Source organism: Enterobacter sp. HG048, from assembly GCF_024702055.1.
GTDB classification, from domain to species: Bacteria; Pseudomonadota; Gammaproteobacteria; order Enterobacterales; family Enterobacteriaceae; genus Enterobacter; species Enterobacter dykesii.
On sequence record NZ_JANLIZ010000006.1, the window covers coordinates 1 to 56,394 of the forward strand.

At 56.1% G+C, this 56,394-nt stretch carries 58 protein-coding genes and 1 other RNA gene (1 of these 59 only partly in view); 32 read left to right on the forward strand and 27 right to left on the reverse strand.

Annotated features, from left to right (window positions below):
* The 3 genes from mltC to mutY form a co-directional block, all read right to left on the reverse strand.
* The coding region (mltC, locus tag NUX24_RS09430) for a membrane-bound lytic murein transglycosylase MltC (protein ID WP_257831163.1) at positions 1-883 on the reverse strand (883 nt) is incomplete at its 3' end.
* A 56-nt stretch (positions 884-939) separates the two neighbouring features.
* Positions 940-1,212 (reverse strand): oxidative damage protection protein, encoded by a 273-nt coding sequence (locus NUX24_RS09435; protein WP_023309138.1) that lies wholly within the window; start codon positions 1,210-1,212, stop codon positions 940-942.
* 26 nt (positions 1,213-1,238) lie between these two features.
* Complete coding sequence (gene mutY / locus NUX24_RS09440) at positions 1,239-2,291, reverse strand: A/G-specific adenine glycosylase (protein ID WP_257831166.1); 1,053 nt, start codon at positions 2,289-2,291, stop codon at positions 1,239-1,241.
* 144 nt (positions 2,292-2,435) lie between these two features.
* Between mutY and trmB the strand changes: the two genes are divergently transcribed.
* The 3 genes from trmB to NUX24_RS09455 are packed head-to-tail and all read left to right on the forward strand — an operon-like array spanning position 2,436 to position 4,254.
* On the forward strand, positions 2,436-3,155 hold the full coding sequence (gene trmB, locus NUX24_RS09445) for a tRNA (guanosine(46)-N7)-methyltransferase TrmB (protein WP_033146613.1): 720 nt from the start codon (positions 2,436-2,438) through the stop codon (positions 3,153-3,155).
* The gene (locus tag NUX24_RS09450; protein WP_014885198.1) at positions 3,155-3,481 is read left to right on the forward strand and encodes a YggL family protein; all 327 of its coding nucleotides are present in this window, start codon (positions 3,155-3,157) and stop codon (positions 3,479-3,481) included. Before trmB ends, NUX24_RS09450 begins: the two co-directional genes overlap by 1 nt.
* A gap of 56 nt (positions 3,482-3,537) precedes the next feature.
* Positions 3,538-4,254 carry a DUF2884 domain-containing protein gene (locus NUX24_RS09455; protein WP_257831169.1) on the forward strand — a complete coding sequence of 239 codons (717 nt, stop codon included), beginning with the start codon at positions 3,538-3,540 and terminating at the stop codon, positions 4,252-4,254.
* An 82-nt stretch (positions 4,255-4,336) separates the two neighbouring features.
* Here NUX24_RS09455 and NUX24_RS09460 read toward each other — a convergent pair whose 3' ends face one another.
* The 6 genes from NUX24_RS09460 to NUX24_RS09485 are packed head-to-tail and all read right to left on the reverse strand — an operon-like array spanning position 4,337 to position 8,052.
* Positions 4,337-4,675, reverse strand: a complete 339-nt coding sequence (locus NUX24_RS09460) for an endonuclease domain-containing protein (protein ID WP_257831171.1) — start codon at positions 4,673-4,675, stop codon at positions 4,337-4,339.
* 56 nt (positions 4,676-4,731) lie between these two features.
* The gene (hemW, locus tag NUX24_RS09465; RefSeq protein WP_126329739.1) at positions 4,732-5,880 is read right to left on the reverse strand and encodes a radical SAM family heme chaperone HemW; all 1,149 of its coding nucleotides are present in this window, start codon (positions 5,878-5,880) and stop codon (positions 4,732-4,734) included.
* Positions 5,873-6,466: an XTP/dITP diphosphatase gene (locus tag NUX24_RS09470; protein WP_048979374.1), complete on the reverse strand. Its 594-nt coding sequence runs from the start codon at positions 6,464-6,466 to the stop codon at positions 5,873-5,875. Before NUX24_RS09470 ends, hemW begins: the two co-directional genes overlap by 8 nt.
* Before the next feature lie 3 nt (positions 6,467-6,469).
* Entirely contained in the window at positions 6,470-6,766 is a 297-nt protein-coding gene (yggU, locus tag NUX24_RS09475; RefSeq protein ID WP_023333349.1) for a DUF167 family protein YggU, read from the reverse strand.
* Positions 6,763-7,329, reverse strand: coding sequence for a YggT family protein (locus tag NUX24_RS09480; RefSeq protein ID WP_023309130.1), 567 nt, complete (start codon positions 7,327-7,329; stop codon positions 6,763-6,765). The genes yggU and NUX24_RS09480 overlap by 4 nt, the downstream gene beginning before the upstream one ends.
* 21 nt (positions 7,330-7,350) lie before the next feature.
* Positions 7,351-8,052 (reverse strand): YggS family pyridoxal phosphate-dependent enzyme, encoded by a 702-nt coding sequence (locus tag NUX24_RS09485; protein ID WP_257831178.1) that lies wholly within the window; start codon positions 8,050-8,052, stop codon positions 7,351-7,353.
* 17 nt (positions 8,053-8,069) lie between these two features.
* Between NUX24_RS09485 and NUX24_RS09490 the strand changes: the two genes are divergently transcribed.
* The gene (locus NUX24_RS09490; protein WP_257831180.1) at positions 8,070-9,050 is read left to right on the forward strand and encodes a type IV pilus twitching motility protein PilT; all 981 of its coding nucleotides are present in this window, start codon (positions 8,070-8,072) and stop codon (positions 9,048-9,050) included.
* Between the two features lie 10 nt (positions 9,051-9,060).
* Here NUX24_RS09490 and ruvX read toward each other — a convergent pair whose 3' ends face one another.
* From ruvX to metK, 8 genes are all read right to left on the reverse strand, one after another.
* A complete protein-coding gene (ruvX, locus tag NUX24_RS09495) occupies positions 9,061-9,477 on the reverse strand; it encodes a Holliday junction resolvase RuvX (RefSeq protein ID WP_023326041.1) in 417 nt (138 codons plus the stop codon).
* On the reverse strand, positions 9,477-10,037 hold the full coding sequence (locus NUX24_RS09500; protein WP_257831183.1) for a YqgE/AlgH family protein: 561 nt from the start codon (positions 10,035-10,037) through the stop codon (positions 9,477-9,479). Before NUX24_RS09500 ends, ruvX begins: the two co-directional genes overlap by 1 nt.
* An 87-nt stretch (positions 10,038-10,124) precedes the next feature.
* Positions 10,125-11,072 carry a glutathione synthase gene (gshB, locus tag NUX24_RS09505; RefSeq protein WP_045329321.1) on the reverse strand — a complete coding sequence of 316 codons (948 nt, stop codon included), beginning with the start codon at positions 11,070-11,072 and terminating at the stop codon, positions 10,125-10,127.
* A gap of 19 nt (positions 11,073-11,091) precedes the next feature.
* Positions 11,092-11,823 (reverse strand): 16S rRNA (uracil(1498)-N(3))-methyltransferase, encoded by a 732-nt coding sequence (rsmE, locus tag NUX24_RS09510; RefSeq protein WP_024906558.1) that lies wholly within the window; start codon positions 11,821-11,823, stop codon positions 11,092-11,094.
* Positions 11,824-11,874: 51 nt separating this feature from the next.
* The gene (gene endA / locus NUX24_RS09515; protein ID WP_257831189.1) at positions 11,875-12,582 is read right to left on the reverse strand and encodes a deoxyribonuclease I; all 708 of its coding nucleotides are present in this window, start codon (positions 12,580-12,582) and stop codon (positions 11,875-11,877) included.
* 94 nt (positions 12,583-12,676) lie between these two features.
* Positions 12,677-13,174 carry a SprT family zinc-dependent metalloprotease gene (locus NUX24_RS09520; RefSeq protein ID WP_214576990.1) on the reverse strand — a complete coding sequence of 166 codons (498 nt, stop codon included), beginning with the start codon at positions 13,172-13,174 and terminating at the stop codon, positions 12,677-12,679.
* Positions 13,175-13,232: 58 nt separating this feature from the next.
* The gene (gene galP, locus NUX24_RS09525; RefSeq protein ID WP_023309123.1) at positions 13,233-14,630 is read right to left on the reverse strand and encodes a galactose/proton symporter; all 1,398 of its coding nucleotides are present in this window, start codon (positions 14,628-14,630) and stop codon (positions 13,233-13,235) included.
* Between the two features lie 359 nt (positions 14,631-14,989).
* Positions 14,990-16,144 carry a methionine adenosyltransferase gene (gene metK / locus NUX24_RS09530; RefSeq protein ID WP_010435443.1) on the reverse strand — a complete coding sequence of 385 codons (1,155 nt, stop codon included), beginning with the start codon at positions 16,142-16,144 and terminating at the stop codon, positions 14,990-14,992.
* Between the two features lie 663 nt (positions 16,145-16,807).
* Between metK and yqgB the strand changes: the two genes are divergently transcribed.
* From yqgB to speB, 3 genes are all read left to right on the forward strand, one after another.
* Positions 16,808-16,939, forward strand: coding sequence for an acid stress response protein YqgB (gene yqgB / locus NUX24_RS09535; RefSeq protein ID WP_127341063.1), 132 nt, complete (start codon positions 16,808-16,810; stop codon positions 16,937-16,939).
* A gap of 8 nt (positions 16,940-16,947) precedes the next feature.
* Positions 16,948-18,924 carry a biosynthetic arginine decarboxylase gene (speA, locus tag NUX24_RS09540; RefSeq protein ID WP_047650174.1) on the forward strand — a complete coding sequence of 659 codons (1,977 nt, stop codon included), beginning with the start codon at positions 16,948-16,950 and terminating at the stop codon, positions 18,922-18,924.
* Between the two features lie 203 nt (positions 18,925-19,127).
* A complete protein-coding gene (speB, locus tag NUX24_RS09545; RefSeq protein WP_014071686.1) occupies positions 19,128-20,048 on the forward strand; it encodes an agmatinase in 921 nt (306 codons plus the stop codon).
* A 51-nt stretch (positions 20,049-20,099) separates the two neighbouring features.
* Here the strand turns inward: speB and NUX24_RS09550 are convergent, their stop codons facing one another.
* Both NUX24_RS09550 and NUX24_RS09555 read right to left on the reverse strand, forming a co-directional pair.
* On the reverse strand, positions 20,100-21,368 hold the full coding sequence (locus NUX24_RS09550; RefSeq protein WP_257831197.1) for an OprD family porin: 1,269 nt from the start codon (positions 21,366-21,368) through the stop codon (positions 20,100-20,102).
* Positions 21,369-21,578: 210 nt separating this feature from the next.
* Complete coding sequence (locus NUX24_RS09555; protein WP_257831199.1) at positions 21,579-22,337, reverse strand: M48 family metallopeptidase; 759 nt, start codon at positions 22,335-22,337, stop codon at positions 21,579-21,581.
* Between the two features lie 272 nt (positions 22,338-22,609).
* On the opposite strand from NUX24_RS09555, the gene tkt reads away from it, so the two are divergent.
* The 7 genes from tkt to NUX24_RS09590 all read left to right on the forward strand — a co-directional run bounded on the left by tkt (position 22,610) and on the right by NUX24_RS09590 (position 31,000).
* Positions 22,610-24,601 carry a transketolase gene (gene tkt / locus NUX24_RS09560; protein WP_257831200.1) on the forward strand — a complete coding sequence of 664 codons (1,992 nt, stop codon included), beginning with the start codon at positions 22,610-22,612 and terminating at the stop codon, positions 24,599-24,601.
* 340 nt (positions 24,602-24,941) lie between these two features.
* Positions 24,942-25,961, forward strand: coding sequence for an erythrose-4-phosphate dehydrogenase (epd, locus tag NUX24_RS09565; RefSeq protein WP_032660071.1), 1,020 nt, complete (start codon positions 24,942-24,944; stop codon positions 25,959-25,961).
* A gap of 49 nt (positions 25,962-26,010) precedes the next feature.
* A complete protein-coding gene (pgk, locus tag NUX24_RS09570) occupies positions 26,011-27,174 on the forward strand; it encodes a phosphoglycerate kinase (protein ID WP_023333323.1) in 1,164 nt (387 codons plus the stop codon).
* A gap of 92 nt (positions 27,175-27,266) precedes the next feature.
* Entirely contained in the window at positions 27,267-28,346 is a 1,080-nt protein-coding gene (gene fbaA, locus NUX24_RS09575; RefSeq protein ID WP_014885155.1) for a class II fructose-bisphosphate aldolase, read from the forward strand.
* 186 nt (positions 28,347-28,532) lie between these two features.
* The gene (locus NUX24_RS09580) at positions 28,533-29,387 is read left to right on the forward strand and encodes a small-conductance mechanosensitive channel MscS (RefSeq protein ID WP_047650179.1); all 855 of its coding nucleotides are present in this window, start codon (positions 28,533-28,535) and stop codon (positions 29,385-29,387) included.
* Between the two features lie 145 nt (positions 29,388-29,532).
* Positions 29,533-30,168, forward strand: a complete 636-nt coding sequence (gene argO / locus NUX24_RS09585) for an arginine exporter ArgO (protein WP_021242063.1) — start codon at positions 29,533-29,535, stop codon at positions 30,166-30,168.
* 91 nt (positions 30,169-30,259) lie between these two features.
* A complete protein-coding gene (locus NUX24_RS09590; RefSeq protein ID WP_023309114.1) occupies positions 30,260-31,000 on the forward strand; it encodes an oxidative stress defense protein in 741 nt (246 codons plus the stop codon).
* Between the two features lie 48 nt (positions 31,001-31,048).
* Here NUX24_RS09590 and argP read toward each other — a convergent pair whose 3' ends face one another.
* Positions 31,049-31,942 carry a DNA-binding transcriptional regulator ArgP gene (argP, locus tag NUX24_RS09595; RefSeq protein WP_003860089.1) on the reverse strand — a complete coding sequence of 298 codons (894 nt, stop codon included), beginning with the start codon at positions 31,940-31,942 and terminating at the stop codon, positions 31,049-31,051.
* A gap of 127 nt (positions 31,943-32,069) precedes the next feature.
* Here argP and rpiA point away from each other — a divergent pair, with 127 nt between their 5' ends.
* Positions 32,070-32,729 carry a ribose-5-phosphate isomerase RpiA gene (rpiA, locus tag NUX24_RS09600; protein WP_014885151.1) on the forward strand — a complete coding sequence of 220 codons (660 nt, stop codon included), beginning with the start codon at positions 32,070-32,072 and terminating at the stop codon, positions 32,727-32,729.
* Between the two features lie 266 nt (positions 32,730-32,995).
* A complete protein-coding gene (gene serA / locus NUX24_RS09605; protein ID WP_193805671.1) occupies positions 32,996-34,228 on the forward strand; it encodes a phosphoglycerate dehydrogenase in 1,233 nt (410 codons plus the stop codon).
* Between the two features lie 107 nt (positions 34,229-34,335).
* Here serA and NUX24_RS09610 read toward each other — a convergent pair whose 3' ends face one another.
* The 3 genes from NUX24_RS09610 to zapA all read right to left on the reverse strand — a co-directional run bounded on the left by NUX24_RS09610 (position 34,336) and on the right by zapA (position 35,511).
* A complete protein-coding gene (locus NUX24_RS09610; RefSeq protein ID WP_047650183.1) occupies positions 34,336-34,932 on the reverse strand; it encodes a 5-formyltetrahydrofolate cyclo-ligase in 597 nt (198 codons plus the stop codon).
* A gap of 24 nt (positions 34,933-34,956) precedes the next feature.
* Positions 34,957-35,140: non-coding RNA, 6S RNA (ssrS, locus tag NUX24_RS09615), on the reverse strand.
* A gap of 41 nt (positions 35,141-35,181) precedes the next feature.
* Positions 35,182-35,511 (reverse strand): cell division protein ZapA, encoded by a 330-nt coding sequence (gene zapA / locus NUX24_RS09620; RefSeq protein ID WP_257831209.1) that lies wholly within the window; start codon positions 35,509-35,511, stop codon positions 35,182-35,184.
* 168 nt (positions 35,512-35,679) lie between these two features.
* Between zapA and NUX24_RS09625 the strand changes: the two genes are divergently transcribed.
* The 8 genes from NUX24_RS09625 to NUX24_RS09660 all read left to right on the forward strand — a co-directional run bounded on the left by NUX24_RS09625 (position 35,680) and on the right by NUX24_RS09660 (position 45,708).
* Entirely contained in the window at positions 35,680-36,258 is a 579-nt protein-coding gene (locus NUX24_RS09625; RefSeq protein ID WP_029739212.1) for a YecA family protein, read from the forward strand.
* 31 nt (positions 36,259-36,289) lie between these two features.
* Positions 36,290-37,603, forward strand: coding sequence for a Xaa-Pro aminopeptidase (pepP, locus tag NUX24_RS09630; protein ID WP_257831363.1), 1,314 nt, complete (start codon positions 36,290-36,292; stop codon positions 37,601-37,603).
* On the forward strand, positions 37,600-38,778 hold the full coding sequence (gene ubiH / locus NUX24_RS09635) for a 2-octaprenyl-6-methoxyphenyl hydroxylase (RefSeq protein WP_257831212.1): 1,179 nt from the start codon (positions 37,600-37,602) through the stop codon (positions 38,776-38,778). The genes pepP and ubiH overlap by 4 nt, the downstream gene beginning before the upstream one ends.
* A gap of 12 nt (positions 38,779-38,790) precedes the next feature.
* The gene (gene ubiI / locus NUX24_RS09640) at positions 38,791-39,993 is read left to right on the forward strand and encodes an FAD-dependent 2-octaprenylphenol hydroxylase (protein ID WP_047650191.1); all 1,203 of its coding nucleotides are present in this window, start codon (positions 38,791-38,793) and stop codon (positions 39,991-39,993) included.
* Between the two features lie 397 nt (positions 39,994-40,390).
* Positions 40,391-41,485 (forward strand): glycine cleavage system aminomethyltransferase GcvT, encoded by a 1,095-nt coding sequence (gcvT, locus tag NUX24_RS09645; RefSeq protein WP_029739208.1) that lies wholly within the window; start codon positions 40,391-40,393, stop codon positions 41,483-41,485.
* Positions 41,486-41,508: 23 nt separating this feature from the next.
* Positions 41,509-41,898 carry a glycine cleavage system protein GcvH gene (gcvH, locus tag NUX24_RS09650; RefSeq protein ID WP_257831215.1) on the forward strand — a complete coding sequence of 130 codons (390 nt, stop codon included), beginning with the start codon at positions 41,509-41,511 and terminating at the stop codon, positions 41,896-41,898.
* 126 nt (positions 41,899-42,024) lie between these two features.
* Positions 42,025-44,898, forward strand: a complete 2,874-nt coding sequence (gcvP, locus tag NUX24_RS09655) for an aminomethyl-transferring glycine dehydrogenase (RefSeq protein WP_257831217.1) — start codon at positions 42,025-42,027, stop codon at positions 44,896-44,898.
* 66 nt (positions 44,899-44,964) lie between these two features.
* Complete coding sequence (locus NUX24_RS09660; RefSeq protein WP_047650195.1) at positions 44,965-45,708, forward strand: SDR family oxidoreductase; 744 nt, start codon at positions 44,965-44,967, stop codon at positions 45,706-45,708.
* A gap of 76 nt (positions 45,709-45,784) precedes the next feature.
* Here the strand turns inward: NUX24_RS09660 and bglA are convergent, their stop codons facing one another.
* Together bglA and NUX24_RS09670 are read right to left on the reverse strand one after the other, a co-directional pair.
* On the reverse strand, positions 45,785-47,218 hold the full coding sequence (bglA, locus tag NUX24_RS09665) for a 6-phospho-beta-glucosidase BglA (RefSeq protein ID WP_126329713.1): 1,434 nt from the start codon (positions 47,216-47,218) through the stop codon (positions 45,785-45,787).
* Between the two features lie 116 nt (positions 47,219-47,334).
* A complete protein-coding gene (locus NUX24_RS09670; protein ID WP_257831365.1) occupies positions 47,335-48,066 on the reverse strand; it encodes a MurR/RpiR family transcriptional regulator in 732 nt (243 codons plus the stop codon).
* 265 nt (positions 48,067-48,331) lie between these two features.
* Between NUX24_RS09670 and NUX24_RS09675 the strand changes: the two genes are divergently transcribed.
* Positions 48,332-48,991, forward strand: coding sequence for a hemolysin III family protein (locus tag NUX24_RS09675; protein WP_257831220.1), 660 nt, complete (start codon positions 48,332-48,334; stop codon positions 48,989-48,991).
* A gap of 74 nt (positions 48,992-49,065) precedes the next feature.
* Here NUX24_RS09675 and ygfZ read toward each other — a convergent pair whose 3' ends face one another.
* Complete coding sequence (gene ygfZ / locus NUX24_RS09680; RefSeq protein ID WP_126329711.1) at positions 49,066-50,046, reverse strand: tRNA-modifying protein YgfZ; 981 nt, start codon at positions 50,044-50,046, stop codon at positions 49,066-49,068.
* 294 nt (positions 50,047-50,340) lie between these two features.
* Between ygfZ and sdhE the strand changes: the two genes are divergently transcribed.
* Both sdhE and NUX24_RS09690 read left to right on the forward strand, forming a co-directional pair.
* Positions 50,341-50,607, forward strand: a complete 267-nt coding sequence (gene sdhE, locus NUX24_RS09685; protein WP_006178375.1) for an FAD assembly factor SdhE — start codon at positions 50,341-50,343, stop codon at positions 50,605-50,607.
* A complete protein-coding gene (locus tag NUX24_RS09690) occupies positions 50,588-50,998 on the forward strand; it encodes a protein YgfX (protein ID WP_021242050.1) in 411 nt (136 codons plus the stop codon). Before sdhE ends, NUX24_RS09690 begins: the two co-directional genes overlap by 20 nt.
* Positions 50,999-51,004: 6 nt before the next feature.
* Here the strand turns inward: NUX24_RS09690 and fldB are convergent, their stop codons facing one another.
* Positions 51,005-51,526, reverse strand: a complete 522-nt coding sequence (gene fldB, locus NUX24_RS09695) for a flavodoxin FldB (RefSeq protein ID WP_023309099.1) — start codon at positions 51,524-51,526, stop codon at positions 51,005-51,007.
* A gap of 101 nt (positions 51,527-51,627) precedes the next feature.
* Here fldB and xerD point away from each other — a divergent pair, with 101 nt between their 5' ends.
* The 5 genes from xerD to lysS all read left to right on the forward strand — a co-directional run.
* Positions 51,628-52,524, forward strand: coding sequence for a site-specific tyrosine recombinase XerD (gene xerD, locus NUX24_RS09700; protein WP_023309098.1), 897 nt, complete (start codon positions 51,628-51,630; stop codon positions 52,522-52,524).
* Positions 52,525-52,552: 28 nt separating this feature from the next.
* The gene (dsbC, locus tag NUX24_RS09705) at positions 52,553-53,266 is read left to right on the forward strand and encodes a bifunctional protein-disulfide isomerase/oxidoreductase DsbC (protein ID WP_029740340.1); all 714 of its coding nucleotides are present in this window, start codon (positions 52,553-52,555) and stop codon (positions 53,264-53,266) included.
* A gap of 5 nt (positions 53,267-53,271) precedes the next feature.
* Positions 53,272-55,005, forward strand: coding sequence for a single-stranded-DNA-specific exonuclease RecJ (gene recJ / locus NUX24_RS09710; RefSeq protein WP_045355605.1), 1,734 nt, complete (start codon positions 53,272-53,274; stop codon positions 55,003-55,005).
* Positions 55,006-55,095: 90 nt separating this feature from the next.
* Positions 55,096-56,194, forward strand: a protein-coding gene (prfB, locus tag NUX24_RS09715) for a peptide chain release factor 2 (protein WP_096151315.1) whose coding sequence is annotated in 2 segments (ribosomal slippage) — positions 55,096-55,170 and positions 55,172-56,194 — 1,098 coding nt in all. Because the reading frame shifts where the segments join, the coding sequence is not laid out codon by codon here.
* A 9-nt stretch (positions 56,195-56,203) separates the two neighbouring features.
* Positions 56,204-56,394, forward strand: partial view of a lysine--tRNA ligase gene (gene lysS / locus NUX24_RS09720; protein ID WP_023309094.1) — the start only. It continues 1,327 nt past the right edge of the window; the window shows 191 of its 1,518 coding nt (coding positions 1-191); the start codon lies at positions 56,204-56,206; its stop codon lies beyond the right edge, outside the window.

Below are 56,394 nucleotides of genomic sequence, written 5' to 3' on the forward strand. Positions count from 1 at the left end.
TCACCGCATAGCGGCGCGACGTAGGGTTATCAATTCCGCCCAGGTACACATTGTTTAGCATCGCCAGGTAGGCCGTGCCGGTATCAATGTTGCTCTGCGGATCGAACAGATAGCTGCGGCTCGGCGTGCCGGATTTCCCCTGCGCGCGGAAGACGTCTTTCCCGGCGCTGTGCTGCACAACCTGCATTAGCCCCAGGGCGTCGGAACGGCTTACCGCATACGGGTTAAACGAGGATTCTGTCTGCATAATCGCCAGGATCAGCGACTCATCCACGCCGTATTTGCGTGAGGCCTGATGCACCATCCCAATGTACTTATGCGCACGCTTGTCGAGGTGGTTCGGGACAAGGTTGATGGTGACGCTATAGATAATCTTCAGACCGTTAGAGCGGCTTTTCAGGCGCGTCTGCAGCAGGTAGTCGGCAAATTTCGTGGCGCGACCTTCCCAGCGGATCGGCTGACCGGTCTGATCGACGACCTGGCCGTACAGGAACGGCTCTTTCGAGATAGTGATATCGTCGGCATCGGAGTAGAGATCGATAGATCCCGGATCGTCACCCATCAGCAGGGTTTTGACGATCGCCTGACGCAGTCGCGCCGCAGGGTCGGTGCCTGCGATGGTCTCAATCGTGATCGTCCCCTCATCAAAGTTGATGTGGCTACGGGTCTGATAGGCGTCGGTGTACTTAACGTAGTCCTTTGGTCCGGCAATAAGAACTTCGTTAAATCCCCATATGTTCTCGATGTTGTGGGCAAACTGCCCCATCAAAATGTCAAAACCGTTGGTGTCCTTGATCCAGGCTTCGTTGTAATCTTCGCCTTTTTTTGACGAACACGAGACAAGCAACGGCGCAACAAGGGCTAGCGCTAAAAGTTTTTTCATCATTCCGGGAGTGCGTGTTGTGTTTGCTTTAACGGCGGGGTTTCCCCCGCACGCTGTTATTTTTCCGGTGGCGTATAGCCTTCGATGTGCACGTCTTTACCTTCGAACAGGAAGCTCACCATCTCCTGCTCCAGCAGCTTGCGGTGTTCCGGGTTCATCATGCTGAGTTTTTTCTCGTTGATCAGCATGGTCTGCTTTTTCTGCCACTGTCCCCAGGCTTCTTTGGAGATTTCATTGTAGATGCGTTTACCCAGGTCGCCCGGATAAAGCTGGAAATCCTGGCCTTCAGCGTCACGCTGCAGGAAAGTACAAAAAATCGTTCTGGCCATACTCATTCCTCTTTTTCTTGTCGATGCTAAACCATTGCACCGGCACGTAATTGCTGTAACAGGCGCTCCACGGGAGCCGCCAGTCCGACTGATGGCGGTTGCGCTAAGTTATACCAGAGAGCGGTGCCTTCATCCATGCACGAGGCAAATGACGACACGGGAAGCCACATGGGTACAATATCCAGGTGGAAATGGCTGAACGTATGGCGAAACGCGGTCAGCTGCGTCAGGTTATCGGCAGCAATCCCGCGCTGTTTAAGCCATTCACGCAGCAAATCTTCATCTTCAAACTGTGGGAAGCAGTATAGACCACCCCACAGACCGCTCGGCGGACGCTGGGCGAGGAAGACCTGGTCGCCGTGCTGCATCAGCAGCATATAGCCGGTGCGCTCCGGTAGCGTCTGCTTGGGTTTCTTACCCGGATATTGCGCCCATGAATGGTTGGCATACGCCACGCAGAGATTATTCACCGGGCAGAGTTCGCATTTTGGTTTTGAGCGCGTGCAGACCATCGCGCCGAGATCCATCATCGCCTGGTTGAAACGCTCGACGCCGTTAGCCGGGGTGACCGCTTCACTTATTTCCCAAAGACGTTTTTCAACGTCCTTCTTCCCCGGCCATCCGTCGACGGCGTAGCAGCGTGCCAGCACGCGCTTCACGTTGCCGTCGAGAATCGGGAAATGCTTGCCTAAAGACAGGGAGAGAATGGCGCCTGCGGTTGAACGTCCGACGCCGGGCAAGTCCGCCACCTCGTCGAAGGTTTCCGGGAATTTCCCGTTGTGGCGCGTCGCAACCTGCTGTGCGGCCTTGTGAAGGTTACGCGCCCGGGCGTAATAGCCAAGACCGGTCCACAGGTGCAGGACCTCGTCCAGCGGGGCGTTGGCCAGATCGGTCACCGTCGGGAAGCGCGCCATAAAACGCTCGAAGTAAGGGATCACCGTAGCGACCTGCGTTTGTTGCAACATCACCTCGGAGAGCCATACTTTGTAAGGCGTTTTTTCAATTTGCCAGGGCAGGGTTTTACGCCCGTATTTGTCGTACCAGTCCAGCACCTGGGCTGAAAATTGAGAGGCTTGCATGGTCATCGATTCGCATAATCAGGGACGCAGATTGCAGCACAGCGTCAATCTGCTGTAAACCGGATCTTTCCCATGCTTGCATAGAAGCCTTAACTTTGGATAATGCCCGTTTCCCGAACATTCTCACAAGCAGACAACTCTTTTATGAAAAACGACGTCATTTCACCGGAATTTGATGAAAACGGTCGCCCGCTGCGCCGTATTCGCAGCTTTGTCCGCCGTCAGGGTCGCCTGACAAAAGGGCAGCAACATGCGCTGGACAACTACTGGCCGGTGATGGGCGTTGAGTTCAGCGAGCAGCCTCTGGACTTTACCGAACTGTTCGGCCGCGAAGCACCCGTCACGCTGGAGATCGGGTTTGGTATGGGCACCTCGCTGGTGGCCATGGCGAAAGCGCGACCGGAGCAGAACTTCCTCGGTATCGAAGTCCACTCCCCGGGCGTGGGTGCATGCCTGGCAACGGCTCATGAAGAGGGCGTAGAGAACCTGCGCGTGATGTGTCACGACGCGGTGGAAGTACTGCATAAAATGATTCCTGACAATTCTTTAACCATGGTTCAGCTCTTTTTCCCTGACCCGTGGCACAAAGCACGTCATAATAAACGCCGTATCGTTCAGGCGCCGTTTGCCGAGCTGGTGAAAAGTAAGCTGAAGCTGGGCGGTGTCTTCCATATGGCGACCGACTGGGAACCGTATGCGGAACATATGCTGGAAGTGATGTCGTCGCTGGACGGGTATAAAAACCAGTCTGAGAGCAACGACTATGTACCGCGTCCGGAATCGCGTCCGGTAACGAAATTTGAACAGCGTGGCCATCGTCTTGGTCACGGTGTATGGGACTTAATGTTCGAGAGGGTGAAATAATGGCAAAGAATCGTAGCCGTCGTCTGCGTAAAAAGATGCACATCGAAGAATTCCAGGAAGTGGGCTTCTCCGTTGCGTGGCGTTTCCCGGAAGGCACCAGCGTTGAGCAGATCGATCAGGACGTGGATGCGTTCATCAATGACGTGATTGAGCCAAACAAACTGGCCTTCGACGGTAGCGGCTATCTGGCCTGGGAAGGTCTGATCTGCACCCAGGAAGTGGGTAAATGCACCGAAGAACATCAGGCGCTGGTACGTAAATGGCTTGAAGACCACAAGCTCGAAGATGTCCGCGTCAGCGAACTTTTCGACGTTTGGTGGGACTAATAAAGCAGTAAGGGGCCAGCATTAGCTGGCCCATTTTGTCTGAGGGAGTGTTTAAGATGCGCAAAACGTTGCTGGCTGTTGCTTTGATGGCAACCGGATTCACCGCCCATGCGGATTATCAATGTAGCGTCACCCCGCGTGATGACGTGGTGTTAAGCCCGCAGACCGTGCAGGTCAAAGGCGAGAACGGCAATCTGATGATTACGCCGGATGGTAACGTGACGTTTAACGGCAAGCCGCAAAACCTGACTGCCGCGCAGCGCGAGCAGGCGAAGGATTATCAGGCTGAGCTGCGTACCGCACTGCCGTGGATTAACGACGGCGCGCTGACCCGCGTTGAGAAAAGCCGCGTCGCGCTGGATAAGATCATCACCAAAGAGGTGGGGGAGAGCAGCAATATGCGCACCCGCCTGACGAAGCTCGATAAGCAGCTTAAAGAGCAGATGAACCGCATTATCGAGACGCGCTCCGACGGCCTGACGTTCCACTACAAGGCGATCGATCAGGTCCGCGCTGACGGGCAGCAGCTGGTGAATCAGGCGATGGGCGGCATCCTGCAGGACAGCATCAACGAAATGGGGGCGAAAGCCGTGCTGAAAGGCGGCGGTAACCCGCTGCAGGGCGTGCTGGGCAGCCTGGGCGGCTTGCAGACCTCCATTCAGAACGAGTGGAAGAACCAGGAAGATGATTTCCAGCAGTTCGGCAAAGACGTGTGTAAACGCGTGGTGTCGCTGGAAGATAGCCGGAAGGCGCTGGTGGGGACGCTGAAGTAAGATCTCTGCGCGCTGGGCCCTTCACCCCGGCCCTCTCCCCATGGGAGAGGGTGTAATCGTTCCCTCTCCCTGTGGGAGAGGGTTAGGGTGAGGGCATCAGGCTCTGCAGTCGTTGAAGTATAACCATCATCACTTCATCCTCATTTGCCCTAAATTCATTATTCCAGAACCGCAAAACTTCCCAGCCGTTTGCGTTTAAGAATGCTGTTCTTCGTAAGTCATACGCCTCTTCATTCTGATGTTGTCCCCCGTCCAGCTCAACGATCAGCTTCGCCTTAAAGCAGGCAAAATCGACGATATATGTGCCAATAGGCATCTGCCGACGAAACTTATACCCAAAGAAACGACGACCTCTGAACAAATCCCAGAGGCGTAATTCTTCGGGCGTAATTTGTTTGCGGAGTTGTTTTGATTTTTCCATCCCCACACTCTGCCAGCCTTTCCCTCAGCCAGCAGAACGGGATGCAAAATCCTGAATCAGCCTTCAGAATCGTCGGCGAGGAACAGCTCAAGAAGGGAATTTAAGAACAGCTTGCCGTGCTCGGTGATCTGCCAGTATTCCTCATTCTCGGTGAGATACCCCTGCGCCAGCGCCTCGTCGATCTGCGGGCGAATCACCGACTCCGGCAGCCCGGTGTAACGCGCAAATTCCGCGCGCGGCGCGGCTTCCAGCAGACGGAAGCGGTTCATGAAGAACTCAAACGGTTTATCCTCCGCCTCAACGTCGTGCTGACGCTCCAGGTAGCGGCCTTCCATGTATCCGCGCGGGTGGCGGGTTTTGGCGGTGCGCAGAATGCGCCCGTCCGGGAAGGTCACCTTGCCGTGCGCGCCGCAGCCAATCCCCAGATAGTCACCAAAGCGCCAGTAGTTCAGGTTGTGCTGACACTGGTATCCCGGCTTCGCATACGCGGACGTTTCATACTGCTGATAGCCCGCAGCGGTGAGAAGCCTGTGACCCTGCTCGAAGATATCCCACAGCGCGTCGTCGTCCGGCAGCACCGGCGGGCGGGAACCGAACAGCGTGTTTGGCTCGATGGTGAGCTGATACCACGACAGGTGCGGTGGGTTCAGTTCGATCGCCTGGCGCAGGTCGTCCAGCGCCTCTTCCAGCGACTGATCCGGCAGGCCGTGCATCAGATCGAGGTTAAAGCTGCGCAGGCCCAGACCGGTCGCCAGGTTTGCCGCGCGCTTCGCCTCTTCCGGGCCGTGAATGCGCCCCAGACGTTTCAGCTTCGGTTCGCTAAAGCTCTGCACGCCGATGGAGATGCGGTTCACGCCCGCGCGCTGATAGTCGACAAAACGGTCGGCCTCAACGGTGCCGGGGTTGGCTTCCATCGTAATTTCAGCATCCGCCGCCAGGTTCAGGCGCGAACGCACGCCGTCCAGCAGCGTTTGCATCGCCGGGCCTGACAGCAGGCTCGGCGTACCGCCACCAATGAAAATGGTCTTAACTTCACGTCCCTGTGCGTAAGGTACATCGGCGTCCAGGTCGGCCAGCAGATGCGCAACGTAGTCATCGTGCGGCACTTCGCCCTTCAGCGCGTGCGAGTTGAAATCGCAGTACGGGCATTTCTGCACGCACCACGGGATGTGAATATACAGACTCAAAGGCGGCAAATTAGCCATTACGCAGTGCTTCCAGTAACAGTTTCAGCGCGCGTCCACGGTGGGAAATTGCGCTTTTCTCTTCGCGGGTGAGTTCCGCAGCGGTTTTGCCCTCGGTCGGGACAAAGAAAATAGGGTCGTAGCCAAAGCCGCCGTTGCCAGCCGCTTCACGGGTAATCACGCCCGGCCAGCTGCCGTGGCAGACAATCGGCGTCGGGTCTTCCGCGTGACGCATATAAACCAGAACGCAGTGGAACTGCGCGGTGCGCTGTTCGTCCGGTACGTCTTTCAGGGCGACAAGCAGCTTTTCCAGATTCTGCTGGTCGGTGGCGTCAACGCCGGAATAGCGCGCAGAGTAAATCCCCGGCGCACCGCCGAGAAAATCCACGGCCAGGCCGGAGTCGTCGGCAATCGCAGGCAGGCCGGTAATCTGCGCGGCGTGGCGCGCTTTCAGGATCGCGTTTTCGATAAACGTCAGACCCGTCTCTTCGGCGGACTCCACGCCCAGATCGGTCTGGGCGACCACGTCCAGCCCAAAATCATTTAATAGCGAGGCCAGCTCGCGCACTTTACCGGCGTTGCCGGTCGCGAGAACAACTTTCTGCATGGTTTAGTCCTGTTCTTTCAGAGCCGCGACTTCCGTCGGGATAGATTGCGGATTAAGGATTTTTACCTGTTTATGTCGCCCAAGTTCACCTTTTTCAATGATGACCTGGCTTTTGGCGACGCGAAACTGTTTTGCCAGATATTTGGTCAGATGCGCGTTCGCCTGGCCGTCAACCGGCGGGGCGGTGATGGCGACTTTTAACTCGTCGCCATGCAGCCCGACAATACTGTCACGGCTGGCCTTCGGCTGAATATACAGCCGCAAAACCAGCCCGTCAGCGCAGGTGCTTACGGCACTCATAGCGCCATCCACAGCCCCGGCAGCAGCATATCGCCCGTCGACTGTAACAGCTCAGCGATCCCCATATTAACCACGTACAGCAGCAGAACCAGGATCATCGGCGAGAAATCAATACCGCCCATCGAAGGCAGCAGATTGCGAATCGGGCGCAGCAGCGGTTCGGCCAGTTGGATCAAAGCATACTCCACCGGACTACGCCCCTGGCTTACCCAACTCATGATGGCCATGACCAGCAGCACCCAGAAAATCAGCAGGCCGATGGTTTTGATTAAAATCAGGACCGCAGCAATCCAAATAATCGGCTGGAAGGTGATGACCATAAACAGCACGATCGCTTTGATAACGCTCAGAATAAACGCCACCAGCAGAGACGAACTGTCGATGGGACCCATCGCCGGGATAATGCGGCGCAGCGGTCCGACAACAGGTTGCGTGATTTTCACGACAAACTGCGAGAACGGATTGTAAAAATCACAGCGGGCCCACTGCATCCAGACGCGCAGCAAAAGCGCCATCGTATACAGCTCAAGCACTGTTGAGAGCAGGAAAGTCAACGTCTTCATGGCGTTCCTCAGGTTTCCTTATTATTTTGAGTAGTCGCGCGCACCGAAAATTGCCGTGCCGATGCGCACCATAGTGCTGCCTGCCGCGATGGCGGCTTCCATATCATCCGACATGCCCAGCGAAAGCGTGTCTACCGTGTTATAGCGCGCTTTAAGCGCCTCAAATGCTACAGCCATTTGCTGTGCCACGGCAAACTGCCTTTCATAACTTGACTCAGGCGCAGGAATTGCCATCAGCCCGCGCAGGGTCAAGTGCGGAAGGGCGGCCACGTCTGCGGCCAGCGTATCCAGCTCACTCAGAGCAATGCCGGACTTGCTGTTTTCATCGCTGATGTTGACTTGAATCAGCACGTTGAGTGCCGGCATTTCTGCCGGACGCTGGTCATTCAGGCGGGTAGCAATACGCAGGCGGTCGATGGTGTGGCACCAGTCGAAGTGCTCTGCCACCAGACGGCTTTTGTTCGACTGCAGCGGGCCAATAAAGTGCCACTGCAGATCCGTATTCCCCTGTTCCTGGAAGTAGCGAATTTTATCCACGCCTTCCTGAACGTAGTTTTCACCAAACGCCCGCTGGCCTGCATCAATAGCTTCTGCGATGGCGCTCGCAGGCTTGGTTTTGCTGACTGCAAGCAGCGTAATTTCTTCTGAAGCACGGCCGCAACGCGCTGCGGCGGCTGAGATTTTGTCCCGGACCTGTGCCAGGTTATGCGCAATGTCGTTCATTTTCCGAGGAGTAGTCTATGGATGTGGAAGAAATTGTGGCCCTTAGTGTAAAGCATAACGTCTCCGATCTACACCTGTGCAGTGATTCGCCACCGCGCTGGCGTAGATTAGGCCGGCTTGAGCCTGCGCCCTTTCCGCCTCCCGATGTCGGAGCGTTATTAAAAGCGTGGCTTAACGATGAGCAGCAGGGAACATGGTGGGCAAAGGGACAGGTGGATTTTGCCGCGACGGTGGCGGGAGGCCAGCGCCTGCGCGGGAGTGCCTTTAAGCAGATGCGCGGAGTTTCTTTGACGCTGCGGCTGTTGCCACGGAGCTGCCCACAGCTCTCTTCGCTGGGCGCGCCGCGGGTAATCCCGGAACTGTTGTCAAATGACGCCGGACTGATTCTGGTCACGGGGGCGACCGGCAGCGGGAAGTCCACTACGCTGGCGGCGATGGTCGATTTTCTTAACTACCATGCTGATGGCCATATCCTCACGCTTGAAGATCCGGTGGAGTTTATCTACCAGAGCGAACGTTGCCTGATCCAGCAGCGGGAGATAGGTCAGCACAGCCCGTCATTTGCTGAAGCCCTGCGCAGCGCCTTACGCCAGGATCCGGACGTTATTTTGCTGGGGGAGCTGCGCGACAGCGAAACGATCCGCCTGGCGTTAACGGCGGCGGAAACCGGACATCTGGTGCTGGCGACGCTGCATACGCGCGGGGCATCGCAGGCGATTGAACGGCTGGTCGATACGTTCCCGGCGCAGGAGAAAGATCCGGTGCGTAACCAACTGGCCGGCACCCTGCGGGCGGTGCTGGCGCAGAGGCTGCTTCCCGATCTACAGGGCGGGCGCGTCGCGTTGTATGAACTGTTGGTGAACACAGCGGCGGCGGCGAATCTGATTCGTGAAGGGAAAACGTGGCAACTGCCCGGCATCATTCAAACCGGTCAGCAGGCAGGAATGCAGAACTTTGACCAGAGCCTGGCGGAGAGACGGGCGCAGGGGCGGCTGTAGGCCCCCGTGCTTAAAAGCCCTGCTCGAAATAGCTTTCGAGGATAATCACGGCGGAAGCAGAGTCCACGCTGCCTTTGCTGAGCGCCCGAAAGCCGCCGTGCTCAAACAGACCCGCACGCGCTTCGACGGTGCTCAGACGCTCGTCGTGCAGCTTCACGGAGACGCCAAAGCGGCCATGGATTTTATTGGCGAACTTACGCGCCCGGGCGGTAAGCGGCTGTTCTGTGCCGTCCATGTTCAGCGGGAGCCCAACAATCACGTCATCCGGCTGCCACTCTTTGAGCAGACGCTCGATAAGATTCCAGTCTGGCGTGCCGTCATTGGCCTTCAGTGCCGTAAGCGGACGCGCGGTACCAGTGATGCGCTGACCCACGGCGACGCCAATGCTTTTGGTACCAAAATCGAAGGCCAGAAGCGTTCCGCTCATCAGGCGTGCCCCGCTACGCCAGGCATGGTCAGGATATCAATGCCAATCAGCTTCGCCGCGTCACGCCAGCGATCGGCGATCGGGGTTTTAAACAGGATATTCATGTCCGCAGGCGCGGTAAGCCAGGCGTTATCGAGGATCTCTTGCTCAAGCTGGCCTTTCTCCCAGGACGAATAGCCCAACGTCACCAGCACTTCAGAAGGCTGCTCTGCGGTACCCAGCGTTTCGAGCACATCACGCGAGGTGGTAATGACGGTGTTATCCGAAATTCGAATACTGGAAGAGAATACCGGCGGCGTATGCAGGATAAAACCGCGGTCTTCTGCAAGAGGTCCGCCCAGCATCACAGGTTTATCAAGCCGTATTTCCGGCAGTCGCGCTTCAGCCGAGATTTTCAGCTTGTCCAGAATTCCTTCAACCTGAAGATTTTCCAACGGTTTATTGATGATAATGCCCATCGCGCCGTCTTCATTGTATTCACAAATATAAACCACGGCGCGGCGAAAAATCGGGTCCTGGAGAGCAGGCATGGCAATAAGAAAGTGATGCTGTAAATTCATTGTCAGAGGTACTGTTTCCTGGTTTAAAAAGCGACAGCGCCCAGTATGGGGACAAACACAGGCGCTGTCACTAATAGTATTGTTAGGTTATTTCTGTAAACGTTTTTCGATAGCGTCCATCAGCATTCCGGTGATCGAAATCGGGAATTCCGCTTCAATTTCACGAATGCAGGTCGGGCTGGTGACGTTCACTTCGGTCAGACGATCGCCGATGATATCCAGGCCAACGAAGATCAGGCCTTTGGCTTTCAGCGTCGGGCCAACGCGGCGGGCAATTTCCCAGTCGCTTTCGGTCAGCGGGCGCGGCTCACCGCGACCGCCGGCCGCCAGGTTCCCACGAGTTTCGCCACCCTGCGGGATACGCGCCAGGCAGTAAGGAACCGGTTCGCCATCCACCACCAAAACACGTTTGTCACCGTCTTTGATCGCTGGAATATAGTTCTGCGCCATGCAGTAACGCGTGCCCAGCTCGGTCAGCGTTTCGGCAATCACACCAATATTAGGGTCGCCTTCTTTCACGCGGAAAATCGACGCGCCGCCCATGCCGTCCAGCGGCTTCATGATGATATCGCCGTGCTTCTGCCAGAATTCTTTCAGCTGCGCTTTGCTGCGGGTCACCAGGGTTTCCGGCGTCAGGTCAGAGAACCAGGCGGTGTAGAGCTTCTCGTTGCAGTCGCGCAGGCTCTGCGGCTTGTTGACGATCAGCGTGCCTTTCTCTTCTGCGCGCTCAAGGATATAGGTGCAGTAGATGTATTCGGTGTCGAACGGCGGATCTTTACGCATCAGGATCACGTTGAGATCGGCCAGGGCGATATCCTGCTCGGTGCCGAACTCATACCATTTGTCGTAGTTCTGCTCGACGTTAACGATGCGGGTGCGCGCGCGGGCTTCACCGTTGATCAGGTAAAGATCGTTCATCTCCATATAGTGGAGTTCATAGCCGCGACGCTGCGCTTCCAGCAGCATGGCGAAGCTGGAATCTTTCTTGATGTTAATGTTTGCGATGGGGTCCATCACGATGCCGAGCTTGATCATGTTCTTCTCCGTTAATGCTTCAACCCAGATCGCCAAACCGTACCTGTAGCGCGGTAATGGCCGTGAGTGCCGTTGTCTCAGTGCGCAGAACGCGAGGTCCCAACAGAATATCAGTAAACTGGTAACGTGCCGTCATCGCAATTTCATCCGCCGACAGGCCGCCTTCGGGGCCAATCAGCAGGCGTACGCGCTCAACGGGCAGGGGCAGGGTATTGATGCTGGCGCTGGCGCGCGGATGAAGATTGAGTTTCAGCCCACTGTCTTCTTCTGCACACCACTCCTCCAGATCCATTGCCGGGCGGATCTCCGGAATACGGTTGCGTCCACTCTGTTCGCAAGCCGCAATGGCAATTTTCTGCCACTGCTGGATCTTTTTGTTCAGACGTTCCGCATCCAGTTTAACGCCACAGCGTTCAGAAAAAAGTGGCGTAATGAGGCTTACACCCAGTTCAATGGATTTCTGAATGGTGAACTCCATTTTCTCGCCGCGCGACATCACCTGGCCCAGATGGATGTGCAGCGGTGATTCCCGGTCATCCACTTCGCCACGCAGGACGTTAACGTGTACGCTTTTTTTATCAGACCGCGTGATTTCTGCGTCGAAAACCTGGTTCGAGCCGTCGAACAGCTGTATTGCCTGACCTGCGCCCATGCGCAGCACGCGGCCAACGTGGTTGGCGGCGTCATCAGACAGGGCGATTTCGCGGCCTGCGGTAATCAGTTCAGGATGGTAAATGCGGGGAATGCGCATAGTCAGAAATTCCATGTGTCATGCGATATAAGCGAATTGCCGTAGTGTAGGTTAGCTCTTTTGCGGCTGGCAAGCCCGCTGGACGTAAGGGTTGTGATTCCCCTGGACTCTGGCGATACGTTCGTCGCGCTGGCATTCCCACTCCGTCACCGGGTACTGCTTGTCCCAGGCGTTGAACAGCTGCGTCTGCTGGCGGGAGAGGTTGAGGTCGTAACGGTCGCGCATATAGAAGTAGGTGCGGGCGATGCTGCCGCGCGCACGGGCAGGGGGCTCGGCGACTTTCTCTTTAAAATCAACCTTCATACCGCACTGACCATACTGGCCTTCGCCACCGTTCCACTGGCTGTACATGAAATTACCCCGGTCGCCGTTCACTTCACCTACGGCAGGCTGCAGGTTATGCATATCGCTTTCCATCTGACGATAAACCGGATCTTTGGCGCAGTTTTTACGTCCACCATCCTGCCAGCACTGGCGCTGGTGGCCAAACTGCCAGGCCGGAACGACATGTTCCCATTCAATGCGGCTGGCGCGATTTTCGTTTTTACGCACCTTATATCCGCAGGACTCAAGGTCAACGACCCCTTTTTTACCCTGCCAGTTAATTTTACAGCCGCAGTAGAAATCGCCCGGCACGTCAGCGTTGACCTTTACGCCGGCCGCTTTGGCCTGAGAGAAACTGTTGATACCGTCGGCCAGAGCATGGCCTGAGAGCGCCGTCGTCAGAAAGGCGACCGCGAGAGAAAAATTACGGGACATCTTACACTCCGTGTTAAAACGAGCCCGCAACGTAACGAATGTTGTTCCCGTATGCAATCAGTCAGATCAGGAAAGTTCCTGAAAGTTCAGATGATTATTCCGCAACCAGCGGCTCGCCGCATTTGACGCAGCGGTAGGTCGCCTCGCCGCGCACCACGCGATTATGGCGGCGGACGGTAAGCTGGTGCTGCTGACACTGGCAGCGGTAGGGGAAGGTATTGCGGCGTACCGATTCCAGCTCGAACTGATGGGTGCGGCGTGCCGGAACGTCGAGCACCGCTTCCATCATCCACTTCCACTCTTTTCCATGGGGCGCGACGCGTCCGAAGTGTTTCCACACCAGCAGATGCGCCAGCTCGTGCGGTACCACTTCCTCGATAAACGCCTGCTGGTTTTCCATCATTAGCACCGGGTTAAGGCGGATCTCATAGGGCTCGAGCCAGGCGGTGCCAGCCGCGGTGCCGCGCTGCTGATAAACGATCTTAGGTTCAGGGTAATTGCGGCCGAGCTTCAGGTTCGCCTGGGCGAGTTTTTCCCGCAGGCAGCGCATAACGGCTTGCTGAAGGGCGATGGGGAGACGGGGTGCTTTCATAGGGGCAAAGCATAAAGCGCGAAGCGGGGAGGCGCAAGAGGCGCCTCCCGCATGAGGATCAGTCGTGGGCGCCGATTTCGCGTAGCGGACGACCTTTCATCAGGTTACGTTCAATATGTTCCAGAGAAACGTGTTTGGTTTCTGGAACCAGCCATATAGTCAGCACAATAAAGAAGATGTTCAGACCGGCGTAGACCCAGAAGGTGTTCGCGTTGCCCAAGGTATTGAGCATGGTCAGGAACGTTGCGCCGACGATCATGTTGGCAATCCAGTTGGTTGCGGTAGAGCAGGTGATACCAAAATCACGCCCTTTCAGCGGCTGGATCTCAGAGCACAGCACCCAAATCAGCGGACCGGCGCTCATCGCAAACCCGACGATAAACATCAGCAGCATGCCGACCGCAAAGTACTGGGCGGTTGGTGAGTGAATGCCCACATGCATCATGGTACCGAGGACACCCATACCGGCCGCCATCACCAGGAAGCCCAGCGTCAGGGTTGGCTTACGTCCCCAGCGGTCTACCAGACCGATGGCGATAAAGGTCGCCAGCACGTTGGTCAGACCGACAATGACGGTCCCCCACATTTGTTCGGTGGTGTTGGTATAACCCGCCAGCTCAAAGATTTTTGGCGCGTAATACATGATGACGTTCATCCCGGTGAACTGCTGCATCACCTGCAGCAGCACGCCAAGGAACACCGCGCGGCGGAAGTTGCTGTTCTCTTTAAACAGCGCCCAGCCGGACTGTTTGACCTTCAGGCTTTCGCGGATCTCTTCCAGCTCGTTTTTCGCTTCCGCGCTGGTGTCGCGCAGGCGCATCAGTACGCGTTCGGCATCGTGGAATCGACGTTTGGCGGCGAACCAGCGCGGGCTGTCCGGCAGGAAGAAGACGCCAATCAGCAGCAGAATGGCCGGGATGATGATCACGCCGAGCATCCAGCGCCATGCGCCGCTGTAGCTAAACGCGGTATCGGAAAGGTACGCGCCCAAAATACCGATGGTGATCATGAGCTGGTACATCGAAATCATACTGCCGCGGATTTTCTCCGGCGCGATTTCAGACAGGTAAAGCGGGGCGGTATAGGACGCCACGCCCACGGCCAGACCGAGCAGCACGCGGGAAACCAGCAGAACCTCAACGTTAGGCGCTGCGGCAGAGAAGAGTGAACCGGCAACGAACAGGATCGCGCCGATCATCAGGCTCTTTTTACGCCCGAGCTTGAAGGAGAGCCAGCCGCTGCCGACGGCCCCGACGGCCGCGCCAAACATCATGGAGCTGACCACCCACTCCTGGGTGTGAGCGCTGATCTGGAACTCGTCAGTGATGAAAGGTAATGCACCGGCAATCACGCCGATATCCAGGCCAAAAAGTAATCCTGCCAGGGCGGCGAGGAAACAGACGAAGAATGTCATCGCCTTGTTGGACGTACGCCCCTGTTTTTTATTGTCAGGCATTATGCCCTCCAGTTGGGTTATCAGTTTTATTGATGTAAAGGGTAGGTGAGTGACCCGTAAAAATATGTGAGATTAATCACATAGGTGTAATCGGTTACACTAACGCACAACCGTAAAAATAATTAAAGCTTTGAAAATATAGAGGTAAACGAGGTGACATGCATCGCGAAAGAACACATTTCAGACTTAACTGAAAGGCGATGTAACAGCAGAAGAAAGGCGATCATGCAAAGAGAATATTCTGAAAGCGAGACGCATCCGGTGCGGTGTAATCGGTTCCATATGCGCACCTTTGCGTCGCCATCCGACAAAAAAGGCCAGCCCGAAGGCTGGCCTTTTATCACGCAGATGTCAGTCGATTACTTCAGACCGGCAGCTTCACGCAGCAGGGCGGCTTTGTCGGTTTTTTCCCATGGGAAATGTTCACGACCAAAGTGACCGTATGCCGCGGTTTCTTTGTAGATTGGGTGCAGCAGATCCAGCATCTGAATCAGGCCGTATGGACGCAGGTCGAAGAACTCGCGCACCAGCAGCGTCAGCTGTTCTGAAGGCACTTTCTCAGTTCCGAAGGTTTCAACCATGATGGAGGTTGGCTCAGCTACGCCGATAGCATAGGAAACCTGGATCTCACAGCGGTCAGCCAGGCCGGCAGCAACGATGTTTTTCGCCACATAACGCGCCGCGTACGCCGCAGAACGGTCAACTTTAGACGGATCTTTACCGGAGAACGCACCGCCACCGTGACGCGCCATGCCGCCGTAGGTATCAACGATGATTTTACGACCGGTCAGGCCGCAGTCGCCCATTGGGCCGCCGATAACGAAGCGTCCGGTTGGGTTGATGAAGAATTTGGTCGCAGAGCTCAGCCATTCGGTCGGCAGAACTGGCTTGATGATCTCTTCCATCACTGCTTCCTGCAGGGATTTCTGATCGATATCTTCGGAATGCTGGGTAGAAAGCACTACCGCGTCAATCCCAACGATTTTGCCGTCGTCATACTGGAAGGTGACCTGGCTTTTCGCATCCGGGCGCAGCCACGGCAGGGTGCCGTTTTTACGCACTTCAGCCTGACGCTGCACCAGACGGTGTGCGTAGGTGACCGGTGCTGGCATCAGCACGTCGGTTTCGTTGGTTGCATAGCCAAACATCAGGCCCTGGTCGCCCGCGCCCTGTTCCAGCGGATCGGCACGGTCAACGCCCTGGTTGATGTCTGGAGACTGTTTGCCAATCGCGCTAAGAACCGCGCAGGAGTTGGCATCAAAGCCCATATCAGAATGCACATAGCCGATCTCACGCACCGTGTTACGGGTGATCTCTTCGATATCAACCCATGCGCTGGTGGTGATCTCACCGCCAACCAGAACCATGCCGGTTTTGACATAGGTTTCGCACGCTACGCGCGCTTTAGGATCCTGCGCCAGGATCGCATCCAGCACCGCATCGGAGATTTGGTCAGCAATTTTATCAGGATGTCCTTCTGATACGGACTCGGACGTAAACAGGTGTTTTGCCATGTTTTATTTCACCTAAGAGGAATTTGGTTAGCTCAAGCTGCTGTGCGGAATAGCCAAAGGAGATAATTCTACCAAGGCCTGCAGGTTTTTGACACTGGCAGTATGAGTGTTAATCAGTATAGATGGATTAACATCTGGACGGCTATTTTAGGTCACTTCTTCGCCCGATTTCCAGTTTTTTTTGATTCATCTCTCACGGCGTTGAAATGGCAGCTGGAAATTTTTCCTGACGCTGCTGGCAGCTCGCGCATTTTTGTTTTGCTTTTTAGCCCCCTTCTCGGTATAAAACGCGGCGCGCGGCTCATATAAAATAAGCGCTCGATGAACTCATCGTGTCGCCACTTCCAGCCGGGTTAAGCAGTGAACTATTAGCTTTGGCTTGTGGTCCGTTTCAACAGAGGCGGCCGTGGAGGTGATACGAGATAATGAACCATCGTTTTCCGCACATTCAGCGCAGCCGTTCTGGCGCGTATTTGATTCCCGCAACCCGCATTTCTAGTCTGCAAACCTGCCGATGTTATACCCATCTCGGCGCTTCTCAGGATTCCAGGGCCGGTCACGCTTTGTGAAAACTGAACAAGGGCGCTCTTGTTAATACAAGAGTTTTCTCGTGGTTTCGCCGAACCTTGTCATACAGAGTTCGGATACGTGTTTTACAATGATATGAATAAGAAACCGGTCGCACGGTCTGGTTTTCAGCATACTCTGCTGGGAAACGGAGCCGTTTATGGGTTGTTATCGCCGTATAACGCTGCGATAGTAGTCAACTGTTTTACACTTATTACAAAGAGTTGAGGTTCGCTATGTCTGACGACATGTCTTCTTTTTCGCCTTCGTCAGCGGGCGAACAGGGTGTACTACGTTCTATGCAGGAGGTTGCGATGAGCTCCGAGGAAGCCAGCAAGATGCTGCGCACTTACAATATTGCCTGGTGGGGCAATAACTACTACGACGTTAACGAACTGGGCCACATCAGCGTCTGCCCGGATCCGGACGTCCCTGAAGCGCGCGTGGATCTCGCGAAACTGGTGAAAGCCCGTGAGGCTCAGGGCCAGCGTTTGCCTGCACTGTTCTGCTTCCCGCAGATCCTGCAACATCGCCTGCGTTCTATTAACGCCGCGTTCAAGCGTGCGCGTGAGTCCTACGGCTATAAAGGCGACTATTTCCTGGTTTACCCGATCAAGGTGAACCAGCACCGCCGCGTGATTGAATCCCTGATCCACTCCGGCGAACCGCTGGGTCTGGAAGCAGGCTCCAAAGCGGAGCTGATGGCGGTTCTGGCGCATGCGGGCATGACCCGTTCAGTGATCGTCTGTAACGGCTATAAAGACCGTGAATACATTCGTCTGGCGCTGATTGGCGAAAAGATGGGCCACAAGGTCTATCTTGTTATCGAAAAGATGACCGAAATCGCGATCGTGCTGGAAGAGGCCGAACGTCTGAACGTCATCCCTCGCCTTGGCGTGCGTGCGCGTCTGGCGTCGCAGGGTTCCGGCAAATGGCAGTCCTCCGGCGGCGAAAAATCCAAGTTCGGCCTGGCCGCGAACCAGGTGCTGCAGCTGGTGGAAATCCTGCGCGAGCGCGGTCGTCTGGACAGCATTCAGCTGCTGCACTTCCACCTCGGCTCGCAGATGGCCAATATTCGCGACATCGCCACCGGCGTGCGTGAATCCGCGCGTTTCTACGTTGAGCTGCACAAGCTCGGCGTGAATATTCAGTGCTTCGACGTGGGCGGCGGCCTCGGCGTGGACTACGAAGGGACCCGCTCGCAGTCTGACTGTTCCGTGAACTACGGCCTGAACGAATACGCGAACAACATCATCTGGGCAATCGGCGATGCCTGTGAAGAGAACGGCCTGCCGCATCCGACGGTGATCACCGAATCCGGTCGCGCGGTTACCGCGCACCATACGGTGCTGGTCTCGAACATCATCGGCGTTGAGCGTAGCGAAATCAGCGAAGCGACGCCTCCGGCAGACGATGCCCCGCGTTCCCTGCAAAGCATGTGGGAAACCTGGCAGGAGATGCACGAGCCGGGCACGCGTCGTTCCCTGCGCGAATGGCTGCACGACAGCCAGATGGACCTGCACGACATTCACGTGGGTTATTCTTCAGGCACCTTCAGCCTGCAGGAGCGCGCGTGGGCGGAGCAGCTCTATCTGAACATGTGCCATGAAGTGCAGAAACAGCTCGACCCGAGCAACCGCGCGCACCGTCCGATTATCGACGAGCTGCAGGAGCGTATGGCGGATAAGATTTACGTCAACTTCTCGCTGTTCCAGTCGATGCCGGATGCCTGGGGTATCGACCAGCTGTTCCCGGTTCTGCCGCTGGAAGGGCTGAACCATGCCCCGGAACGCCGTGCAGTGCTGCTGGACATCACCTGTGATTCCGACGGCGCTATCGACCACTACGTTGACGGCGACGGTATCGCAACGACGATGCCAATGCCTGAGTACGACCCGGAGAACCCGCCGATGCTGGGCTTCTTTATGGTCGGCGCGTATCAGGAGATCCTCGGCAACATGCATAACCTGTTCGGTGATACCGAAGCGGTGGACGTGTTCGTGTTCCCTGACGGCAACGTGGAAATCGAGCTGTCCGATGAAGGGGACACCGTGGCGGACATGCTGGAATACGTTCAGCTGGATCCGAAAAAACTGCTCACTCAGTTCCGCGACCAGGTGAAAAACACCGGGCTGGACGATGCGCTCCAGCAGCAGTTCCTGGAAGAGTTTGAAGCGGGTCTGTACGGGTACACCTACCTGGAAGACGAGTAGGCTTTTTATTCCCTCTCTCCTTTTGGGGAGAGGGGTAAAGGCCGCACAATGCCCTATACTCACTTGAACCCGTATGCATTACCGGCGATAATTCGTCCCAATAAGCGATTTACGAATCAATCCCTTCCTCGTCGGGTTTAACGACGCGGAGGGGATTTTTTTTCATCTGTTTTTAATGTATCGACTTTAAAAGAGGTCAGGACATGAGCACTTTAGGTCATCAGTACGATAACTCTCTGGTATCTAACGCGTTTGGTTTTTTACGCCTTCCGATGAACTTCCAGCCGTACGACAGCGACGCTGACTGGGTGATCACCGGCGTGCCTTTCGATATGGCAACATCTGGCCGCGCGGGGGGACGTCACGGCCCGGCAGCGATCCGTCAGGTTTCCACTAACCTGGCCTGGGAGCATAACCGCTTCCCGTGGAACTTCGACATGCGCGAGCGCCTGAACGTGGTGGACTGCGGTGACCTGGTGTACGCCTTCGGCGACGCGCGTGAGATGAGCGAGAAGCTGCAGGCGCACGCCGAGAAGCTGCTGGCTGCCGGTAAGCGCATGCTCTCCTTCGGCGGCGACCACTTCGTGACCCTGCCGCTGCTGCGCGCCCATGCGAAGCACTTCGGTAAAATGGCGCTGGTGCACTTCGATGCACATACCGACACCTACGCGAACGGCTGCGAGTTTGACCACGGCACCATGTTCTTCACCGCGCCGAACGAAGGTCTGATCGACCCGAACCACTCCGTGCAGATCGGTATTCGCACCGAGTTCGACAAAGACAACGGTTTCACCGTGCTGGATGCGGGCCAGGTTAACGATCGCGGCGTCGACGACATCATCGCTCAGGTGAAGCAGATCGTGGGTGATATGCCCGTGTATCTGACCTTCGACATCGACTGCCTGGATCCGGCATTTGCACCGGGCACAGGTACGCCGGTCATCGGCGGCTTGACCTCAGATCGTGCCATCAAGCTGGTGCGCGGCCTGAAGGATCTGAACATTGTCGGAATGGACGTGGTGGAAGTGGCGCCTGCGTACGACCAGTCCGAGATCACCGCGCTGGCAGCGGCGACTCTGGCGCTGGAAATGCTCTACATTCAGGCTGCTAAAAAAGGCGAGTAAGCCTCGCCTGGCGTGAAAAAAACCTCTCGATTGAGAGGTTTTTTATTGCCTTTAGAACACGTTAAACGGGTATTCCACGTAAGCGCGGATCTCGTCCCCGCCCACGTTGTACTCGCTGGCGTTGCTGGAGACGCGCAGTACAGAGTAGCGCAGGCGCAGCGTCAGGTCTTTCGCCGGGCCGTCCTGCACCTGGTACTGGATCTGGTTAAACCACTCGTGCTCTTTGCCGTTGCTGGTTTCAGAGGTTTTGATGTTATCGCCGCGCACGTAGGCGGTGGTCCAGCTCAGGCCCGGTAAGCCAAGGCCGCCAAAGTCCAGACCGTAGGATGCCTGCCAGGAACGCTCATCTTCGCCGTTAAAATCAGACCAGTAGGAGTTCGCCAGCCAGATGGTGTTTCCGCCGTCACCCACGCCGCCCTTGTCGCGATAGCCGCCGTAGTTGTAGCCGGTGCTGCCGCTGCTCTGCTGGTATGCCACTTTAAACGTGTGAATGTCCCAGATGTAGCTCGCCGCCAGGCTCCAGATGGTGTTGCTGCGGCCCGTGTCGAGGCTGTCCGCGTAACCCTGGTCCAGTCGGGAGTTATAGCCGTTGAAGTCGAGTACCAGCTGCTGCCCGGTGCTGAAAGGCTGTTTGAAGTTCATGCCCAGGTACTGCTTGTTCATCACCTCTTCATTATGAGAGGCGTACAGCGCGCCGCTGAACTGGTCGTTAAACTGATAGCTCGCACCGCCGAAGGAGAGGCTCTTCAGCCCGCTGTCGTGGCGGTCATCGCTTTTACGCTGTTCGTCAGTGAAGTAACCAGCGTTGACTTCCAGACCGTCGATCTCTTTCGAGGTCAGCATGGTGCCGGTGTAGCTTTCAAACAGCAGGCGAGAGTTGTCGGCATTGATGATAGGCAGCTCAGGACGCTGATTTCCGTAGCTCAGTACGGTATTCGAGATACGCATTTTGGCGGTGGCGCCAAACTTTGCCAGATCGGATTTTGCCCGGCCATCGTCTTCCTGTTTAAAGAAGTCGATGCCGCCTGCGCCGCTTTTGCCACGTCCGCCGTCCAGGCGCACGCCGTATTGAGCAATACCGTCCACGCCAAAGCCTACCAGCCCTTCGGTATAGCCGGATGCAAACGTGGCAATGATCCCCTGACCCCATTCGGCTTTGTCCTGCTGGCCCTGATGGTAATCGCGGCTGATATACGCATTGCGTAAAAACAGGTCCAGATGGCTGTCGTCAATAAAACCCTGGCTGTCGGATTGCTGGCTTGCAGCGGCAGGTAATGCGGCAAATAAGCTTAAAGCAATTAATGATAATTCTTTTTTCACGGAGGGAACGTCTCTGTCTGGATATAGTAATTTGAATAACTGCGGGGGTGATAATTACCGGAAAAAGAGACCTTTGCAATAATTATGTGACCAGACATTTCAAGGAGATAAGGCAGATTTGGCGGGGCTTTCAGGGGTGTTATCGATACGTGCTGTTAAGTTAACAATTCATGCGAAATAAAAAGGAGGCAAAATTGCCTCCTTCTGAAATTATTTAATTCCATCTGCGGCCATACGGTCGCGAATATGCTGTGCGCGCTCTTCTGAGGCAGGGTGATCGTCAAACATGGAGCTTTGGCGTCCGGCTTCCAGCTTGGCCAGCTTTTCGAAGCTGGTGGCTAAACCTGATGGATTAATGCCGCGTTTGCGCAACAGATCGTAGGAGTAGTCATCCGCCTCGGACTCCTGACGCTGTGAGAACTGAGAGTTAACCAGCTTTTCTCCCACGTCGCCAAGCTGTGACTGCGACAGGCTGCCAACGATACCGCCAGCAGAAGCCGCCGCTGCGCGGATGGCGTTGGTGCCCAAGGCAACCTGCATCCCTTTCTTCACGTGGCCCAGGGCAACGTGGCCCATTTCGTGGCCGATGACCGCTTCCACTTCGTTGTCGGTCATCATGTCCATCAGCCCGCTATAGACGCGGATACAGCCGTTCGCCATCGCGAAGGCGTTGACGTCTTTCGCCATGTACACCTTGTAGTTCACCGGCTGGCCGTTAATGTTGTCGCCCAGCGCGGAAGCAATCTTATTCAGACGCTGCGTGTAGGTACTGTTAGCCGGCGCAAGCGTGGCTTTTCCGTCCATATCTTTACAGGCCTGGTCGCTCAGCGCTATCACCTGCGCATCGCTCAGGGAATAGGCCTGAAAGGCCTCTGCGCCTGACGTCATCAGACCGTTAGAATCCATATTCTGACAGCCGCTCAGCAGGAGCGTTGTACCCAGGGCCAGCACTATTGCACGCATTTTCATGAGGTTGCTTCCGTACTCGTTAAACTGAATAAAATCCGAAAAGGGCACCGTCAGCGAAGCCGGTGTCGGGCTAAGTATAAGGAATATCTGCAGGGCCGGGCGAGCAGATTGCGCAACATGCGAGCATGATCCAGAGATTTCTTAACAAGCAAAAGAATGCTCCATGTACATGACTTGCGGCTTGGGTTACATTGTTGGCACTTTTTTCCGGCGTAGCCCAAAACGCGCTGTCGTCAAGGGCATGGCCTTTAACAGTCCGATCTGGAGTTAAAATGTCCTCACGTAAAGAGCTTGCTAATGCTATTCGTGCGCTGAGCATGGACGCAGTACAGAAAGCCAAATCCGGCCACCCAGGGGCTCCTATGGGTATGGCTGATATCGCCGAAGTCCTGTGGCGTGATTTCCTGAACCACAACCCGCAGAACCCGGCATGGGCAGACCGCGACCGCTTCGTGCTGTCCAACGGCCACGGCTCTATGCTGATCTATAGCCTGCTGCACCTCACCGGCTACGATCTGCCAATTGAAGAGCTGAAAAACTTCCGTCAGCTGCACTCTAAAACTCCAGGTCACCCGGAAGTGGGTTACACCGCTGGCGTAGAAACCACCACCGGTCCGCTGGGTCAGGGTATTGCTAACGCTGTGGGTATGGCGATTGCCGAGAAGACGCTGGCGGCGCAGTTCAACCGTCCTGGTCACGACATCGTAGACCATTTCACCTATGCGTTCATGGGCGACGGCTGCATGATGGAAGGCATTTCTCACGAAGTGTGCTCCCTGGCAGGTACCCTGAAGCTGGGCAAACTGGTTGCGTTCTATGACGACAACGGTATCTCCATCGACGGTCACGTTGAGGGCTGGTTTACCGACGACACCGCTGCACGTTTCGAAGCCTACGGCTGGCACGTAGTGCGTGGCGTTGATGGTCACGATGCTGACTCGATTAAACGTGCAGTGGAAGAAGCGCGCGCTGTGACGGACAAACCGTCCTTGCTGATGTGCAAAACCATCATCGGCTTCGGTTCGCCGAACAAAGCGGGTACTCACGACTCCCACGGTGCGCCATTGGGCGATGCGGAAATCGCACTGACCCGCGAAGCGCTGGGCTGGAAACACCCTGCATTCGAAATCCCATCTGAGATCTACGCTCAGTGGGATGCAAAAGAAGTAGGCCAGGCGAAAGAAGCGGCCTGGAACGAGAAGTTCGCTGCCTATGCGAAAGCGTTCCCGCAGGAAGCGGCAGAATTCACCCGTCGTATGAAAGGTGATATGCCGTCTGACTTCGACGCGAAAGCGAACGAGTTCATCGCTAAGCTGCAGGCGAACCCGTCTAAAATCGCGAGCCGTAAAGCGTCTCAGAATGCGATTGAAGCGTTCGGCCCTTGGCTTCCAGAATTCCTGGGCGGCTCCGCTGACCTGGCGCCATCTAACCTGACCCTGTGGTCTGGTTCTAAGCCAATCAACGAAGATAATGCCGGTAACTACATCCATTACGGTGTACGTGAATTCGGTATGACCGCGATTGCCAACGGTATCTCCCTGCACGGCGGTTTCCTGCCGTACACCTCTACCTTCCTGATGTTTGTCGAATATGCACGTAACGCCGTGCGTATGGCCGCGCTGATGAAACAGCGTCAGGTGATGGTCTACACCCACGACTCCATCGGTCTGGGCGAAGATGGTCCAACTCACCAGCCGGTAGAGCAGGTGGCTTCCCTGCGCGTGACGCCGAACATGAGCACATGGCGTCCATGTGACCAGGTGGAATCCGCAGTGGCGTGGAAATACGGCGTTGAGCGTCAGGACGGTCCAACCGCGCTGATCCTCTCCCGTCAGAACCTGGCACAGCAGGAGCGTACGCCTGAGCAGCTGGCGAACATCGCTCGCGGTGGTTACGTGCTGAAAGATTGCGCGGGCCAGCCAGAGCTGATCTTTATCGCCACCGGTTCTGAAGTTGAACTGGCGGTTGCAGCGTGGGAAAAACTGACTGCCGAAGGCGTGAAGGCGCGCGTGGTCTCCATGCCGTCAACCGATGCGTTCGACAAACAGGATGCCGCATACCGTGAATCCGTGCTGCCTAAAGCGGTTTCCGCTCGCGTGGCAGTGGAAGCGGGTATCGCTGACTACTGGTTCAAATACGTTGGCCTGAACGGCGCTATCGTTGGCATGACCACCTTCGGTGAATCTGCTCCTGCAGAACAGCTGTTCGAAGAGTTCGGCTTCACCGTTGAGAACGTTGTCGCGAAAGCGAAAGAACTGCTGTAATTGTTTGTAAGGTGCGGGCTGATGCCCTCACCCCAGCCCTCTCCCACGGGAGAGGGTGCAAACACTAAAAAACGGTAACCTCTCGGTTACCGTTTTGCTTTTCCCTTGACGCCATTATTCCACCTAAAATGTGACGCAAGTCATATAGCTCGCTTATTCATCTGGACAGACATTCCTTTTATTCCCCGATTCGCTTATTCTTGCTGAAGCGTTTCAGTCGATTAAATGTTCGACAATTGACCAATCAATCGCAGTTTGTGACAGCAAGGATTCCCCTTCGGGCGTAGCTGGATTACTCTTTCAGCCACCTCAAACTCAGGGATTGCTTTGCAGGAGATCTATGACCGTACGCGTAGCGATTAATGGCTTCGGTCGCATCGGACGTAACGTGGTTCGTGCTTTATATGAATCCGGACGTCGGGCGGAAATAACCGTGGTGGCAATCAATGAACTGGCGGATGCTACGGGCATGGCGCATTTGTTGAAATATGACACCAGCCACGGACGCTTTGCCTGGGACGTACGCCAGGAAAGAGATCGGCTTTTTGTTGGTGACGACGCTATTCGTGTGCTGCATGAGAACAGCATCTCCGGGCTACCCTGGCGTGAACTGGGCGTGGATGTGGTGCTTGACTGTACAGGCGTGTACGGTAACCGCGAACATGGCGAAGCGCATCTTGCTGCAGGCGCGAAAAAAGTCCTGTTTTCTCATCCCGGCAGTAACGACCTTGACGCGACAGTCGTGTTTGGCGTCAACCAGCATGAGCTGCAGGCCGAACACCGCATTGTTTCCAACGCCTCCTGTACCACCAACTGCATTATTCCGGTCATCAAACTGTTAGACGATGCGTATGGCATTGAATCCGGCACCGTGACCACGATTCACTCCGCCATGCACGATCAGCAGGTTATCGACGCCTACCATCCGGATTTACGACGCACTCGCGCGGCGAGCCAGTCAATCATTCCGGTGGACACGAAACTGGCTGCAGGGATCACCCGAATTTTTCCGCAGTTTAATGACCGGTTTGAAGCGATTGCCGTGCGCGTCCCGACGATTAACGTCACCGCAATCGACCTTAGCGTGACGGTGAAAAAACCGGTAAAAGCCTGTGAAGTCAACCTCTTGCTGCAAAAAGCGGCACAGGGGGCATTTCATGGTATAGTTGACTATACGGAATTACCGTTGGTCTCAGTAGATTTTAACCACGACCCGCACAGCGCCATCGTCGATGGCACGCAAACGAGAGTCAGTGGTGCACACCTTATCAAGACGCTGGTCTGGTGTGATAACGAATGGGGCTTTGCTAACCGAATGCTCGACACCACGTTAGCAATGGCCGCTCAAGGTTTCAGGTAAGACGCATTGTGCGTCTGCAAAACTTTAAGAATCAACGAGAGGATTCACCATGTCTGTAATTAAGATGACCGATCTGGATCTGGCTGGTAAACGCGTTTTCATCCGTGCCGATCTGAACGTACCGGTTAAAGATGGCAAAGTGACCAGCGACGCGCGTATCCGTGCATCTCTGCCAACCATCGAACTGGCTCTGAAGCAGGGCGCGAAAGTGATGGTCACCTCCCACCTGGGTCGTCCAACTGAAGGCGAGTACAACGAAGAGTTCTCTCTGCTGCCAGTGGTTAATTACCTGAAAGACAAACTGTCCAACCCGGTTCGCCTGGTGAAAGATTACCTGGACGGCGTTGAAGTTGCAGCCGGTGAACTGGTTGTGCTGGAAAACGTTCGCTTCAACAAAGGCGAAAAGAAAGACGACGAAACTCTGTCCAAAAAATATGCTGCACTGTGCGACGTATTCGTGATGGATGCATTCGGTACGGCTCACCGTGCTCAGGCGTCAACCCACGGTATCGGTAAATTCGCAGACGTAGCGTGTGCCGGTCCTCTGCTGGCTGACGAACTGGAAGCGCTGGGTAAAGCACTGAAAGAACCTGCTCGTCCAATGGTAGCTATCGTTGGTGGTTCTAAAGTTTCTACCAAACTGACCGTTCTGGATTCCCTGTCTAAAATCGCTGACCAGCTGATCGTTGGCGGTGGTATCGCGAACACCTTCGTTGCCGCTCAGGGCCACAACGTGGGTAAATCCCTGTACGAAGCAGACCTGGTTGACGAAGCCAAACGCCTGCTGAGCACCTGCGATATCCCGGTTCCAACTGACGTTCGCGTAGCGACCGAGTTCTCCGAAACCGCAACTGCGACCCTGAAATCTGTAAACGACATCAAAGATGAAGAGCAGATTCTGGACCTGGGCGACGTTTCTGCACAGAAACTGGCTGAAATCCTCAAAAACGCAAAAACTATCCTGTGGAACGGTCCTGTTGGCGTGTTCGAATTCCCGAACTTCCGCAAAGGTACTGAAATCGTTGCTAACGCTATCGCAGACAGCGAAGCGTTCTCTATCGCAGGCGGTGGTGACACCCTGGCGGCAATCGACCTGTTCGGTATCGCTGACAAGATCTCCTACATCTCCACTGGTGGCGGCGCATTCCTCGAATTCGTGGAAGGCAAAGTACTGCCAGCAGTAGCAATGCTCGAAGAGCGCGCTAAGAAGTAAGCCATTCAAGGGCAGGGAAACCTGCCCAATTTTCAGCGCGCTTTTAAGAGCTCGCACCTTTTCTAACGGCCGAAGATACAGGACTAAGCAACATGTCTAAAATTTTTGATTTCGTAAAACCTGGCGTTATCACTGGTGATGACGTACAGAAAGTGTTCCAGGTAGCTAAAGAAAACAACTTCGCTCTGCCAGCAGTTAACTGCGTGGGTACCGACTCCATCAACGCCGTACTGGAAACTGCTGCTAAAGTTAAAGCGCCAGTTATCGTTCAGTTCTCTAACGGCGGCGCTGCGTTCATCGCAGGTAAAGGCGTGAAAACTGATATTCCTCAGGGTGCTGCAATCCTGGGCGCTATCTCTGGTGCGCACCACGTACATCAGATGGCTGAGCACTACGGTGTTCCAGTTATCCTGCACACTGACCACTGCGCGAAGAAACTGCTGCCGTGGATCGACGGTCTGCTGGACGCGGGTGAAAAACACTTCGCGGCTACCGGTAAGCCACTGTTCTCTTCTCACATGATCGACCTGTCTGAAGAGTCACTGCACGAAAACATCGAAATCTGCTCCAAATACCTGGCGCGCATGGCCAAAATGGGCATGACTCTGGAAATCGAACTGGGTTGCACCGGTGGTGAAGAAGACGGCGTGGACAACAGCCACATGGACGCTTCTGCACTGTACACCCAGCCAGAAGACGTTGATTACGCTTACACCGAGCTGAGCAAAATCAGCCCACGCTTCACCATCGCAGCGTCCTTCGGTAACGTACACGGCGTTTACAAACCAGGTAACGTGGTTCTGACCCCGACTATCCTGCGTGATTCTCAGGAATACGTTTCTAAGAAACACAACCTGCCGCACAACAGCCTGAACTTCGTCTTCCACGGCGGTTCCGGTTCTTCTGCTCAGGAAATCAAAGACTCCGTAAGCTACGGCGTAGTGAAAATGAACATCGATACCGACACCCAGTGGGCAACCTGGGACGGTATCCTGCAGTACTATAAAGCGAACGAAGCTTACCTGCAGGGTCAGTTGGGTAACCCGAAAGGCGAAGACCAGCCGAACAAGAAATACTACGATCCACGCGTATGGCTGCGCGCTGCCCAGACTTCAATGATTACTCGTCTGGAGCAGGCATTCAAAGAACTGAACGCGGTAGACGTTCTGTAATTTGAGCTGCTAACAACATCAGAAGGCCCGCAAATGCGGGCCTTTTTTTATGCTTTTTCAATACTCTGCCTGGCCGGTTTTTGTGATCTGTTTGGCAAACCCGGCGCTTTTTGTTTAACCTTTACGGACCTGCCTGTCTCCATGGGGGATGGATTTTGTGTTTTGGTTTAACAAAAGGAAGAATAAATGGAACAACTCGATGTTGTAGACAGCATCAATCACGCCGGTAACTGGCTGGTGCGCAACCAGGCTCTGCTGCTGAGCTATGCCGTGAACATCGTCGCGGCGATTGCCATCATCATCGTCGGGATGATCGTGGCGCGTATTGTCTCGAACGCGGTTAACCGCGTAATGCTGGCCCGTCACATTGACGCCACGGTGGCTGACTTCCTCTCCGCACTGGTGCGCTACGGCATTATCGCCTTTACGCTGATTGCGGCGCTGGGCCGTGTGGGCGTGCAGACCGCCTCAGTCATTGCTGTTCTCGGTGCCGCCGGTCTGGCTATTGGTCTGGCGCTGCAGGGCTCGCTTTCAAACCTGGCGGCAGGCGTTCTGCTGGTCACCTTCCGTCCGTTCCGCTCCGGCGAGTACGTTGACCTTGGCGGCATTGCCGGAACCGTGCTGCAGGTGCAAATTTTCTCAACGACCATGCGCACCGTCGATGGCCGCATCGTGGTTGTGCCGAACGGGAAAATCATCGCGGGCAACATCATTAACTTCTCCCGTGAACCGGTGCGTCGTAATGAACTGATTATCAGCGTGGCGTACGACTCTGACATCGATCAGGTGAAGTCGCTGATTACCAACATCATTGCTTCAGACGATCGCATTCTGAAAGACAAAGAGCAGACGGTTCGCCTGAATGAACTCGGCGCTTCCTCCATTAACTTTGTGGTACGTATCTGGAGCAAAAGCAGCGATCTGCAAAACGTGTACTGGGACGTGCTGGAACGCATTAAGCGCGACTTCGATGCTAACGGCATCAGCTTCCCGTACCCTCAGATGGACGTAAACGTCAAAAAAGTCAAAGAAGCCGAATAACTTGTCCCGCAGGCCCGGTAAGCGCTAGCGCCACCGGGCATTATTTTTATAAGCACTGCTAATCCCCAATTAATATTATCAATTTCCTCTAATGTAATTCGCGCAGTATAGTCTCCTTCCAGAACAACACTGTGAGAATTTCGTCATGTTATCTTATTACTTTCAAGGGCTTGCCTTAGGTGCGGCCATGATCCTACCCCTTGGCCCACAAAATGCGTTTGTGATGAACCAGGGCATTCGCCGCCAGTATCATCTGATGATTGCCCTGCTGTGCGCGGTAAGCGATTTACTGCTGATCTGTGCCGGGATTTTTGGCGGCAGCGCATTGCTGATGCAGTCTCCGTGGCTGCTGGCGCTGGTCACCTGGGGCGGCGTGGCGTTTCTGCTCTGGTACGGATTCGGTGCCCTGAAAACGGCGATGAGCAGCAACCTCGAACTGGCGAGCGCGGAAGTCATGAAGCAGGGCCGCTGGAAGATTATCGTCACCATGCTGGCGGTCACCTGGCTTAACCCGCATGTGTATCTGGACACCTTCGTGGTGCTGGGCAGCCTCGGCGGACAGCTGGACGTTGAGCCGAAACGCTGGTTTGCGCTGGGTACGGTTAGCGCCTCATTCCTCTGGTTCTTCGGTCTCGCCATTCTCGCTGCATGGCTGGCTCCTCGTCTGCGTACGGCCAAAGCCCAGCGCATCATTAATACGCTGGTGGGGCTGGTGATGTGGTTTATTGCTTTTCAGCTGGCAAAAGAGGGGATTCACCACGTTCAGGAATTGTTCAACTAATCCTTGTCTTATGGACAACTGAACAAGACCCGCTAAGCTTGCTGGCATGCGCCCTGTTAATGGGCACTCTTCGCAACATGGAGGAATAACAGTGAAGTTTAAGGTGATGGCCCTGGCGGCATTAGTAAGTTTTGGTGCGGTGTCGGTGCAGGCAAGTGAACTGCCGGATGGCCCGCACATCGTCACTTCAGGCACCGCAAGCGTGGACGCGGTACCCGATGTTGCAACGCTGGCAATTGAAGTCAATGTGTCTGCGAAAGATGCGGCATCGGCCAAGAAGCAGGCTGACGATCGTGTTGCGCAATATCTCTCTTTCCTCGAGCAGAACGGTGTCGGTAAAAAAGATATCAACTCCGCGAACCTGCGTACTCAACCTGATTACGACTACCAGAATGGCAAAAGCATCCTGAAAGGCTACCGTGCCGTGCGTACCGTCGAAGTGACCGTGCGTCAGCTGGATAAGCTTAACTCGCTGCTGGATGGCGCGCTGAAGGCGGGTCTGAACGAAATTCGTTCCGTGTCGCTGGGCGTTGCGCAACCGGAAAAATACAAAGACGAAGCGCGTAAAGCGGCGATTGACGATGCCATTCACCAGGCGGAACAGCTGGCTTCTGGCTTTAAGAGCAAGCTCGGCCCGGTTTACAGCGTGCGTTACCACGTCTCTAACTACCAGCCAAGCCCGATGGTGCGGATGATGAAGGCCGATGCGGCACCTGTATCCGCTCAGGAAACTTACGAGCAGCCTACCATTCAGTTCGACGATCAGGTGGATGTGGTGTTCCAGCTGGAGCCAACTCAAACTCAGCAAACTGAGGCGGCTAAGGCACAGTAATTTGCCCTCACCCTAACCCTCTCCCACAGGGAGAGGGAATTCTAGCGATTAATCCTGTCTCAACACCTTGTGCCCAAACGCCAGCAGCGCGTCTGTGACGTTGCGCATCATGCGGCTTTCTGGCGCAAACCGGTGCCAGTAGAGCATCCGGCGCTGATACAGCCCCGGCGTGAGGTCAATCAGCTCACCGCTTTTCAACTCTTTCTCAATCTGCAGATGCGGGATCATGCAGCAGGTGGTGCCCTGACGCGCAAGCTGCACGAAGGCTTCAGACGAGTTGACGATATGGCACGGCACGCTGCCCGGCGGCAGATCGAAGTTTTGCTGCAGGAAGGCCTGATGCATATCGTCCAGATGGTCGAACGCCACGGCAGGGGCTTTCAGCAGCGCCGCGCGGGTGACGCCGTTCGGGAAGTAGCGCTCGGCAAAAGCTTTTGAACCGACAAACAGGTAATCCAGCGCGCCCAGCTGATCCACCAGGCAGCTTGGCAAGGCCTGAGGCTGAATACTGACCGCCCCAACCACCTCACCGCGACGCAGGCGTTCCTGGGTACGGGTTTCATCTTCAACCTGTAAATTCAGTCGGATAGGGGAATCCGCTAATACCGGCGCAAGGGCCGGCAGCAGCCAGGTTGCGAGACTGTCGGCGTTGACCGCCAGAGAGAGCAGCAGTGGCGTAGAGCCCGTTTGTTCGTCACCCAGCCACTCGTCTTCCAGCAGTTCAACCTGGCGCAGCAGGGCGAGAAGCTTTTGCCCTTGCTCGGTTGGACGTGGCGGCACGGTGCGTACCAGCAGCGGCTGGCCGAACATGTTTTCAAGCTGTTTGATACGCTGTGATACGGCGGACTGGGTGATGCAAAGCTTTTGCGCCGCGCGCTCAAAACCGCGTTCACGAATAACTGCATCAAGTGCCTGTAGTGTTCTGTAGTCCGGACGTTTCATTGCTCTGGCTGGCTCCTTAATTTTGCTTATTCTGCACTATGACACAATTTTCCCTTCGTGGCAGACGAATTCCATTCGACGTGTTCTATAATGCGCCCTGAGTTTTCACACCACAGGCAAAACGATCATGACGCAGGATGAACTGAAAAAAGCAGTAGGATGGGCCGCTCTCCAGTACGTGCAGCCGGGTACCATTGTCGGTGTCGGTACGGGATCAACCGCGGCACACTTTATCGATGCGCTGGGCACGATGAAGGGGCAAATCGAGGGCGCGGTTTCCAGCTCTGATGCTTCCACGGAAAAGCTGAAAAGCCTCGGCATTACCGTTTTCGATCTCAACGAAGTGGATCGTCTGGGGATTTACGTTGATGGTGCGGATGAAATCAACGGCCACATGCAGATGATTAAAGGCGGCGGCGCGGCGCTGACGCGCGAGAAGATCATCGCCTCCGTTGCGGACAAGTTCATCTGTATCGCGGACGCCTCCAAGCAGGTCGACATTCTGGGTAATTTCCCGCTGCCGGTCGAAGTGATCCCAATGGCCCGCAGTGCGGTTGCACGTCAACTGGTGAAGCTGGGCGGTCGTCCGGAATATCGTCAGGGCGTAGTGACCGACAACGGTAACGTGATCCTCGACGTTCACGGTCTGGAAATTCTCGACGCGATTGCGCTGGAAAATGCCATCAACGCTATCCCAGGCGTAGTGACCGTAGGGTTATTCGCCAACCGTGGCGCGGATGTGGCGCTGATCGGCACCGCTGACGGCGTGAAAACCATCGTAAAATGATCTGACGGGGGGAGTCCTCCCCCCGCTAAAAAATTTTTGAAAAGCTAAATTCGGTGACTTGTGTCACGTTTTTCCGCCTCTTTTGCCGATCCTGCCGCGTTTGTAAATTTCCATAGCATTTTCCTCTGACATTTTGCTCTGTATGACTTTTCTTCAGAGTGCCAACGCAAACGTTCATATTGCTGCAATAGTTTTTTTTGATATGTTGGCTACAGCGGATTCATATCCAGCACAACATCAGTTCAGACAAAAACAGGGTCGGGTAAATGGCAAAGGTATCACTGGAGAAAGACAAGATTAAATTCCTGCTGGTCGAGGGCGTGCATCAAAAAGCAATCGATAGCCTTCGTGCGGCAGGTTACACCAACATCGAATTTCACAAAGGCGCGCTCGATACCGAAGAGCTGAAAGCGTCCATCCGTGATGCCCACTTCATTGGCCTGCGATCCCGTACTCACCTGACTGAAGAGGTTATTGCCGCGGCGGAAAAACTGGTGGCTATCGGCTGCTTCTGCATCGGTACCAACCAGGTTGACCTGAATGCTGCCGCCAAACGCGGTATTCCCGTCTTCAACGCCCCGTTCTCCAACACCCGTTCCGTGGCGGAACTGGTGATTGGCGAACTGCTGCTGCTGCTGCGCGGTATTCCGGAAGCGAACGCCAAGGCGCACCGCGGCGTGTGGAACAAGCTGGCGTCCGGCTCTTTCGAAGCGCGTGGTAAAAAGCTGGGGATTATCGGTTACGGCCACATCGGTACGCAGCTCGGTATTCTGGCGGAATCTCTGGGTATGCACGTGTTTTTCTACGATATCGAAAGCAAGCTGCCGCTGGGCAACGCTACCCAGGTTCAACACCTGTCTGACCTGCTGAACATGAGCGACGTGGTGAGCCTGCACGTACCGGAAAACGCCTCCACAAAGAACATGATGGGCGCGGAAGAGCTGGCGCTGATGAAGCCGGGCTCACTGCTGATCAACGCCGCGCGCGGCACGGTTGTCGATATCCCGGCCCTGGCGGATGCGCTGAAGCGCAAGCATCTGGCGGGCGCGGCCATCGACGTATTCCCGACGGAGCCTGCGACCAACAGCGATCCGTTTACCTCTCCGCTGTGCGAGTTCGACAACGTGATCCTGACGCCGCACATCGGCGGTTCTACCCAGGAAGCGCAGGAGAATATCGGTCTGGAAGTGGCGGGTAAGCTGAGCAAATATTCCGACAACGGTTCTACGCTCTCTGCCGTGAACTTCCCGGAAGTGTCTCTGCCGCTGCACGGCGGTCGTCGTCTGCTGCACATCCACGAAAACCGTCCTGGCGTGCTGACCGCGATCAACCAGATCTTTGCCGAGCAGGGCGTCAACATTGCCGCGCAGTATCTGCAGACGAACTCGCAGATGGGCTACGTGGTTATTGATATCGAAGCGGATGATGATGTGGCCGAAAAAGCGCTGCTGAGCATGAAGGCCATTCCGGGGACGATTCGCGCGCGTCTGCTGTACTGATGGTGCGAGGTAAATGCAAAACGGTAACGATAGTTACCGTTTTTTATGTTTTCACCCTCTCCCTGTGGGAGAGGGCTGGGGTGAGGGCATCAGGCCGCACGTTTGATTCACCATTCCCATAACTTTGATGGCGTCACCACCGCCGGCAACGGCACATCCCATTTCTCCACCGGCAACGCCTCCACGCCCTGACAATCATGCGCATAGCCCACCGGCTGCAACCCGTACTGCTGCCAGTTTTGCAGCGTCCGGTCGTAAAAACCGCCGCCCATCCCTAAACGCTGGCCCTGTTCATCAAACGCCACCAGCGGTGTAATCAATACATCCAGCTGTGACAGCGGCAGCACGTCGCGCACGTCGAGTTTCGGTTCGGTGATTTTCAGGCGATTCACCACCAGCTCGCTGTGCGGGTGATAGTGCAGAAACAGCAAATTACCTTCGCTGAACGGGTGCAGCACCGGCAGATACACTTTCTTCCCGGCGCGCCAGAGCTGTTCTATCAGCGGTTGGGTATCCAGCTCTCCATCAAATGACAGAAACAGCGCAACGGTATGCGCCATCACGACAGGGGGATACGCCATCATACGGGCGGCGGCCTGCTGGGCAAAATGCGCTTGCCGATCGGCGGTTAACGCACGGCGGCGCTGACGAATTAACTGACGGATGTCCTGGCGTGAAGCAGAAACTTCAGGGAATTGGGTCATGGTAGTCGGTAGAAGAAAAGAGAGGGAATCTCCGAGATGCCGCCGCAGGCTGTAACCCTTGAACCCTTGGTTCAAGGTGAATGTGTCGTCATAGTTTTAAGGCTTCTCGGATGGACCGAGCATGCTCACCAACCATGGAGCGCCACATTCTTGTGGTATGAAATATCGGCTCAGGGGACTGGCCCGCTTGCGAACATCTCAGAGAAATTTTGTCTTCACAGTTACTCTACCATAGTCAACTGAGAAGTGTTATTCAAACTTTGGTCCCGGTCTTTCGGGATTGCGACCTTGATCAAGCAGTGCCTGTTCTATGGTCTGCTGAAGCATTTTAATGCGCTGCTCCATGCTTGCCGCGTAGTCGCGGGTCTTCGCTTTTTCCTGAGTCAGTTCATAGCTGATGTTCAACGCGGCGATGAAAACCAGCTGCTCAGTATTTGTGACTCTAGTGCGTTCTTTTAGATCTTGCAACCGCTGATTCAAATCGTCCGCTGCCTCATTCAAAGCATCCCTTTGTTCAGGCGGACAATTCACTCGCAGTGAACGGCCAAAAATCTGGAGATCGACGGGTTGTGCAGACATGCCACCTTCCTGCTGATTGACTGCGCTGCCTTCGCCTGATGCCCCGGGGGCTGCGAAGGGGCGACACTATAGCTACCCTGATGTGAAGATACAAGCCCTTTTCTGGTATCACCAGGGTCCAAAGTGGTAGCATATCATGAAACTTCCCCCCAATGACGACGAATGCGCATGTCTATACAGAACGAAATGCCTGGTTACAAGGATTTAAACCAGTTACTGAACCAGCAGGGAGTCGGTTTAACCCCTGCCGAAATGCACGGTCTGATCAGTGGCATGCTGTGCGGCGGAAACAGCGACAGCTCATGGCAGCCGCTGATCCACGACCTCACGAATGAAGGGCTGGCGTTTGGTCACGAGCTGGCGGAAGCGCTGCGTAAAATGCACGCCGCAACCAGCGATTCGCTGGAAGACGATGGCTTCCTTTTTCAGCTTTATCTGCCTGAAGGCGACGACGTCAGCGTGTTCGATCGCGCCGATGCGCTGGCCGGCTGGGTAAACCACTATCTGCTGGGGCTGGGCGTGACGCAGCCTAAACTGGATAAAGTGACCGGCGAAGCGGGTGAAGCGATCGACGACCTGCGTAACATCGCCCAGCTTGGCTACGATGAAGACGAAGACCAGGAAGAGCTGGAAATGTCTCTTGAGGAGATTATCGAGTACGTGCGCGTGGCGGCACTGCTGTGCCACGATAACTTCACGCGCTCTCAGCCGACCGCACCGGAAGTCCGCAAGCCAACCTTACATTAAGAAAAATAACGCACAGGAGGGTGTCATGGTTATCTCGAGTCAAGAGTATTCGCGCCGCCGTCAGGCGCTGCTTGCAACAATGCAGCCGGGCAGCGCCGCGCTGATTTTTGCTGCGCCCGAAGTCACGCGCAGCGCCGACAGCGAATATCCCTATCGCCAGAGCAGCGATTTCTGGTACTTCACCGGCTTTAACGAGCCGGAAGCGGTGCTGGTGCTGATTAAGAGCAATGACACCCACAACCACAGCGTGATTTTCAACCGCGTGCGCGATCTGACGGCCGAAATCTGGTTTGGCCGCCGCTTAGGCCAGGAGGCCGCACCGGAAAAGCTGGGCGTTGACCGCGCGCTGGCGTTTAGCGAAATCAATCAGCAGCTCTATCAGCTGCTTAACGGCCTCGACGTGCTCTATCACGCGCAGGGCGAATATGCCTACGCCGATGAGATTGTTTTCACCGCGCTGGATAAGCTGCGCAAAGGCTCGCGGCAGAACCTGTCCGCACCCGCCACGCTGACGGACTGGCGTCCGGTGGTGCATGAGATGCGCCTGTTCAAGTCTGAAGAAGAGCTAAATTTGATGCGTCGTGCGGGCGAAATCAGCGCCCTGGCGCACACCCGCGCTATGGAAAAGTGCCGTCCCGGGATGTTCGAATACCAGCTGGAAGGCGAAATACATCACGAATTTAATCGCCACGGCGCGCGTTATCCCTCTTACAACACCATCGTTGGCGGCGGGGAAAACGGCTGCATTCTGCACTACACCGAAAACGAAAGCGCGCTGCGCGACGGCGATCTGGTGCTGATTGACGCCGGTTGCGAATACCAGGGCTACGCGGGGGACATCACCCGAACCTTCCCGGTGAACGGTAAATTCTCACCGGCACAGCGCGCCATTTACGACATTGTTCTCGAATCCCTTGAGACGGCGCTCAGGCTGTATCGTCCGGGTACGTCCATCCAGGAAGTGACCGGCGAAGTGGTGCGCATCATGATTACCGGCCTGGTCAGGCTCGGGATCCTGAAAGGGGAGGTCGACACCCTGATCGCTGAAAATGCCCATCGACCGTATTTCATGCACGGCCTGAGCCACTGGCTGGGGCTGGACGTGCATGACGTTGGCACGTACGGCACCGACCGTTCGCGCGTGCTGGAGCCGGGCATGGTGTTAACCGTGGAACCGGGCCTGTATATCGCGCCGGATGCCGACGTGCCTGAAGAGTACCGCGGGATTGGCATTCGTATTGAAGATGACATTGTGATTACCGAAACCGGTAATGAAAACCTGACCGCGAGCGTCGTGAAAAACGCTGACGATATCGAGGCGCTGATGGCAGCGGCACGCGCATGAGCGTGATTATCGTTGGCGGCGGCATGACCGGGGCCACGCTGGCGCTGGCCATTTCGCATTTGACGAAGGGGCAGCTTGCGGTGCACCTGGTGGAAGCCGTCGCGCCGCAGGCAAAGAATCATCCCGGTTTTGATTCCCGCGCGATTGCCCTGGCGCAGGGCACCTGCCAGCAGCTGTCCCGCATTGGCATCTGGCAGGCCATCGCCGACTGCGCCACGGCAATCAAAACCGTCCACGTGAGCGATCGCGGCCATGCTGGCTTTGTCACGCTGGACGCGCAGGATTACCGCATTGACGCGCTGGGTCAGGTTGTTGAGCTGCACGATGTCGGGTTACGTCTGTTTCGTCTGCTCCAGGATGCGTCGGGCGTCACGCTGCATTGTCCAGCGCGCGTGGCCAGCGTGAGCCGCAGTGAGGCGTCGGTCAGCGTGACGCTGGAAAACGGCACCGTGCTTGAAGGCCAGCTTCTGGTCGCCGCGGACGGCTCGCGCTCGTCGCTCGGCGCCCAGTGCGGCGTGGAGTGGCGCCAGCAGCCTTACGGTCAGGAGGCGGTCATTGCGAACGTCTCTACCGCAGCTGAACACCACGGCAGGGCGTTTGAACGCTTTACGCAGCATGGCCCGCTGGCGATGCTGCCGATGTCGGACGGGCGCTGTTCCCTGGTCTGGTGTCATCCGCAGGATAAAGCTGAAGAGGTGAAGGCCTGGTCCGACGAACGTTTTTGTACCGAGCTGCAGAAAGCCTTTGGCTGGCGGCTGGGGCGTATTACCCATGCCGGCAAGCGGACAGTCTATCCGCTATCGCTGACCACGGCGTCTCAGTCCATCTCCCATCGTCTGGCGCTTGTCGGTAACGCTGCTCAGACGCTGCATCCCATCGCGGGACAGGGGTTCAACCTTGGCTTACGCGACGTCATGAGCCTGGCCGAATCACTGGCGCAGGCGTGGAGCGAGCAAAAAGACTGTGGCGCTTATTCGGTGCTAAGCCATTACCAGAAGCGCCGTCAGGCGGATAAAGAGGCCACTATCGGTGTGACCGATGGCCTGGTCCATCTTTTTGCCAACCGCTGGGCACCGCTGGTTGCGGGCCGCAACCTCGGGCTGATGGCGATGGAACTATTCATTCCGGCACGTGACGTGCTGGCGCAGCGGACCCTGGGTTGGGTCGCGCGTTAAGGAGTTATCACCGTGCAAAATGTTGATGTCGCCATCGTTGGCGGCGGTATGGTCGGACTGGCGCTGGCCTGTGGTTTACAGGGCAGCGGCCTGCGCGTGGCGGTGCTGGAGCAAAAGCAGCCCCAGCCCGTTGCCCCGGATGCCCCGCCGGAACTCCGCGTCTCGGCGATCAATGCCGCCAGCGAGAAATTGCTGACGCACCTTGGCGTCTGGGCAGATATTGTGGCGCAGCGCGCCAGCTGCTATCACGGCATGGAAGTGTGGGATAAAGACAGCTTTGGTCATATTGCTTTTGATGATGAAAGCATGGGCTACAGCCATCTGGGTCATATCATCGAAAACGCGGTGATCCACCACGCGCTGTGGCAGAAAGCACAGCAGTGCAGCGACGTGACGCTGATTGCGCCTGCGCAGATCCAGCAGGTGGCATGGGGCGAAAACGAGGCGTTTATCACCCTGCAAAGCGGCGATATGCTGACCGCGCGGCTGGTGGTCGGCGCTGACGGTGCCAACTCCTGGCTGCGTAATAAAGCCGATATCCCGCTGACCTTCTGGGACTATCGTCATCACGCTCTGGTCGCGACGATCCGCACAGAGGAGCCGCACGGCGGCGTGGCGCGGCAGATTTTCCACAACGACGGCATTCTGGCGTTCCTGCCGCTTGCCGATCCGCACCTGTGCTCGATTGTCTGGTCCCTGGTGCCGGAGAAAGCCCGGCAGATGCATGAGGCAGCGCCGGACGCCTTTAACCAGGCGCTGTGCGTGGCCTTTGATAACCGCCTTGGCCTGTGCACGCTTGAAAGCGAGCGGCAGGTGTTCCCGTTAACCGGCCGCTACGCGCGTCAGTTTGCCGCGCACCGTCTGGCGCTGGTCGGTGATGCGGCGCATACCATTCATCCGCTGGCCGGGCAGGGCGTCAACCTTGGCTTTATGGACGCGGCGGAGCTGGTTGAGGAACTGCGTCGCCTGCACCGCGAAGGCAAAGATATCGGCCAGCATCTGTACCTGCGTCGCTACGAGCGCAGCCGCAAGCACAGTGCGGCGATGATGCTGGCGGGCATGCAGGGCTTCCGCGAGCTGTTTGCCGGGGCGAATCCGGCAAAAAAACTGCTGCGCGACATTGGCCTCAAGCTTGCTGACACCCTTCCGGGTGTTAAGCCCCAACTCCTCCGTCAGGCGATGGGTCTTAACGATCTTCCCGACTGGTTACGCTAATTTAGACCCCTGTCACACTTTATTTTCCCGGCCTCTGCGCCGGGGAGATTTCCTCGTTTGAAATATTCTAATTTCACGTCATTTTTCGCATTAGAAAATCTAATATACGGGATTTTATGTTACGGAAATTCGGCCCGATTTTCCGCACGAAATATCAGCATGTGCTAAATCCTGTTAGATCATTGTTAATTTTGTGCGGGGTTAATCGCATTTTTCCAGTGAATAACTCTGTAGGCTTTTTAGCGTTTTTTGGTCATAAGCTAATGTGATGACCCGTTTTACCTTATGGTTAACCGCCGGTTTCGGTGGTAAGTTCGGGTAAAAGAGAACGTTTGCGTCGGCGCCAGGTAACGGGGCCGATACCGGGTTTCACGGTGAATTTTTCAACGAGGACAAGATGGCTCAACAGACTCCTTTGTACGAACAACACGTGTTATGCGGCGCCCGCATGGTGGACTTCCACGGCTGGATGATGCCGCTGCACTACGGCTCGCAGATTGATGAGCACCACGCGGTGCGCACCGATGCCGGTATGTTCGACGTGTCCCACATGACGATTGTCGATCTGCGCGGTAGCCGCACCCGGGAGTTTTTGCGTTATCTGCTGGCAAACGACGTCGCCAAACTGAAAACGCCGGGTAAAGCGCTCTATACCGGCATGCTGAATGCCTCGGGCGGCGTGATTGATGACCTTATCGTCTACTACTTCACTGAAGATTTCTTCCGCCTCGTTGTAAACTCCGCCACCCGCGAAAAAGACCTCTCCTGGATCACCCAACACGCCGAACCTTATGCCATCGACATCACCGTCCGTGACGATCTGTCGCTGATCGCCGTACAGGGGCCGAACGCGCAGGCGAAAGCCGCGTCTCTGTTTAACGACGAGCAGCGTAAAGCAACCGAAGGCATGAAGCCGTTCTTCGGCGTGCAGGCGGGCGATCTGTTTATCGCTACCACCGGCTACACCGGTGAAGCGGGCTACGAAATAGCGATGCCGAACGAGAAGGCCGCTGATTTCTGGCGTGCGCTGGTGGAAGCTGGCGTGAAGCCTGCGGGTCTGGGCGCGCGCGATACGCTGCGTCTGGAAGCGGGGATGAATCTTTACGGTCAGGAGATGGATGAAGGCGTCTCTCCGCTGGCCGCCAACATGGGCTGGACCATCGCGTGGGAACCGGCTGACCGTGACTTTATTGGCCGCGAAGCGCTGGAGATGCAGCGCGAGAAGGGCACTGAACAGCTGGTGGGCCTGGTGATGACCGAGAAGGGCGTGCTGCGCGGTGAACTGCCGGTGCGTTTTACCGATGCCGACGGCAATCCTCGCGAAGGCGTGATCACCAGCGGTACCTTCTCCCCAACGCTGGGCTACAGTATTGCACTGGCACGCGTGCCGGCGGGCATTGGCGAAACGGCGGTGGTGCAAATCCGCAACCGCGAAATGCCGGTCAACGTGACCAAACCGATTTTTGTTCGCGCCGGTAAGCCGGTCGCCTAATCATTTTTATCAGGAGAACTTCAATGAGCAATGTGCCAGCAGAACTGAAATACAGCAAAGAACACGAGTGGCTGCGCAAAGAGGCGGACGGCACTTACGCCGTAGGGATCACCGAGCACGCGCAAGAGCTGCTGGGCGACATGGTGTTTGTTGACCTGCCTGACGTGGGCACGACCGTGAGCGCGGGCGACGACTGCGCCGTGGCGGAGTCCGTAAAAGCGGCATCCGACATCTATGCCCCTGTGAGCGGCGAAATCGTTGCCGTCAACGACGCGCTGAGCGATTCGCCGGAACTGGTGAACAGCGAGCCTTATGAAGGCGGCTGGATCTTCAAGATCAAAGCCAGCGACGAATCTCAGGTTGCCGCGCTGCTGGATGCGACCGCGTACGAAGCACTGTTAGAAGACGAGTAAGCCATTATCCCTCTCCCCTTTGGGGAGAGGGTAGGGTGAGGGGAACAGACGACACCCTCACCCCAACCCTCTCCCTCAGGGAGAGGGAGAAAACACATTCACTGCACGTTTCAGGAACCATCGCTCATGACACAGACTTTAAGCCAGCTTGAAAACCGTGGCGCCTTCATCGAACGTCACATTGGGCCGGATGCTCAGCAACAGCAGGAGATGCTGAAGACGGTTGGCGCGGATTCATTAAACGCACTGATCGGCCAGATTGTGCCAAAAGACATCCAGCTTGCCACGCCGCCTCAGGTGGGGGAAGCCACCACGGAATTCGCCGCGCTGGCGGAGCTGAAGGCTATCGCCGGCCTGAACAAGCGCTATAAGTCTTACATTGGCATGGGCTACACCAACGTGCAGTTACCGCCGGTTATCCTGCGCAACATGCTGGAAAACCCGGGCTGGTACACCGCTTACACCCCTTATCAGCCAGAAGTCTCCCAGGGCCGTCTGGAAGCGCTGCTAAACTTCCAGCAGGTGACGCTGGATCTGACCGGAATGGATATCGCCTCCGCCTCGCTGCTGGATGAAGCGACCGCCGCCGCCGAAGCAATGGCGATGGCAAAACGTGTGAGCAAGCTGAAAAATGCCAACCGCTTCTTCGTGGCGGCGGACGTGCATCCGCAGACGCTGGACGTGGTGCGTACACGCGCAGAGACCTTCGGCTTTGACGTGATCGTCGATGACGCTGACAAAGTGCTGGATCACCAGGACGTCTTTGGCGTGTTGCTGCAGCAGGTAGGCACCACCGGTGAAGTTCACGACTACGGCGCGCTGATTGCCGAGCTGAAATCCCGCAAAGTGGTTGTCAGCGTTGCCGCCGATTTTATGGCGCTGGTGCTGCTGACGGCGCCGGGCAAACAGGGCGCGGATATTGTGTTCGGCTCTGCGCAACGCTTCGGCGTGCCGATGGGCTACGGCGGCCCGCACGCGGCGTTCTTCGGCGCGAAAGATGAATTCAAACGCTCTATGCCAGGCCGTATTATCGGCGTCTCAAAAGACGCTGCCGGTAACACCGCGCTGCGCATGGCGATGCAAACCCGCGAGCAGCACATCCGCCGCGAGAAAGCGAACTCCAACATCTGTACCTCCCAGGTGCTGCTGGCAAACATCGCCAGCCTGTACGCCGTGTTCCACGGCCCGGCTGGCCTGAAGCGTATTGCCAGCCGCATTCACCGTCTGGCCGATATTCTGGCCTGCGGCCTGCAGCAGAAAGGTCTTAAGCTGCGCCATGCCCACTACTTCGACACCCTGTGCGTGGACGTGGCGGACAAAGCGGCCGTGCTGGCCCGCGCGAACGCGGCAGAGATCAACCTGCGCAGCGACATCCACAACGCCGTCGGCATTACGCTGGATGAAAGCACCACCCGCGACGATATCCTGAACCTGTTCAGCGTGCTGCTGGGTGACGCGCACGGTCTGGACATTGATGCGCTCGACAAAGAGGTCGCGCTCGACAGCCGCTCCATTCAGGAAAGCATGCTGCGTAACGACGCGATCCTGACGCATCCGGTCTTTAACCGCTACCACAGCGAGACCGAGATGATGCGCTATATGCACTCTCTGGAGCGCAAGGATCTGGCGCTGAACCAGGCGATGATCCCGCTGGGCTCCTGCACCATGAAGCTGAACGCCGCGGCGGAGATGATCCCGATCACCTGGCCTGAATTCTCCGAGCTGCACCCGTTCTGCCCGCCGGAGCAGGCGGAAGGTTATCATATGATGATCAACCAGCTTTCCGACTGGCTGGTGAAGCTGACCGGCTACGACGCGCTCTGCATGCAGCCGAACTCTGGCGCGCAGGGTGAATATGCGGGCCTGCTGGCAATCCGTCACTATCACGAAAGCCGTAACGAAGGTCACCGCGATATCTGCCTGATCCCAAGCTCTGCCCACGGTACCAACCCGGCCTCTGCCCAGATGGCGGGTATGGAAGTCGTTGTGGTGGCGTGCGATAAGAACGGCAACATCGATCTGGCCGACCTGCGCGCGAAAGCCGAGCAGGCGGGCGACAAGCTTTCCTGCATCATGGTGACCTATCCGTCCACCCACGGCGTGTACGAAGAGACTATCCGTGAAGTGTGCGAAGTGGTGCACCAGTTCGGCGGTCAGGTTTACCTCGACGGCGCGAACATGAACGCTCAGGTGGGCATTACCTCTCCGGGCTTTATCGGCGCGGACGTGTCGCACCTCAACCTGCACAAAACCTTCTGCATCCCTCACGGCGGCGGCGGACCGGGCATGGGCCCAATCGGCGTGAAAGCGCACCTGGCGCCGTTTGTGCCTGGCCACAGCGTGGTGCAGATTGAAGGCATGCTAACCCGTCAGGGCGCGGTCTCTGCGGCACCGTTCGGCAGCGCCTCTATCCTGCCAATCAGCTGGATGTATATCCGCATGATGGGCGCGGAAGGGCTGAAGCAGGCGAGCCAGGTGGCGATCCTGAACGCTAACTATATTGCAACTCGCCTGAAGTCCGCCTTCCCGGTGCTCTATACCGGTCGCGACGGTCGCGTGGCGCACGAGTGCATCCTGGATATTCGTCCTCTGAAAGAAGCGACGGGCATCAGCGAGCTGGATATCGCCAAGCGCCTGATCGACTACGGCTTCCACGCGCCAACCATGTCGTTCCCGGTTGCGGGCACGCTGATGGTGGAGCCAACGGAGTCTGAAAGCAAAGCCGAGCTGGACCGCTTTATCGACGCGATGCTGGCAATCCGCATGGAGATCGACCGCGTGCAGGACGGCGAGTGGACGCTGGAAGATAACCCGCTGGTCAACGCCCCGCACACCCAGCACGAAATGGTGGCAGAGTGGAACCACGGTTACTCCCGTGAGCTGGCGGTCTTCCCGGCAGGCGTGGCAAACAAATACTGGCCGACCGTGAAGCGTCTCGATGACGTCTACGGCGACCGTAACCTGTTCTGCTCCTGCGTACCGATGAGCGAATACCAGTAATTTCTTTGCCGTACTGTAGGCCGGGTAAGCGTAAGCGCCACCCGGCTTTTTTATTGGGAGAAGATAATGGCAATTGCACTGGTCACCGGCGCCAGCCGCGGAATTGGGAAAGCCACCGCGCTGCAGCTGGCTCGCGAAGGCTACACCGTGGCGGTGAACTATCATCACAACATTAAAGCCGCGACGGATGTGATCAACCAGATCGTTGAAGCGGGCGGTAAAGCCTTTGCCGTCCGCGCAGATATCAGTGATGAAGCCCAGGTGCTGGCGATGTTTGACAGCCTCGATCGTGAAGGCGAGCCGCTTCGTGCGCTGGTCAATAATGCGGGGATTCTGTTTGAACAATCCACTATCGAGAATCTGTCCGCAGAGCGCATTAACCGCGTCCTGGCGACCAACGTCACGGGCTACTTTCTCTGCTGCCGGGAAGCGGTAAAACGCATGTCCTTTAAGCATGGCGGCAAGGGCGGGGCGATAGTGAACGTCTCTTCCGCCGCGTCGCGCCTGGGCGCGCCGGGTGAATATGTGGATTACGCCGCGTCCAAGGGGGCGGTGGATTCGCTGACAACCGGGCTGTCGCTGGAGGTGGCGGCGCAGGGCATTCGCGTCAACTGCGTACGTCCGGGTCTGATTTATACCGATATTCATGCGTCCGGCGGAGAGCCGGGTCGAGTGGATCGCGTGAAATCGTTGCTGCCGATGCAGCGCGGCGGCCAGCCGGAAGAGGTGGCGCAGGCGATTGTCTGGCTGCTGAGCGAGAAGGCGTCGTACGTGACGGGGAGCTTTATTGAGCTGGCGGGCGGGAAGTAAACCCCCTCATCCTAACCCTCTCCCAAAGGGAGAGGGGATCAATCGTAGGCCGGTGCAAGCGTAGCGCCGCCCGGCGTTAAAGTTTCTCGCCGTTGCTGGCAATCACTTCCTTATACCAGTTAAAGCTCTTCTTGCGGGAACGCGACATGTCGCCCGTGCCGTCGTCGTGCTTGTTCACGTAGATAAAGCCGTAGCGCTTGCTGTACTGGCCGGTGGTAAATGACACGCAGTCGATACAGCCCCACGGCGTATAGCCCATCAGATCCACGCCATCGTGCGTCACGGCTTTGATCATCTCTTCCACGTGGGCACGCAGGTAGTCGATGCGATAGTCGTCGTTGATACTGCCGTCTTCTTCCACCTTATCGTAGGCACCGAAGCCGTTTTCCACGATAAACAGCGGTTTCTGATAACGCTCGTACAGTTCGCACAGGGAATAGCGCAGGCCTACCGGATCGATCTGCCAGCCCCAGTCGGATGCTTTCACGTGCGGGTTTGGCACGCTGCCTTCAAAACCGGAAATCGCATCGCCGGTACCGCCTTCCGCTTTCACCGCGTTGGTCATGTAGTAGCTGAAACCTAAGTAGTCGCAGGTACCTTCACGCAGGATCTGCTCGTCGCCTGCCTCCATTTTTATGGAGAAACCGCGGCGCTCCCACTCGTTCAGCACGTAGGATGGGTAGTAACCACGCAGCTGGACGTCGGTAAAGACATAGCGCTCGCGCATCGATTCCTGGGCGAACATCACGTCTTCCGGCTTGCAGGAGAATGGATAGAGCGCCACCATGGCCAGCATGCAGCCAACTTTCATCTCCGGGTTGATGCGGCGCGCGGCTTTCACCGCCAGGGCGCTGGCCACAAACTGATGGTGCAGGACCTGATACATGGTCTCTTCCGGATTTTCATGTTCGGTATAGACCACGCCCGAGCAGCAGTAGCCGAACAGCGGCGCGCGCCAGTTACGCTGGTTGTTGATTTCGTTGAAGGTCATCCAGTATTTGACCTTGTTTTTGTAGCGCTCAAAAACCACTTCCGCGAAGCGCACGAAGAAATCGACCACTTTACGGTTGGTCCAGCTACCGTACTCCTGCACCAGGTGCAGCGGCATTTCGAAGTGGGAGAGGGTGATCACCGGTTCGATGTTGTATTTCAGCAGCTCGTCGAACATGTCGTCGTAGAACTTCAGCCCCTCTTCGTTTGGCTGCGTTTCGTCACCTTTCGGGAAGATGCGTGTCCAGGCGATAGAGGTGCGGAAGCACTTGAAGCCCATCTCGGCAAACAGCTTGATGTCTTCTTTATAGTGGCCGTGGAAGTCGATGGCCTCGTGGTTTGGGTAGTATTTACCCGGCACGACTTCCTGGGTGATTTCGCGCGGGACGCCGTGCGCGCCGCCGGTCAATACGTCACAAATGCTTGGCCCTTTGCCGCCTTTGTTCCAGCCGCCTTCAACCTGGTGAGCGGCAACCGCGCCGCCCCATAAAAAATCTTTTGGTAAGGTTAATTTTTTCATCGCTGCTCTTCTCAATAAATGGCTTATTGGCATCGAGTCTAGCAAAGCGAAATGGAATGTCACGATATAACAATTCACAGTAAATGTGATTTGTCACATCAAAAAAACAGGGTGTTTTATTCTGTGAGTTTCTTCGCCAGTTTACGTCCGAGAGATTCCAGAATATAAATGACGGGAATTTGCGTGGTGATGTCGTAGACGCCTGCAATACGCGTCTGAGGAACGTGCCAGGAGAGATTAAAGTCCGCCAGTTTTGCGAGACGCGAGTGCTCGTGGCTGGTTATCGAGAGCACCTTGCAGTGATGCAGGCTGAACTGGCTGGCGAAGCGCAGGATCTCCTCGGTCTCGCCCGAGACGGAAAGCACAATGGCCAGCGCATTTTTCGCCATATCATTGGTGACCGGGAAATAAGGGTCGTCAATATGGTTACTGAATTTACCGATATTAGAAAAGAAGCGTGCGCCATATTTTGCCAGCGAACCCGATGTTCCGGCACCGACAAATATAATTCGCTCGGACGATAAAATAATATCAACCGCCTTATCTAATAACGCGTCGAACTCTTCATTATTCACGCTTTTAAAAAAGCTGATAATTTCGCTGGCACCGAAATTCGCCTGCTGGGGCTCGTTCTGTTCAAGATAAAGCTTAAAGCGCACCCGAAATTCAGAATATCCTTCGCAGTTAAGCTTGCGGCAAAAGCGCAGGATAGTCGTGGTTGAGACACCCGCCGCATCCGCCAACTCGCGGATGGTCATGTACATCACTTTGTCACGATTTTTTATGACATAGTTGTAGACCATCATCTCCAGGTTATTGAGACTGGCAATGGCTGAGTGGGTGAACATACTCACAATGGCATAACTCTCATTCTGAACTCATCGCCATATCATAACATGCACCCAGAGGGCAGGATCCATTTTTATACTCTTGATTCATAATGATTAAATTTTTATGTGAACAATTGTTAGGTGAAAGATTTCATTATATCTATGATTTTTAGGTATAAATTTTGAAATGAAATTATTTTAGCTAACAGGTGTTCACTGGAATCATTCTCAGTTAGCATAGTTATGCGATGAATAATCATCTTTTGTTTTCCCGGAGTTTTGTATGGTGAGTAGACCATTAATCGCACAGGGATATTCGCTGGCTGAGGAAGTAGCCAACAGCATCAGCCACGGTATTGGCCTGGTGTTTGGGATTGTCGGTTTAGTGTTATTGCTGGTACAGGCGGTAGACGCCAATGCCAGCGTGATGGCCATTACCAGCTACAGCCTGTATGGCGGGAGTATGATCCTGCTGTTCCTGGCGTCGACGCTGTATCATGCGATCCCGCATCAGCGGGCCAAGATGTGGCTCAAGAAATTTGACCACTGCGCTATCTATCTTCTTATTGCAGGCACCTACACGCCGTTTTTGCTGGTGGGGCTCAACTCACCGCTGTCGCGTGGCCTGATGATTGTTATCTGGAGCCTGGCACTGCTGGGGATCCTGTTTAAGCTGACCATCGCGCACCGGTTTAAGGTGCTGTCACTGGTCACCTATCTGACAATGGGCTGGCTGTCGCTGATTGTGGTGTATCAACTGGCAATCAAACTGTCGGTAGGGGGCGTGACGCTTCTGGCCTTAGGTGGCGTGGTGTACTCGCTCGGCGTGATTTTCTACGTCTGCAAGCGCATCCCATACAACCATGCCATCTGGCACGGCTTTGTGCTTGGCGGCAGCGTATGCCACTTTTTGGCGATCTATTTGTACGTGGGGCAGGCGTAGTTTTTTCCACCGTGCGGGCGGTTGCCCTTACCCCGGCCCTCTCCCAAAGGGAGAGGGAATACACCTGAAGACAATTACTCTTCTAACGAATACGGCAACGGCTCGATGCTCAGCGTTTTCGCATCGTCACGCACGCGGAACACGCTGTCAGCTTCCATATCGTTGTTCATGACGGCCTGAACCAGAAGACTTCCATCATCCAGCTGTACGGCGGCTAACACGGTGCCGGTGCGGCGCCAGTTATCACCCATCTTCAGCTCTAAGTCTTCACCCGCTTCAGGTACACGGCTGGCATGACCCGCCAGCGTCCAGAGCGCTCGTTTGTTTGCCCCGCGGAATTTTGCTCGCGCCACCATCTCCTGGCCGGTGTAACAGCCCTTTTTAAAGCTGATGCCCCCCAGCGCCTGCAGGTTCGTTGCCTGAGGAATGAACTGCGCGCTGTTTGCTGCGTCAATCACCGGCAGACCCGCTTCGATGTTCAGTGCAAGCCACTGCTGACTGTTGTTGAGCTGCGCTTCGCCGCGCAGCGCTTCGGTCACGTGTTCGGCCGTTGCCGCATCCGTGACTAACAGGAAACGCTCCGCCGGGTGTTCAAACCACAGGATGGAGGTCGCGCCTTCGCTGACCACCTGCTTTTCTGCGTCCGGCAGTTCGCTGAAGAGATTTTTCAGCGCCGCTCGCGCCTGGAAACCAGCCACGCCCAGCAGGACATGTTCGTCGTCCGGGGCGATAGTGACTTTGGAAAAGACCGCGTACTTCTTCAGCTCTTTGAGCTGGGCCTCTTGCAGGCTGCGGCGCTCAATAAAGGCAAAGCCGTCCTGACGGCGGAAGAGGCGCAGGTTGCTCCACATTTTGCCTTTTGGGTCGCAATGCGCGGCCAGCAGGTGCTGGTGTTCGGTCATCTGACTGACGTCGGCGGTCACCTGGCCCTGCAGATATTTTTCGGCGTCGGCACCGGTGAGCGTTGCCAGCGCCCAGTCATCAAGAGAAATAAGCGTCAGCGGCAGACGCGCAGAGGCGGCGGGCTGGCGAGGAGAAAATGGTGTAAATGCCATAACGATATCCTGAATTGCTTAACGCTTTGATAATGCCTAATGGTAAAAGAGCCTGCAGGCAATGCAAGCGCTTTCAACAGACCATTTGTGCCCTAAACCGGTTATGCGTAGCGCTACGCAAAATAATGTAATCCGCTGTCTTTGTAGGGATTATTCTGGAAGCCTGCTCGGCGATCGCAATATTCCAGTAATGGAACGGTCAAAAACACGTTACACTAGCTGGTGTCCCCGTAGAGAAATAAAGAACACTGAACGGGGTACCGACTGTGCCAAACGTAATGCAGGAAACTGAACATGGATATTAACAACAAGGCCCGTATTCACTGGGCGTGCCGTCGCGGCATGCGTGAACTGGATATTTCCATCATGCCTTTCTTCGAATACGAGTATGACACCTTAAGCGACGACGATAAGCGTCTGTTTGTTCGCCTGCTTGAGTCTGACGATCCGGATTTATTCAACTGGCTGATGAACCACGGCAAACCCGCCGACACCGAGTTGCAACGGATGGTGCAATTAATTCAAACACGGAATCGGGAACGTGGTCCTGTGGCAATCTGATCTTCGCGTCTCGTGGCGCTCGCAGTGGATGTCTTTATTGCTCCACGGCCTGGTTGCGGCCTTTGTGTTGCTGATGCCGTGGCCGCTGAGCTATACCCCGCTGTGGCTGTTGTTACTCTCGTTTGTCGTGTTTGACAGCGTACGCAGCCAGCGTCGCATTAATGCCCGTCAGGGAGAGATCAAGCTACTGATGGATTCCCGCCTGCGCTGGCAGGGTAAAGAGTGGGATATTCTTGGTATGCCCTGGATGCTCAACTGCGGCATGATGTTACGGTTGCGCAAGGTGGACGGCGGGCGTTGCCAGCATCTGTGGCTGGCGGCTGACAGTATGGATGCTGCCGAGTGGCGAGACCTGCGCCGGATGCTGTTGCAACAGACGACGCAGGGATAATGCGCGTTAGCTAAACTTTTCTGCCATTTCGCCCAGAATCTGCTCGCACCAGCTTTGCAGGCGCTCATCGCTGAGATCGTACTGGTTGGTTTCATCCAGCGCGAGCCCAACAAACAGCTCGCCGTCGGCAATAATCGGTTTTTTACTGGTGAACTCGTAACCTTCGGTTGGCCAGTAGCCGATAAACGACACCCCTTTCGGTGCCAGTTTGTCATGCAGCATGCCGAGCGCGTCCAGGAACCATTCCCCGTAACCGAGCTGGTCCCCCATGCCGTACATGGCAATGATTTTACCGTCGAGGTTGACTGAGTCGAGTTGATCCCAGATGGCTTCCCAGTCTTCCTGTATCTCACCAAAATCCCAGGTTGGGATGCCAAGGATCAGGACATCGTACTGTTCCATCAGCGCGACCGCGTCATCTTTCAGGTTATGCAACGTCACCAGTTCCGGGCCAATGATGTCGCGAATTTTCTCTGCCGCCATTTCGGTGTAGCAGGTGCTGGAACCATAGAACAGACCAATATTCATCGCGTAACTATCTCAATTCTTGCTTTGACTATGCGCGTAGTGTACCAGAAACCGGTCGCAATCAGGCATAATGGCCTGACTGCAGAATCAAAGGGGCTGATGTGGAAAAGGATCTCGCACTGATTGAACAGTTTCTCGACGCGCTGTGGCTGGAGAAAAATCTGGCCGAGAATACCCTCAGCGCCTACCGTCGCGATCTCACCATGCTGGTGGAGTGGCTTGCGCACCGGGGGTTATCCCTTGCGAGCGCGCAGCGTGATGACCTGCAGGCGCTGCTTGGGGAACGTATTGCAGGGGGCTATAAAGCCACCAGTTCCGCGCGTTTGCTTAGCGCCATGCGTCGGCTGTTCCAGCATCTCTACCGTGAGAAGATTCGCGAAGACGATCCCAGCGCGCTGCTGGCTTCCCCTAAGCTTCCGCAGCGGCTGCCGAAAGATCTCAGCGAAGCACAAGTTGAGAGATTATTACAGTCACCGGCTGTTGACCTGCCGCTGGAGTTACGCGATAAAGCCATGCTTGAGCTATTGTATGCTACCGGCTTGCGCGTTTCGGAACTGGTTGGCCTGACGATGAGCGACATCAGCCTGCGTCAGGGCGTGGTGCGCGTCATTGGTAAAGGAAATAAGGAAAGGCTGGTTCCGCTGGGGGAAGAGGCGGTTTACTGGCTGGAAACGTACCTGGAGCATGGCCGTCCGTGGCTGCTCAATGGTACGTCTATCGACGTCCTGTTTCCGAGCCAGCGCGCCCAGCAGATGACGCGGCAAACGTTCTGGCATCGCATTAAGCATTACGCCACACTGGCGGGTATCGACAGTGAAAAGCTTTCGCCGCACGTATTGCGTCACGCCTTCGCGACGCATCTGTTAAACCACGGCGCTGATTTACGCGTGGTGCAGATGCTGCTGGGCCACAGCGATCTTTCCACGACGCAAATTTACACCCATGTCGCGACGGAACGCCTGCGGCAGCTACACCAACAGCACCACCCTCGTGCGTGAGTGCCGACGAATTGTAACAGGATCACATATGAAAAAGTCTTTCGCGCTGTTCACCCTGCTGGCAGCCTCATTTACCGGTTTCGCCCATGCGGACGATGCCGCCATCAAACAGTCGCTGGCTAAGCTTGGCGTCACCGGTAGCGATATTCAGCCTGCACCGGTTGCCGGAATGAAAACGGTACTGACCAACAGCGGCGTGCTGTACGTCACCGAAGACGGCAAACATATTATTCAGGGGCCAATGTACGACGTGAGCGGCGCGCAGCCGGTGAACGTCACCAACCAGCTGCTGATGAAAAACCTGAACGCGCTCGAAAAAGAGATGATCGTCTATAAAGCGGCGCAGGAAAAACACGTTATTACCGTCTTCACCGACATCACCTGCGGCTACTGTCACAAGCTGCATGAAGAGATGAAAGACTATAACGCGCTGGGCATTACCGTGCGTTATCTGGCCTTCCCACGCGCGGGCGTGCAGAGCCAGCCCGAGCAGGACATGAAGGCTATCTGGTGTGCGAAAGACCGCAACAAAGCGTTTGACGACGCGATGAACGGCAAAGGCGTTAAGCCGGCCTCCTGCGACATTGATATCGCTAACCACTACGCGCTCGGCGTGCAGTTTGGCGTGAGCGGTACGCCAGCGATTGTCCTGAGCAACGGCTATGTTGTTCCGGGCTATCAGGGACCGAAAGAGATGAAAGAGTTCCTCGACGCGCACCAGAAACAGTTTGGTGGTAAATAATCCGCGTGAAAGCCCCGATAAAATTGCGCCGCCGCGAGGCGGTTGAACCGGTTGATTTGCCAGACGATCTCCCGGCGCTGCTTAAGCGCCTCTACGCAAGCCGCGGCGTGCGTCGCGCTGAGGATCTTGAGCGCAGCGTGAAAGGGATGCTGCCCTGGCAGCAGCTGAGCGGTATCGAAAAAGCTACCGAAATGCTCTACAACGCGCTGCGTGAAGGAACGCGGATTGTGGTGGTAGGGGATTTCGACGCCGACGGCGCAACCAGCACCGCGCTGAGCGTGCTCAGCCTGCGCGCGCTGGGCTGCGATAACGTCACGTATCTGGTGCCTAACCGTTTTGAAGACGGCTATGGCCTCAGCCCGGAAGTGGTCGATCAGGCCCACGCCCGCGGTGCGCAGATGATCATGACCGTCGATAACGGGATCTCCTCCCATGCGGGCGTCGATCATGCTCACGCTCTGGGGATCCCGGTACTGGTTACCGATCACCACCTGCCGGGCGAAACGCTGCCGGATGCGGAAGCGATTATTAACCCCAACCTGCGCGACTGCGATTTCCCATCGAAATCCCTTGCGGGCGTAGGCGTGGCGTTTTATCTGATGCTGGCGTTACGGACCCTGCTGCGCGATAAGGGCTGGTTCGACTCTCGCGGTATTGCCGTACCGAACCTGGCGGAATATCTCGATCTGGTGGCGCTGGGCACCGTCGCGGACGTGGTACCGCTTGATACCAATAACCGCATTTTGACCTGGCAGGGCCTAAGCCGCATTCGCGCGGGCAAGTGCCGTCCGGGGATCAAGGCGCTGCTGGAGATTGCCAACCGCGATCCGCTCAAGCTGGCGGCAAGCGATTTGGGCTTTGCCCTCGGCCCGCGTCTTAACGCAGCCGGAAGACTGGACGATATGTCCGTCGGCGTGGCGCTGCTGCTGTGCGACAACATCGGTGAAGCGCGCGTGCTGGCCAATGAGCTGGACGCGCTGAACCAGACCCGCAAAGAGATTGAGCAGGGGATGCAGGCCGAAGCGCTGACCCTGTGCGAAAAACTTGAACGCAGCGGCGATACGCTGCCTGGCGGCCTGGCGATGTACCATCCCGAGTGGCATCAGGGCGTGGTCGGCATTCTGGCGTCGCGTATTAAAGAGCGCTTCCACCGGCCGGTGATCGCCTTCGCACCCGCGGGCGACGGCACGCTGAAAGGCTCTGGCCGCTCAATTCAGGGGTTGCACATGCGCGATGCTCTGGAGCGTCTCGATACGCTGTACCCGGGTCTGATGATCAAGTTCGGTGGCCATGCGATGGCGGCAGGCCTGTCGCTGGAAGAGGCGAAATTCGACGAATTCCAGCGGCTGTTTGGTGAACTGGTCACCGACTGGATTGACCCGGCCCTGCTGCAGGGGGAAGTGGTGTCCGATGGTGAGCTTTCACCGCTTGAGATGACGATGGACGTGGCGCAAATGCTCCGCGATGCCGGCCCGTGGGGGCAGATGTTCCCGGAACCGCTGTTCGACGGCCGTTTCCGTCTGCTGCAGCAGCGCATCGTCGGCGAACGTCATCTGAAGGTGATGGTCGAGCCCGTGGGCGGAGGACCGCTTCTGGACGGCATTGCCTTCAACGTCGATACCTCCATCTGGCCGGACAACGGCGTGCGCGAGGTCGAGCTGGCGTATAAACTGGACATCAACGAGTTTCGCGGTAACCGCACCCTGCAGATCATCATCGACAATATCTGGCCAATTTAGCGGCAGTAATCTCTATAAAAAAGGGCGTGGATTCGGTACAATCCCGCTCTTATCACCGCATTTTGACAAGTCCATAAAAGAAAACAGACCATGTTTGAAATTAATCCGGTAAAAAACCGTATTCAGGACCTCACGGAGCGCTCTGACGTTCTTAGGGGGTATCTTTGACTACGATGCCAAGAAAGAGCGTCTTGAAGAAGTAAACGCCGAGCTGGAACAGCCGGACGTCTGGAACGAACCTGAACGCGCACAGGCGCTGGGTAAAGAGCGTTCCTCTCTCGAAGCTATCGTAGATACGCTGGATCAAATGGCCCAGGGGCTGGAAGATGTTTCCGGTTTACTGGAGCTGGCCGTCGAAGCCGACGACGAAGAAACCTTTAACGAAGCCGTGGCAGAACTCGACGTGCTGGAAGAGAAGCTGGCGCAGCTGGAATTCCGCCGTATGTTCTCCGGCGAATACGACAGCGCTGACTGCTATCTCGATATTCAGGCGGGTTCTGGCGGCACCGAAGCGCAGGACTGGGCCAGCATGCTGACGCGTATGTACCTGCGCTGGGCAGAAGCGCGCGGCTTCAAAACCGAAATCATCGAAGAGTCTGAAGGTGAAGTTGCGGGTCTGAAATCCGTCACCATCAAGATCATTGGCGATTACGCCTACGGCTGGCTGCGTACTGAAACCGGCGTTCACCGCCTGGTGCGTAAGAGCCCGTTCGACTCCGGTGGCCGTCGTCATACCTCCTTCAGCTCCGCGTTTGTTTATCCGGAAGTTGATGAAGATATTGATATCGAAATTAACCCGGCGGACCTGCGTATCGATGTTTATCGCGCATCCGGCGCGGGTGGTCAGCACGTTAACCGTACGGAATCAGCGGTGCGTATTACCCACATTCCAACCGGGCTGGTAACACAGTGCCAGAACGACCGTTCCCAGCATAAGAACAAAGACCAGGCCATGAAGCAGATGAAAGCAAAGCTTTATGAGCTGGAGATGCAGAAGAAAAATGCTGAGAAACAGGCGATGGAAGACAACAAGTCCGACATCGGTTGGGGCAGCCAGATCCGTTCTTACGTCCTTGATGACTCCCGCATCAAAGACCTGCGTACCGGGGTTGAAACCCGCAACACGCAGGCGGTGCTGGACGGCAGCCTGGACCAATTTATCGAAGCAAGTTTGAAAGCAGGGTTATGAGGAACCAACATGTCTGAACAACAAGCACAGGGCGCTGACGCGGTAGTCGATCTTAACAACGAACTGAAAACCCGCCGTGAGAAGCTGGCAGCACTGCGCGAGCAGGGCGTGCCGTTCCCGAACGATTTTCGTCGTGACCACACCTCAGACCAACTGCACGCTGACTTCGACGCTAAAGAGAACGAAGAGCTGGAAGCGCT

Excerpts from the sequence above, each read along its gene's own strand:
- fldB (WP_023309099.1), bottom strand. The coding sequence starts at position 51,526 with ATGAATATTGGTCTGTTCTATGGTTCCAGCACCTGCTACACCGAAATG.
- yqgB (WP_127341063.1), top strand. The coding sequence starts at position 16,808 with ATGAATAAGAAACCGGTCGCACGGTCTGGTTTTCAGCATACTCTGCTG.
- NUX24_RS09460 (WP_257831171.1), bottom strand. The coding sequence starts at position 4,675 with ATGGAAAAATCAAAACAACTCCGCAAACAAATTACGCCCGAAGAATTA.
- NUX24_RS09670 (WP_257831365.1), bottom strand. The coding sequence starts at position 48,066 with ATGTTCACCCACTCAGCCATTGCCAGTCTCAATAACCTGGAGATGATG.
- argO (WP_021242063.1), top strand. The coding sequence starts at position 29,533 with ATGTTATCTTATTACTTTCAAGGGCTTGCCTTAGGTGCGGCCATGATC.
- hemW (WP_126329739.1), bottom strand. The coding sequence starts at position 5,880 with ATGGCTAATTTGCCGCCTTTGAGTCTGTATATTCACATCCCGTGGTGC.
- metK (WP_010435443.1), bottom strand. The coding sequence starts at position 16,144 with ATGGCAAAACACCTGTTTACGTCCGAGTCCGTATCAGAAGGACATCCT.
- NUX24_RS09555 (WP_257831199.1), bottom strand. The coding sequence starts at position 22,337 with ATGAAAATGCGTGCAATAGTGCTGGCCCTGGGTACAACGCTCCTGCTG.
- ubiH (WP_257831212.1), top strand. The coding sequence starts at position 37,600 with ATGAGCGTGATTATCGTTGGCGGCGGCATGACCGGGGCCACGCTGGCG.
- NUX24_RS09520 (WP_214576990.1), bottom strand. The coding sequence starts at position 13,174 with ATGAAAGCACCCCGTCTCCCCATCGCCCTTCAGCAAGCCGTTATGCGC.
- yggU (WP_023333349.1), bottom strand. The coding sequence starts at position 6,766 with ATGAGTGCCGTAAGCACCTGCGCTGACGGGCTGGTTTTGCGGCTGTAT.
- NUX24_RS09480 (WP_023309130.1), bottom strand. The coding sequence starts at position 7,329 with ATGAAGACGTTGACTTTCCTGCTCTCAACAGTGCTTGAGCTGTATACG.
- NUX24_RS09580 (WP_047650179.1), top strand. The coding sequence starts at position 28,533 with ATGGAACAACTCGATGTTGTAGACAGCATCAATCACGCCGGTAACTGG.
- gcvP (WP_257831217.1), top strand. The coding sequence starts at position 42,025 with ATGACACAGACTTTAAGCCAGCTTGAAAACCGTGGCGCCTTCATCGAA.
- bglA (WP_126329713.1), bottom strand. The coding sequence starts at position 47,218 with ATGAAAAAATTAACCTTACCAAAAGATTTTTTATGGGGCGGCGCGGTT.
- serA (WP_193805671.1), top strand. The coding sequence starts at position 32,996 with ATGGCAAAGGTATCACTGGAGAAAGACAAGATTAAATTCCTGCTGGTC.
- NUX24_RS09500 (WP_257831183.1), bottom strand. The coding sequence starts at position 10,037 with ATGAATTTACAGCATCACTTTCTTATTGCCATGCCTGCTCTCCAGGAC.
- trmB (WP_033146613.1), top strand. The coding sequence starts at position 2,436 with ATGAAAAACGACGTCATTTCACCGGAATTTGATGAAAACGGTCGCCCG.
- argP (WP_003860089.1), bottom strand. The coding sequence starts at position 31,942 with ATGAAACGTCCGGACTACAGAACACTACAGGCACTTGATGCAGTTATT.
- dsbC (WP_029740340.1), top strand. The coding sequence starts at position 52,553 with ATGAAAAAGTCTTTCGCGCTGTTCACCCTGCTGGCAGCCTCATTTACC.
- ygfZ (WP_126329711.1), bottom strand. The coding sequence starts at position 50,046 with ATGGCATTTACACCATTTTCTCCTCGCCAGCCCGCCGCCTCTGCGCGT.
- endA (WP_257831189.1), bottom strand. The coding sequence starts at position 12,582 with ATGTCCCGTAATTTTTCTCTCGCGGTCGCCTTTCTGACGACGGCGCTC.
- NUX24_RS09485 (WP_257831178.1), bottom strand. The coding sequence starts at position 8,052 with ATGAACGACATTGCGCATAACCTGGCACAGGTCCGGGACAAAATCTCA.
- NUX24_RS09675 (WP_257831220.1), top strand. The coding sequence starts at position 48,332 with ATGGTGAGTAGACCATTAATCGCACAGGGATATTCGCTGGCTGAGGAA.
- sdhE (WP_006178375.1), top strand. The coding sequence starts at position 50,341 with ATGGATATTAACAACAAGGCCCGTATTCACTGGGCGTGCCGTCGCGGC.
- NUX24_RS09610 (WP_047650183.1), bottom strand. The coding sequence starts at position 34,932 with ATGACCCAATTCCCTGAAGTTTCTGCTTCACGCCAGGACATCCGTCAG.
- fbaA (WP_014885155.1), top strand. The coding sequence starts at position 27,267 with ATGTCTAAAATTTTTGATTTCGTAAAACCTGGCGTTATCACTGGTGAT.
- gshB (WP_045329321.1), bottom strand. The coding sequence starts at position 11,072 with ATGATCAAGCTCGGCATCGTGATGGACCCCATCGCAAACATTAACATC.
- NUX24_RS09435 (WP_023309138.1), bottom strand. The coding sequence starts at position 1,212 with ATGGCCAGAACGATTTTTTGTACTTTCCTGCAGCGTGACGCTGAAGGC.
- NUX24_RS09490 (WP_257831180.1), top strand. The coding sequence starts at position 8,070 with ATGGATGTGGAAGAAATTGTGGCCCTTAGTGTAAAGCATAACGTCTCC.
- NUX24_RS09455 (WP_257831169.1), top strand. The coding sequence starts at position 3,538 with ATGCGCAAAACGTTGCTGGCTGTTGCTTTGATGGCAACCGGATTCACC.
- NUX24_RS09625 (WP_029739212.1), top strand. The coding sequence starts at position 35,680 with ATGTCTATACAGAACGAAATGCCTGGTTACAAGGATTTAAACCAGTTA.
- NUX24_RS09450 (WP_014885198.1), top strand. The coding sequence starts at position 3,155 with ATGGCAAAGAATCGTAGCCGTCGTCTGCGTAAAAAGATGCACATCGAA.
- rpiA (WP_014885151.1), top strand. The coding sequence starts at position 32,070 with ATGACGCAGGATGAACTGAAAAAAGCAGTAGGATGGGCCGCTCTCCAG.
- gcvH (WP_257831215.1), top strand. The coding sequence starts at position 41,509 with ATGAGCAATGTGCCAGCAGAACTGAAATACAGCAAAGAACACGAGTGG.
- epd (WP_032660071.1), top strand. The coding sequence starts at position 24,942 with ATGACCGTACGCGTAGCGATTAATGGCTTCGGTCGCATCGGACGTAAC.
- rsmE (WP_024906558.1), bottom strand. The coding sequence starts at position 11,823 with ATGCGCATTCCCCGCATTTACCATCCTGAACTGATTACCGCAGGCCGC.
- speA (WP_047650174.1), top strand. The coding sequence starts at position 16,948 with ATGTCTGACGACATGTCTTCTTTTTCGCCTTCGTCAGCGGGCGAACAG.
- ruvX (WP_023326041.1), bottom strand. The coding sequence starts at position 9,477 with ATGAGCGGAACGCTTCTGGCCTTCGATTTTGGTACCAAAAGCATTGGC.
- mutY (WP_257831166.1), bottom strand. The coding sequence starts at position 2,291 with ATGCAAGCCTCTCAATTTTCAGCCCAGGTGCTGGACTGGTACGACAAA.
- galP (WP_023309123.1), bottom strand. The coding sequence starts at position 14,630 with ATGCCTGACAATAAAAAACAGGGGCGTACGTCCAACAAGGCGATGACA.
- tkt (WP_257831200.1), top strand. The coding sequence starts at position 22,610 with ATGTCCTCACGTAAAGAGCTTGCTAATGCTATTCGTGCGCTGAGCATG.
- pgk (WP_023333323.1), top strand. The coding sequence starts at position 26,011 with ATGTCTGTAATTAAGATGACCGATCTGGATCTGGCTGGTAAACGCGTT.
- zapA (WP_257831209.1), bottom strand. The coding sequence starts at position 35,511 with ATGTCTGCACAACCCGTCGATCTCCAGATTTTTGGCCGTTCACTGCGA.
- NUX24_RS09660 (WP_047650195.1), top strand. The coding sequence starts at position 44,965 with ATGGCAATTGCACTGGTCACCGGCGCCAGCCGCGGAATTGGGAAAGCC.
- NUX24_RS09470 (WP_048979374.1), bottom strand. The coding sequence starts at position 6,466 with ATGCAGAAAGTTGTTCTCGCGACCGGCAACGCCGGTAAAGTGCGCGAG.
- gcvT (WP_029739208.1), top strand. The coding sequence starts at position 40,391 with ATGGCTCAACAGACTCCTTTGTACGAACAACACGTGTTATGCGGCGCC.
- speB (WP_014071686.1), top strand. The coding sequence starts at position 19,128 with ATGAGCACTTTAGGTCATCAGTACGATAACTCTCTGGTATCTAACGCG.